Annotated in this window: 54 protein-coding genes (1 of these 54 running past the window's edge); 48 read left to right on the forward strand and 6 right to left on the reverse strand. The window is 30.9% G+C overall.

What is annotated here, in order from left to right; genetic code table 11:
- From AST99_RS18680 to xylE, 28 genes are all read left to right on the forward strand, one after another.
- Positions 1-689 (forward strand): hypothetical protein (locus AST99_RS18680; protein ID WP_198151382.1); only part of this gene is annotated, 689 nt, incomplete at its 5' end.
- Positions 679-1,698 (forward strand): dTDP-glucose 4,6-dehydratase, encoded by a 1,020-nt coding sequence (rfbB, locus tag AST99_RS02805; protein WP_057778925.1) that lies wholly within the window; start codon positions 679-681, stop codon positions 1,696-1,698. The genes AST99_RS18680 and rfbB, both read left to right, overlap by 11 nt.
- A 1-nt stretch (position 1,699) precedes the next feature.
- Positions 1,700-2,563: a glucose-1-phosphate thymidylyltransferase RfbA gene (gene rfbA, locus AST99_RS02810; protein WP_057778927.1), complete on the forward strand. Its 864-nt coding sequence runs from the start codon at positions 1,700-1,702 to the stop codon at positions 2,561-2,563.
- A gap of 3 nt (positions 2,564-2,566) precedes the next feature.
- A complete protein-coding gene (gene rfbC, locus AST99_RS02815; protein ID WP_057778929.1) occupies positions 2,567-3,112 on the forward strand; it encodes a dTDP-4-dehydrorhamnose 3,5-epimerase in 546 nt (181 codons plus the stop codon).
- A complete protein-coding gene (rfbD, locus tag AST99_RS02820) occupies positions 3,112-3,960 on the forward strand; it encodes a dTDP-4-dehydrorhamnose reductase (RefSeq protein WP_057778931.1) in 849 nt (282 codons plus the stop codon). Before rfbC ends, rfbD begins: the two co-directional genes overlap by 1 nt.
- Complete coding sequence (cysQ, locus tag AST99_RS02825) at positions 3,961-4,755, forward strand: 3'(2'),5'-bisphosphate nucleotidase CysQ (RefSeq protein WP_057778933.1); 795 nt, start codon at positions 3,961-3,963, stop codon at positions 4,753-4,755.
- A gap of 70 nt (positions 4,756-4,825) precedes the next feature.
- Positions 4,826-5,245: a DUF2061 domain-containing protein gene (locus AST99_RS02830; RefSeq protein ID WP_057778934.1), complete on the forward strand. Its 420-nt coding sequence runs from the start codon at positions 4,826-4,828 to the stop codon at positions 5,243-5,245.
- Positions 5,245-5,850, forward strand: a complete 606-nt coding sequence (gene cysC, locus AST99_RS02835; RefSeq protein WP_057778936.1) for an adenylyl-sulfate kinase — start codon at positions 5,245-5,247, stop codon at positions 5,848-5,850. Before AST99_RS02830 ends, cysC begins: the two co-directional genes overlap by 1 nt.
- Positions 5,843-6,754: a sulfate adenylyltransferase subunit CysD gene (gene cysD / locus AST99_RS02840; protein WP_057778938.1), complete on the forward strand. Its 912-nt coding sequence runs from the start codon at positions 5,843-5,845 to the stop codon at positions 6,752-6,754. The genes cysC and cysD overlap by 8 nt, the downstream gene beginning before the upstream one ends.
- Positions 6,755-6,787: 33 nt before the next feature.
- Complete coding sequence (locus AST99_RS02845; RefSeq protein WP_057778940.1) at positions 6,788-8,041, forward strand: sulfate adenylyltransferase subunit 1; 1,254 nt, start codon at positions 6,788-6,790, stop codon at positions 8,039-8,041.
- A 251-nt stretch (positions 8,042-8,292) separates the two neighbouring features.
- The gene (locus tag AST99_RS02850) at positions 8,293-8,847 is read left to right on the forward strand and encodes a hypothetical protein (protein ID WP_057778942.1); all 555 of its coding nucleotides are present in this window, start codon (positions 8,293-8,295) and stop codon (positions 8,845-8,847) included.
- A gap of 33 nt (positions 8,848-8,880) precedes the next feature.
- Positions 8,881-10,110 carry a lipopolysaccharide biosynthesis protein gene (locus AST99_RS02855; protein ID WP_198151384.1) on the forward strand — a complete coding sequence of 410 codons (1,230 nt, stop codon included), beginning with the start codon at positions 8,881-8,883 and terminating at the stop codon, positions 10,108-10,110.
- 75 nt (positions 10,111-10,185) lie between these two features.
- Positions 10,186-11,091 carry an IS1595-like element ISFoal1 family transposase gene (locus tag AST99_RS02860; protein ID WP_057779044.1) on the forward strand — a complete coding sequence of 302 codons (906 nt, stop codon included), beginning with the start codon at positions 10,186-10,188 and terminating at the stop codon, positions 11,089-11,091.
- Between the two features lie 53 nt (positions 11,092-11,144).
- A complete protein-coding gene (locus AST99_RS02865) occupies positions 11,145-12,308 on the forward strand; it encodes a polysaccharide pyruvyl transferase family protein (protein ID WP_057778946.1) in 1,164 nt (387 codons plus the stop codon).
- Positions 12,305-13,528, forward strand: coding sequence for a Coenzyme F420 hydrogenase/dehydrogenase, beta subunit C-terminal domain (locus AST99_RS02870; protein WP_057778948.1), 1,224 nt, complete (start codon positions 12,305-12,307; stop codon positions 13,526-13,528). Before AST99_RS02865 ends, AST99_RS02870 begins: the two co-directional genes overlap by 4 nt.
- Positions 13,521-14,459 (forward strand): sulfotransferase family protein, encoded by a 939-nt coding sequence (locus AST99_RS02875; RefSeq protein ID WP_057778950.1) that lies wholly within the window; start codon positions 13,521-13,523, stop codon positions 14,457-14,459. The genes AST99_RS02870 and AST99_RS02875 overlap by 8 nt, the downstream gene beginning before the upstream one ends.
- Positions 14,449-15,453: a glycosyltransferase family 2 protein gene (locus tag AST99_RS02880; RefSeq protein ID WP_057778952.1), complete on the forward strand. Its 1,005-nt coding sequence runs from the start codon at positions 14,449-14,451 to the stop codon at positions 15,451-15,453. The genes AST99_RS02875 and AST99_RS02880 overlap by 11 nt, the downstream gene beginning before the upstream one ends.
- On the forward strand, positions 15,450-16,763 hold the full coding sequence (locus AST99_RS02885) for a hypothetical protein (protein ID WP_057778954.1): 1,314 nt from the start codon (positions 15,450-15,452) through the stop codon (positions 16,761-16,763). The genes AST99_RS02880 and AST99_RS02885 overlap by 4 nt, the downstream gene beginning before the upstream one ends.
- Positions 16,753-17,910: a glycosyltransferase gene (locus AST99_RS02890; RefSeq protein ID WP_057778958.1), complete on the forward strand. Its 1,158-nt coding sequence runs from the start codon at positions 16,753-16,755 to the stop codon at positions 17,908-17,910. Before AST99_RS02885 ends, AST99_RS02890 begins: the two co-directional genes overlap by 11 nt.
- Entirely contained in the window at positions 17,897-19,141 is a 1,245-nt protein-coding gene (locus tag AST99_RS02895) for an O-antigen ligase family protein (RefSeq protein ID WP_057778960.1), read from the forward strand. The genes AST99_RS02890 and AST99_RS02895 overlap by 14 nt, the downstream gene beginning before the upstream one ends.
- 93 nt (positions 19,142-19,234) lie before the next feature.
- Positions 19,235-20,347 carry a glycosyltransferase gene (locus AST99_RS02900; protein WP_057778962.1) on the forward strand — a complete coding sequence of 371 codons (1,113 nt, stop codon included), beginning with the start codon at positions 19,235-19,237 and terminating at the stop codon, positions 20,345-20,347.
- Positions 20,348-20,446: 99 nt separating this feature from the next.
- Positions 20,447-22,111, forward strand: a complete 1,665-nt coding sequence (locus AST99_RS02905) for a tetratricopeptide repeat-containing sensor histidine kinase (RefSeq protein ID WP_157486288.1) — start codon at positions 20,447-20,449, stop codon at positions 22,109-22,111.
- Between the two features lie 2 nt (positions 22,112-22,113).
- Positions 22,114-22,779: a response regulator gene (locus tag AST99_RS02910; protein WP_057778966.1), complete on the forward strand. Its 666-nt coding sequence runs from the start codon at positions 22,114-22,116 to the stop codon at positions 22,777-22,779.
- Between the two features lie 260 nt (positions 22,780-23,039).
- Positions 23,040-24,107: a zinc-binding metallopeptidase family protein gene (locus tag AST99_RS02915; protein ID WP_057778968.1), complete on the forward strand. Its 1,068-nt coding sequence runs from the start codon at positions 23,040-23,042 to the stop codon at positions 24,105-24,107.
- Positions 24,108-24,372: 265 nt separating this feature from the next.
- Positions 24,373-25,065, forward strand: coding sequence for a hypothetical protein (locus AST99_RS02920; RefSeq protein WP_057778970.1), 693 nt, complete (start codon positions 24,373-24,375; stop codon positions 25,063-25,065).
- 431 nt (positions 25,066-25,496) lie between these two features.
- Positions 25,497-26,981: a xylulokinase gene (locus AST99_RS02925; protein WP_057778972.1), complete on the forward strand. Its 1,485-nt coding sequence runs from the start codon at positions 25,497-25,499 to the stop codon at positions 26,979-26,981.
- A 3-nt stretch (positions 26,982-26,984) separates the two neighbouring features.
- Positions 26,985-28,310 (forward strand): xylose isomerase, encoded by a 1,326-nt coding sequence (xylA, locus tag AST99_RS02930; protein ID WP_057778974.1) that lies wholly within the window; start codon positions 26,985-26,987, stop codon positions 28,308-28,310.
- Between the two features lie 103 nt (positions 28,311-28,413).
- On the forward strand, positions 28,414-29,832 hold the full coding sequence (gene xylE / locus AST99_RS02935; protein ID WP_057778976.1) for a D-xylose transporter XylE: 1,419 nt from the start codon (positions 28,414-28,416) through the stop codon (positions 29,830-29,832).
- Positions 29,833-29,865: 33 nt separating this feature from the next.
- Here xylE and AST99_RS02940 read toward each other — a convergent pair whose 3' ends face one another.
- Positions 29,866-30,903 carry a LacI family DNA-binding transcriptional regulator gene (locus AST99_RS02940; RefSeq protein WP_057778978.1) on the reverse strand — a complete coding sequence of 346 codons (1,038 nt, stop codon included), beginning with the start codon at positions 30,901-30,903 and terminating at the stop codon, positions 29,866-29,868.
- 489 nt (positions 30,904-31,392) lie between these two features.
- Here AST99_RS02940 and AST99_RS02945 point away from each other — a divergent pair, with 489 nt between their 5' ends.
- Entirely contained in the window at positions 31,393-31,587 is a 195-nt protein-coding gene (locus AST99_RS02945) for a PID-CTERM protein-sorting domain-containing protein (protein WP_057778980.1), read from the forward strand.
- 2 nt (positions 31,588-31,589) lie between these two features.
- On the opposite strand, the gene AST99_RS02950 is transcribed toward AST99_RS02945, so the two are convergent.
- Complete coding sequence (locus tag AST99_RS02950) at positions 31,590-32,183, reverse strand: riboflavin synthase (RefSeq protein WP_057778982.1); 594 nt, start codon at positions 32,181-32,183, stop codon at positions 31,590-31,592.
- 65 nt (positions 32,184-32,248) lie between these two features.
- Between AST99_RS02950 and pdxA the strand changes: the two genes are divergently transcribed.
- The 6 genes from pdxA (at position 32,249) to accC (ending at position 37,252) form a co-directional block, all read left to right on the forward strand.
- Positions 32,249-33,271 carry a 4-hydroxythreonine-4-phosphate dehydrogenase PdxA gene (gene pdxA / locus AST99_RS02955; protein WP_057778984.1) on the forward strand — a complete coding sequence of 341 codons (1,023 nt, stop codon included), beginning with the start codon at positions 32,249-32,251 and terminating at the stop codon, positions 33,269-33,271.
- A 97-nt stretch (positions 33,272-33,368) separates the two neighbouring features.
- Positions 33,369-33,911: a YceD family protein gene (locus tag AST99_RS02960; protein ID WP_057778986.1), complete on the forward strand. Its 543-nt coding sequence runs from the start codon at positions 33,369-33,371 to the stop codon at positions 33,909-33,911.
- A gap of 7 nt (positions 33,912-33,918) precedes the next feature.
- Positions 33,919-34,122, forward strand: a complete 204-nt coding sequence (rpmF, locus tag AST99_RS02965; protein WP_007647175.1) for a 50S ribosomal protein L32 — start codon at positions 33,919-33,921, stop codon at positions 34,120-34,122.
- 179 nt (positions 34,123-34,301) lie between these two features.
- On the forward strand, positions 34,302-35,297 hold the full coding sequence (locus AST99_RS02970) for a beta-ketoacyl-ACP synthase III (protein WP_057778989.1): 996 nt from the start codon (positions 34,302-34,304) through the stop codon (positions 35,295-35,297).
- Between the two features lie 37 nt (positions 35,298-35,334).
- Positions 35,335-35,817: an acetyl-CoA carboxylase biotin carboxyl carrier protein gene (gene accB / locus AST99_RS02975; protein WP_057778990.1), complete on the forward strand. Its 483-nt coding sequence runs from the start codon at positions 35,335-35,337 to the stop codon at positions 35,815-35,817.
- 79 nt (positions 35,818-35,896) lie between these two features.
- Positions 35,897-37,252, forward strand: a complete 1,356-nt coding sequence (accC, locus tag AST99_RS02980; protein ID WP_057778992.1) for an acetyl-CoA carboxylase biotin carboxylase subunit — start codon at positions 35,897-35,899, stop codon at positions 37,250-37,252.
- A 435-nt stretch (positions 37,253-37,687) separates the two neighbouring features.
- On the opposite strand, the gene AST99_RS02985 is transcribed toward accC, so the two are convergent.
- A complete protein-coding gene (locus tag AST99_RS02985; protein WP_057778994.1) occupies positions 37,688-38,296 on the reverse strand; it encodes a superoxide dismutase in 609 nt (202 codons plus the stop codon).
- A 130-nt stretch (positions 38,297-38,426) separates the two neighbouring features.
- Here AST99_RS02985 and AST99_RS02990 point away from each other — a divergent pair, with 130 nt between their 5' ends.
- The 13 genes from AST99_RS02990 to AST99_RS03050 all read left to right on the forward strand — a co-directional run bounded on the left by AST99_RS02990 (position 38,427) and on the right by AST99_RS03050 (position 53,792).
- Positions 38,427-41,600 carry a UvrD-helicase domain-containing protein gene (locus tag AST99_RS02990; RefSeq protein WP_057778996.1) on the forward strand — a complete coding sequence of 1,058 codons (3,174 nt, stop codon included), beginning with the start codon at positions 38,427-38,429 and terminating at the stop codon, positions 41,598-41,600.
- 299 nt (positions 41,601-41,899) lie between these two features.
- Complete coding sequence (locus AST99_RS02995; RefSeq protein WP_057778998.1) at positions 41,900-43,252, forward strand: OmpA family protein; 1,353 nt, start codon at positions 41,900-41,902, stop codon at positions 43,250-43,252.
- 69 nt (positions 43,253-43,321) lie between these two features.
- Entirely contained in the window at positions 43,322-46,087 is a 2,766-nt protein-coding gene (locus tag AST99_RS03000) for a PD-(D/E)XK nuclease family protein (protein ID WP_057779000.1), read from the forward strand.
- 25 nt (positions 46,088-46,112) lie between these two features.
- On the forward strand, positions 46,113-46,805 hold the full coding sequence (gene mtgA, locus AST99_RS03005; protein ID WP_083495576.1) for a monofunctional biosynthetic peptidoglycan transglycosylase: 693 nt from the start codon (positions 46,113-46,115) through the stop codon (positions 46,803-46,805).
- Entirely contained in the window at positions 46,795-47,256 is a 462-nt protein-coding gene (locus tag AST99_RS03010) for a hypothetical protein (RefSeq protein ID WP_057779004.1), read from the forward strand. The genes mtgA and AST99_RS03010 overlap by 11 nt, the downstream gene beginning before the upstream one ends.
- 32 nt (positions 47,257-47,288) lie before the next feature.
- Positions 47,289-48,428 (forward strand): NAD(P)/FAD-dependent oxidoreductase, encoded by a 1,140-nt coding sequence (locus AST99_RS03015; protein ID WP_232301568.1) that lies wholly within the window; start codon positions 47,289-47,291, stop codon positions 48,426-48,428.
- Positions 48,425-49,144, forward strand: a complete 720-nt coding sequence (locus AST99_RS03020) for a methyltransferase domain-containing protein (protein ID WP_057779008.1) — start codon at positions 48,425-48,427, stop codon at positions 49,142-49,144. Before AST99_RS03015 ends, AST99_RS03020 begins: the two co-directional genes overlap by 4 nt.
- A 132-nt stretch (positions 49,145-49,276) precedes the next feature.
- Entirely contained in the window at positions 49,277-50,329 is a 1,053-nt protein-coding gene (locus tag AST99_RS03025) for a type III polyketide synthase (protein ID WP_057779010.1), read from the forward strand.
- Positions 50,323-51,120 (forward strand): enoyl-ACP reductase FabI, encoded by a 798-nt coding sequence (locus tag AST99_RS03030; protein ID WP_057779013.1) that lies wholly within the window; start codon positions 50,323-50,325, stop codon positions 51,118-51,120. Before AST99_RS03025 ends, AST99_RS03030 begins: the two co-directional genes overlap by 7 nt.
- A gap of 34 nt (positions 51,121-51,154) precedes the next feature.
- Positions 51,155-51,592, forward strand: coding sequence for a 3-hydroxyacyl-ACP dehydratase FabZ family protein (locus tag AST99_RS03035; RefSeq protein ID WP_057779015.1), 438 nt, complete (start codon positions 51,155-51,157; stop codon positions 51,590-51,592).
- A complete protein-coding gene (locus AST99_RS03040; RefSeq protein WP_057779017.1) occupies positions 51,589-52,857 on the forward strand; it encodes a beta-ketoacyl-[acyl-carrier-protein] synthase family protein in 1,269 nt (422 codons plus the stop codon). Before AST99_RS03035 ends, AST99_RS03040 begins: the two co-directional genes overlap by 4 nt.
- Before the next feature lie 111 nt (positions 52,858-52,968).
- On the forward strand, positions 52,969-53,223 hold the full coding sequence (locus AST99_RS03045) for an acyl carrier protein (protein WP_057779046.1): 255 nt from the start codon (positions 52,969-52,971) through the stop codon (positions 53,221-53,223).
- Positions 53,220-53,792 carry a 4'-phosphopantetheinyl transferase family protein gene (locus AST99_RS03050; RefSeq protein ID WP_057779019.1) on the forward strand — a complete coding sequence of 191 codons (573 nt, stop codon included), beginning with the start codon at positions 53,220-53,222 and terminating at the stop codon, positions 53,790-53,792. The genes AST99_RS03045 and AST99_RS03050 overlap by 4 nt, the downstream gene beginning before the upstream one ends.
- A gap of 30 nt (positions 53,793-53,822) precedes the next feature.
- On the opposite strand, the gene AST99_RS03055 is transcribed toward AST99_RS03050, so the two are convergent.
- The 3 genes from AST99_RS03055 to AST99_RS03065 form a co-directional block, all read right to left on the reverse strand.
- On the reverse strand, positions 53,823-54,794 hold the full coding sequence (locus AST99_RS03055) for an ABC transporter ATP-binding protein (protein WP_057779021.1): 972 nt from the start codon (positions 54,792-54,794) through the stop codon (positions 53,823-53,825).
- 31 nt (positions 54,795-54,825) lie between these two features.
- Positions 54,826-56,901: an HAD family hydrolase gene (locus AST99_RS03060; RefSeq protein ID WP_057779023.1), complete on the reverse strand. Its 2,076-nt coding sequence runs from the start codon at positions 56,899-56,901 to the stop codon at positions 54,826-54,828.
- Between the two features lie 267 nt (positions 56,902-57,168).
- Positions 57,169-57,671, reverse strand: the final stretch of a protein-coding gene (locus AST99_RS03065) for a prolyl oligopeptidase family serine peptidase (RefSeq protein ID WP_057779025.1). It continues 1,663 nt past the right edge of the window; 503 of the gene's 2,166 nt are visible here — the last part of the coding sequence; the start codon falls outside the window, past its right edge — the gene reads right to left on this strand; the stop codon is at positions 57,169-57,171.

The following is a 57,671-nucleotide window of genomic DNA, read 5'->3' on the forward strand; positions in this document are numbered from 1 at the left end:
CTCTAACGGCACAAAGTATAGTTAGTTTAGAAGTAAATCCTGGACCAGAAACAGAAACAGATTTAATTTTAGAATACGAAGAGTTTTTACAGTCGACAGATTCTGCTACCGCTAGTAATTTTACCTATGAGAAGTATTTAAAAGGCAGAGATATTTATTCTTCTAAGATCTTTGAAATAAAAGTAGAAGCCTTAAAAAATAATATTTTCCAACAATTAGAAGGAGGTTTAAATCAGACTTTTGAGAATAAATTTTCTCAAAACTTAATGGATAAACGCAATAAATTACTTGAATTTCAGACAAATAATATAAATTCATCTTTAGTTAAAATTGATTCTTTACAAAAAGTGTATATTTCCGTTTTAAAAGAAGAATCTAAATCCCAATCAAGAAAAGGAATGACTATTGGAGACGGTTTGTCTTTCGAAAAAGATAAGTCAGTAACCAAGGAATATGAGTTGTTTAACAAGGAAGTCGAGTTACGAGCGCAATTAGTTAATCTTGAGAAAGAGCGTTTAGAAGAAGACACTCTTTTTGATGTAGTTTCAGGTTTTCAAAATGTTGGAAATAAAGTAACTGGATTACAGCAGAAATACATATTTAAATTACCATTGCTTATTTTTGTATTATTATATTTAGTCTTTGCAACAATAAAAATTATTAAATTTATAAAGAATTATGAAGGATAAAACTTCAATTTTAGTTACCGGAGGAGCAGGGTTTATTGGCTCTAATTTTGTACCATATTTTTTAGAAGAAAACCAAGATATTCATCTTGTTAACCTCGATAAGTTAACCTATGCTGGAGATGTAGCTAATGTGTCTGAAGTAGAGGGTAATCCTAATTACACTTTTGTTGAAGGGGACATCTGCGATCGTAACTTAATTGAAGAATTATTTGAAAAATATAAATTTTCTGGAGTGATTCACTTTGCAGCAGAATCTCATGTAGATAATTCAATTAAAAATCCAGATGCTTTTATGCAGACGAATATTTTTGGAACTTTTAATTTAATTGATGTTGCTAAAAAACATTGGATGAATGGACCTTTTGAATTTAAAGAAGGTTGCGAGAATAATAAATTCCACCATATTTCTACAGATGAGGTTTATGGAACTTTAGGAGAAACAGGTTTGTTTTTGGAATCGACTCCATACGCACCAAATAGTCCATACAGTGCATCTAAAGCCTCTTCAGACTTTGTTGTTAGAAGTTATTTTCACACTTATGGTATGAATGTTTTAACAACAAACTGTTCTAATAACTATGGACCAAAGCAACACGACGAAAAATTAATCCCAACCATTATTAGAAAAGCATTATCTGGAGAAGATATTCCTATTTATGGCGATGGAAAAAATATTAGAGATTGGTTATATGTTTTAGATCATTGTAAAGGAATTGCTTTGGTATACAAAACAGGTAAGTTTGGTGAAACTTATAATATTGGAGGTAGAAATGAACGTGATAATATGTACATCGTAAATACAATATGTGGTATTTTAGATGGAATATATCCAAAAGATAAACCTTATGCTGATCAAATTACGTTTGTAAAAGACCGTGCAGGACATGATTTCCGTTATGCAATTGACGCAACAAAATTAGAAAATGAATTGGGATGGAAAGCCGATGAAAATTTTGAAACTGGAATCAAGAAAACTATAGAGTGGTATATCAATAAATATAAAAATTAAGATGAAAGGAATTATTTTAGCAGGAGGATCAGGAACCAGACTACATCCTCTAACTTTATCAGTTAGTAAGCAGTTAATGCCAATTTATGATAAACCGATGATTTACTATCCGTTATCTACATTGATGTATGCTGGGATTAATGAGATTTTAATTATTTCTACTCCAAAAGATTTACCATTATTTAGAGATTTATTAGGTGATGGTGAAAAATTTGGCTGTAAGTTCGAATTCGCTGTTCAAGATGCGCCAAACGGATTAGCAGAAGCTTTTATTATTGGAGCAGATTTTATTGGAGATGATAAAGTAGCTTTAATTTTAGGAGATAACATCTTTTATGGTACAGGTTTAGCTAAATTGTTACAAGCTAATAATGATCCTGAAGGCGGTATTATTTATGCTTATCGTGTTCACGATCCAGAACGTTATGGTGTAGTAGATTTTGATGAAAATGGTCATGCTATTTCAATTGAAGAAAAACCAGAGCAACCTAAATCAAATTATGCTGTCCCTGGAATTTATTTTTATGATAATTCTGTAGTTGAAATTGCTAAAAATATCGAGCCTAGTCATAGAGGAGAATTAGAAATTACAGATGTAAATAAAGTATATTTAAAACAAGGTAATCTAAATGTAAGTATTCTGGATAGAGGAACAGCTTGGTTAGATACAGGTACATTTCAATCTTTATTACAAGCCTCTCAATTTGTTGAAGTGCTAGAAGAGCGTCAAGGATTGAAAATTGGATCTATTGAAGCTGCTGCTTTTGAAATGGGTTACATTTCTGCAGAGCAATTTGAAGCTTTAGCACAACCTCTAATGAAGAGTGGTTATGGAAGAAATTTACTTGGATTACTAAATAAATAATCAATGACTGTTACAGAAACTAAATTAAAAGATTGTTTTGTTTTAGAACCACAAGTCTTTGGTGATAAAAGAGGTTACTTCTTAGAATCTTATAATGCAGAAACATTCAATAAGCTTACAGGTCTAAATGTTACTTTCGTTCAAGATAACGAGTCGTTTTCATCTAGAGGTGTTTTAAGAGGACTTCATTATCAATTAGGGGAACATGCACAAGCAAAATTAGTTCGTGTGGTTAAAGGAGAGGTTTTGGATGTAGCCGTAGATATTAGAATAGGTTCTCCAACTTTTGGCCAACATGTTGCTGTAAAATTAACCGAAGAGAATAAAAAACAACTATTTGTGCCTCGTGGATTTGCACATGGCTTTGTTGTTTTAAGTGAAACAGCTATTTTTTCTTATAAGTGTGATAATTTCTACAATAAAGCATCTGAAGGTGGAATTATTTACAATGATAAGACTATAGATATAGACTGGAAGATTAACGAAAGTGAGATGTTAATTTCAGAAAAAGATATTATTTTACCATCACTTGAAAACGCTTCTTTATAATGAAAATTTTAGTAACCGGAGGAAACGGGCAATTGGCTGCATGTATAAAAGATGTGAGTAAAGGTCTGAACGATTTAGAATTTATATATACAGATTCAGAAGATTTAGATATTACAAATCAGCAACATGTTGCTGAATTTTTTCAAAACAATAATATCGATTGGTGTATTAATTGTGCAGCTTATACAGCTGTAGATAAAGCTGAAACAGATGTTGACTTAGCTCGTAAAGTAAATAAAGATGGCGCTAAAAATTTAGCACTAGCTTGTAAGTCTAAAAATGTCAAGTTAATTCATGTGTCTACAGATTTTGTGTTTGATGGTACATCTTCAACGTTATATTCAGAAACAGATAGTTCTGAACCTATAGGAGTATATGGTCTTACTAAATTAGAAGGCGAACACGCTATTCAAGATAATTTAGAGTCTTATTTCATATTGCGAACGTCTTGGTTATATTCTGAACATGCAAATAATTTCATGAAAACAATGCTACGCTTAGCGGAAACACGTCCTGAATTAAGTGTTGTTGCAGATCAGATAGGTACACCAACATATGCAACAGATTTAGCAAGTGTAATGTTGAATATTATAAATAATAATTCAACTAATTACGGTCTATATCATTACAGTAATGAAGGTGTAGCTAGTTGGTACGATTTTGCTGCTGCGATTTTCGAAATTGCAGATACAAAAACAAAAGTTTTTCCTATTAAAACAGAAGCTTATCCTACACCTGCTGCAAGACCTCAGTTTAGTGTCATGGATAAATCAAAAATAAAGGAAACTTTTAAAATTGAAATTCCACATTGGAGAGACAGTTTAAAAGTGGCTTTAAAAAATTTATAAATGAATCAAAATTTAAAAATCGCAATTGAAGCGTCATTAAAAGCTGGAGAAATTATCATGGAAGTGTATAATACGCCTTTTAATGTAGAGTTAAAAGATGATAAATCGCCCTTAACAGAAGCTGATAAAAAGGCTAATGATATTATCAATTCGTTTTTAGTCCCTACTGAAATTCCAATAATCAGTGAAGAGAACAAACAAACAGATTATTCAATAAGAAAAAATTGGGAAACGTGCTGGGTTGTAGATCCTGTAGATGGTACCAAAGAGTTTATTAAACGTAATGGTGAGTTTACAGTAAATATTGCTCTTGTAACTGATGGAAAACCAGTTTTAGGCGTTATTTACGTGCCAGCTGTTAAAACGTTATATTATGCAGATGTATCAAACCAGGAAGGTTATAAGGTTGAACTGGATGAGCATAATACACCTATTGACTATGTTTTAGAACATGCTGTTAAATTAGAACCAAAAGGAGCGGGTTCAAACCCAATTCAAGTAGTAGGAAGTCGTTCTCATATGAGTCAGGACACATTAGACTACGTAGATACTTTAAAAACAGACGGGAAAGAAGTGGAAATCGTATCTAAGGGTAGTTCTTTAAAGTTTTGTTTAGTTGCAGAAGGGAATGCCGATGTGTATCCTAGATTTGCACCTACAATGGAATGGGATACTGCTGCAGGCCAGTCAATTTGTAATGCTGTTGGTATCGATGTAATATCTAAAGAAACGAATAGTACATTATTGTATAACAAAGAAAATTTATTAAATCCTTTTTTCCTAGTAACTCTATAGGATAATTGTTTTTGATGAAAAAATGTTTACTTTTGTTCTAATCATAATGGAGACATAAGTCTGTATAATAATGAAAGATACATCACATAAAAGACATATTTTTAAAGCCATAACTTGGCGTATTGTCGGTACAATAGACACTATTTTATTGTCTTGGTTAATTTCAGGAGACCCATTAACAGGACTAAAAATAGGATTTGCAGAAATTACAACTAAAATGGTGCTTTATTACTTACATGAGCGTGTATGGTTTAAAGTAGACATGGAGGAAAGTAATAAACGTCATATCTTTAAGACCATAACTTGGCGTGTTGTAGGAACATTAGATACTATGACTTTAGCTTGGTTAATTTCAGGAGATCCAATGATTGGCTTAAAAGTAGGAGGAACAGAAGTATTGACTAAAATGATTTTATATTATTTACATGAAAAATTATGGTATAAGATTAATTTTGGATTAGATAAAAATAAACGTCATAATCACGAATAATGAAAGAGCATATCATACCTCACGATTATCAAATATCAAGAGAAGATAGACATAAAAAAAACTCACATAACTCATTTTTAATGTGGTTTACAGGATTGTCTGGTTCAGGTAAATCGACTATAGCTAATGTTGTTGAGCAAAAATTGTTTCAAAAAGGAATTAAAACCTATACATTAGATGGCGATAATATCAGAAAAGGAATCAATAATGATTTAACATTTGCACCTGAAGATCGTACCGAAAATATTAGACGTATTGCAGAAATTTCTAATTTAATGATAGATGCTGGAGTAGTAACTTTAGCAGCATTTGTTTCTCCTTATAAAAAAGATAGAGAAAACATTAAGAATATCGTTAATGATGATAACTTTGTAGAAATCTATATCAATACAAGTGTAGAGGAATGCGAACGCAGAGACGTTAAAGGACTTTATAAAAAGGCTAGAGCAGGAGAAATCAAGAATATGACAGGGATTTCTGCACCTTACGAAGTTCCTGAAAACCCTGCTATTGAAATAAAAACAGAAGAAGTAACTGTGGAAGACGCAGCGAATACAATAATAGAATATATATTACCTAAATTAAAAATAGAGAGCAATGAGTAGTAATAAGTATTATTTAAATTACTTAGATGAATTAGAAAGTGAAGCCATCTACGTATTAAGAGAAGTTTGGGCTCAGTTTCAAAATCCAGTAATTCTATTTTCAGGAGGAAAAGACTCGATTGTAATTACACATTTGGCTAAAAAGGCATTTTACCCAGCTAAAATTCCTTTTCCTTTAATGCACGTAGATACAGGACACAATTTTCCTGAAACGATTAAATTTAGAGATGATATTATTAAAGAATTAGGTGTAAGCTTAATTGTTGGTTCTGTTCAAGAATCAATAGACGATGGTAGAGTTGCTGAAGAAAAAGGTAAAAATGCTACACGTAACGCATTACAAATTACAACACTTCTAGATGCTATTGAATCTAATAAAGTGGACTGTGCTATAGGTGGAGGACGACGTGATGAAGAGAAAGCAAGAGCAAAAGAACGTTTCTTTTCGCATAGAGATGATTTTGGACAATGGGATCCAAAAAATCAACGTCCTGAACTTTGGAACATATTTAATGGAAAATATTTTGAAGGTGAACACTTTAGAGCATTTCCTATTAGTAACTGGACAGAAATGGATGTGTGGAATTATATTAAACGTGAAAATATTGCTATCCCGTCTTTATACTTTGCGCATGAACGTGAAGTGGTTTGGAGACAAGATGCATGGATTCCAAATTCAGAATTTTTAGTGTTAGAAGATCACGAAGAGGTTGTAACAAAGAAAATACGATTTAGAACATTAGGAGATATTACGATTACTGGTGGTATTGAATCTGAAGCTGATACATTAGCTAAGATTGCAGACGAGGTTGCTGGGATGCGCCAAACAGAACGAGGAAACAGAAGCGATGATAAACGATCGGAATCTGCAATGGAAGACAGAAAACGTCAAGGATACTTTTAATCAACAATCAATAATTTTTAGAATACGTAGCATATGTTAGATAATAACCAATTATTAAGATTTACAACAGCTGGAAGTGTAGATGATGGAAAAAGTACCTTAATTGGTCGCCTACTATACGATTCAAAATCTATTTTTGAAGACCAGTTACAGTCAATAGAAAATACAAGTAAGAAAAAAGGACATGCAGGTGTCGATTTAGCACTATTTACAGACGGTTTAAGAGACGAACGTGAGCAAGGAATAACAATAGACGTTGCTTACAGATACTTTACAACACCAAAGCGTAAATTTATTATAGCAGATACACCTGGCCATATTCAATATACAAGAAATATGGTAACAGGAGCTTCTACAGCAAATGTTGCTACCATTTTGGTAGATGCTAGACATGGTGTGATTGAACAAACCAAACGTCATGCATTTATCGCATCTTTATTAAATATTCCGCATGTAATTGTTTGTGTGAATAAAATGGATTTAGTCGATTATTCAGAAGAAGTATTTAACAATATCGTGTCTCAATTCGAAGAAATATCGTCTAAGATGTTAATCAAAGATGTTCGATTTATTCCTATGAGTGCTTTAGAAGGAGATAATGTTGTTAACCGTTCAAAAAACATGGACTGGTACCAAGGATCTCCTATGTTAAACATGTTAGAAACCATGCACATTAGTAGTGATGTGAATAAGGTAGATGCACGTTTTCCTGTACAAACTGTATTGAGACCTCAAAACGATACACATAGAGATTATCGCGGTTATGCCGGTAGAGTTGCTAGTGGTGTACTTCGTGTAGGAGATGAAATTACCGTTATGCCATCTGGATTTACTTCGGTTATTAAAGGTATAAATTTAAACGACCAGCAATTAAGTGAAGCTTTTGCACCGCAATCTGTATCTATTGAATTAGAAGATGATATTGATATTGGAAGAGGAGATATGATTGTGCGTTCAAATAACAAACCTGAGGCGTCTCAAGACGTAGAAGTGATGTTATGTTGGTTAAATAATACTGCAGCTAAGCCACGTGCTAAATATACTGTTAAACACACGTCTAACGATCAGAAAGCAATGATTAAAGATGTAGTGTATAAAATAGATATTGAAAGCTTAAATCGCGTAGAAGGAGATGATACTTTGGCTATGAATGATATTGCTAAAGTTAAAATTAGAACAACAAAACCTTTAATGATAGATTCTTATCGCGAAAACCGTATGACAGGGAGTATTATTTTAGTTGATGATACTACAAATGAAACTGTTGCCGCAGGTATGATTGTATAAAATAAATTGATGATATCTCATATAAAAAAAGCTGCTTATTTATAAGCAGCTTTTTTTATATGAGATATTCTGTGTTTACAAGAAAAAATATAATCTAATTGAAATTAGAATGTTAAGAGTTGTTAATTATATTTTTTGAATTTAGACATTATTTTATGTGAGTAGTTTACAAAAATAAAGTATAGATATAAATTACTACAGGGGTTAAATAAGAATACTATTGTATCTTTGGATTCCAAATTTTTTAATAAATGAACTTGAGAAATACATTGATAATTTTATTGTTTTTAGCTTTTTCTTGTAAAAATGATAGCGGTAACGGAGATAACAAAATAAATAAGAATTCATCTAATAAGATTCAAAATGTATACTATGGGTACACTTTAATTTTAAACGCAGTCGTTAAGGAGGATGATTATTTCTTAATTAATTATATTACAGAGTATGAAGATAAAAAATTCATTAAGAATAATGTCATTGAAGTTAAAGTGAATGGTTCAAATACTATACAGAAGATCGAATTTAAAATTCCTGATGATGTTACGGAATTACATAGATTACGATTTAATTTTGGAAGAAATAGAGAACAAAAGTCAGTGTCTTTTAAAAATATCACTATTAAGAAAAATTCTAAGGAATTGATTCTTGATATAAAACAAATTAAAAGATTTTTCATTTCTAATGCTTATTTAGATATAGATTATGAAAATGGTACTTTTACTTTAAAAGAAAATCAAGGTGAATATAATCCTTTTATTTTAAGTAAGTGGAGCCTATGGTCTTTAATAAATAAAAGTTTAGGATAGTATTATTATACTAATATTATAAAATAGTACATCTTGAGAAAAAGAATAAAGGAAAAGGTTTTAAGTAAAAAAGATGTTTTTCTATTTACAATAGCTAATTTATTTAGAAGAGCAACTAATTTTATTTTTGTTATTCTATTAGCAAGAATATTGAATTTGGAGACGCTTGGTGAGTATAGTTCTTATACTTATTTTATTTCATTATTTATAGTAGTCACAAATTTTGGGTTTAATGAGTTTATAATAGCAAATTCAGAAGATGAAAAGATATTAAAGATTAATTTTACAGGTTTTTTTCTTTTTTCTTTATTAATTTTATCAGTGTTTTTTTTAATAGCTACTTGTTTTAACATACCCAACTATAGTTTATTTCTTTTAGTCGGAATAAAAATTTTCTTGGACACCTCTCTTATAAAAGTTCTTTTATCTTATTTTCAAGTGCTTAAAAAAGTAAATAAACTTACAGTTAGTTATCTTTTATCGAGTATACTTATTTTAATTTTCTTACTAGTAGCTTACTATTTTGAAAGTAGTATATATATCTTTTTAATTGTTTATTGTATAGGACTTGTAATTTTGTATTTCATTGCATTATTAGAAATTAAGCCCTTTGTTAAAATAAATTTTAGAAAGTTTTATGAAACAAATATTTTAAAAATAAAATATTATGGTTTGTCTTATATTACTGTTTCTATTTATATGTTAATACCCAATGTTTTTGCGGCATTATTTATTGGTAAAGAAGAATTAGGAATCTATCAAGTCGCTTATTCAATAGCAAATGTAATATTACTTGTATCTATTTCATTTATACAATATTCTTATAGTGGGTTTTTAAAAATTAAATGTAAAAAAGCCTTTACAAATCGATTAAAAAACATTATCAAACAAGTTTTTTTAATAAATACTATTGTTATCTTTTTCTTCTTCTTTTTTGGTAAATTTATATTAATAAATATTTATGGATCAGAAGTCTTTGAAGACTCTTGGTCATTATTAATGATATTATTATTAGCTAATATAATTCAATCTATATCTAGTGTTTTGGCTATAACCTTAATAATTGCAAAATTACAAAAGGTAAAATTTAAATTGAATTTAGAATTAATAATTTTATCTCTAATATGTTCTAGTTTATTTATCTATCTATTTCAAATTTATGGTGTTGTTTTAAGTTTTATTATTGTATATGCATATAGTTTTTTTAGGTTTGCGGTTATAAATAAGAATGTACTTAATAAGTTTGAGAAATTTATTAAGTAATTATAAAATATTAAAATGTATATCCGTAATTAATCAAGTAGTATTAAAATGTATATTTATTTAAAATCTACTTTTATGAATATCTTTAGTTTTACAGCCCATTTTGATAGTGAAGCATCTTGTATTTCTCATTTTAAATCAGAGAGAGATAAGATAGGAATTATATGTAAATGTGGTCATACCGAGCATTATTGGATAAAAAGTAAATTAAGTTATCAATGTAAAAAATGTAACAAGCGAAAGACTTTAAAGAGTGGTACCATTTTACAAGATTCTAACCTTCCTTTTATGGTTTGGTATAAAACTATTTTTTTAATGACAGCTACTAAAAAAGGCTTTTCTTCCAAGGAAATTCAAAAGCAATTAGGTTGGAAAAGATATGAACCTATTTGGGCTATGGTTCATAAATTACGTAAGGCTATGGGTAATAGAGATGCTAAGTACACTCTTGAAGGAATGATTGAAATGGATGAAGGTTATTTTACTGTGGAATCCTCAGAATTAGAGCAATCTAAGGGAGTTAGGGGACGTGGAGCTGTTGGAAAGAAGAATGTAGCTGTTATGGCTGAATCTACAGTATTAGAAGATACTCAAACAGGAGAAAAACAAAGACAAGCTAGATATTTTAAAGCTAAAGTTTTAGAATCTCATCGAGCAGAGCACATCAACGAAGTGATTGAAGATTCTTTAGATGAAAAGAGTATTGTTTTTACAGATAAAAGTACATCTTATATAGATATTTCTGATTTTGTAGAGCTACATATTACTGAAAAATCTAACAAAGAAACCACTGAAAAAACCCTAAAATGGGTACATATTACAATTAGTAATGCAAAAAGAAATTTTCTTGGAAACTATCATAAGATTAAAGGAAAGTATCTTCAATTATACCTCAATGAATTTATATATAAACTCAATCGTAGATATTTTGGAGAAAAGCTATTCGATAGGCTTGTAATTGCTAGTATTACTGGATTGTGATGAAAAACGGATATTCATAAAATATAATATAAAAGTTAAGTAAATAGAGATTAATGAGTAAAAATATTGTTTTGCTAGGAGCTTCGTTAGAAAGTGATAATAGAGGTGTAAATGCATTAGGAATTGGAGCTTTAACCTTATTAAAATATAATTATAAAAGTATTAATCCTAATATAATTACTTTAGGTCCACAAGAAAAAACTGTTGAAAAGTATATTTGGGTAGATAATAATAAGTTATTAGTTAAAATACATTATTTTAATTCTAAAACATTATATTTTGCTTCTTTAACCTCTTATAGATCCCCTTCAACTAATAAACTTATTAATATAATAAATGAGTCTGATTTGTTTTATGATATAAATGAAGGGGATAGTTTTAGTGATATTTATGGTTTTAAAAGAATTTTAAGACATTTTGCCGATGCAAATTTAGTGCTAAAGCTAAATAAAGAGCTAGTTTTCTTGCCACAAACAATAGGACCATTTAATACACTCATTGGTAAAATATTGTCTAAACAAATTTTAAGTCGTCTAAATAAAATTTATGTTAGAGATGAAAAATTTGTTCATAATTTAAATCAATTAGGACTAAAGTTTACCAAAACTATTGACATGGCTGTCTATATGAGTCCAAGTAAAGTTGATTTTAAGGTTCCTGCTAACACAATCGGATTAAATGTTAATGGCCTAATGTTTTATAATAGTTATAAATCTATGGAAGGTAAATATAATTATTATAAAATGTTTATAAAGGAACTAATTGATTCTTTTATATGTGAAGGTTTTAGTATTATTTTAATTCCACATACATATAATCAAATAAGGCCTAACAGAGAAGATGATTTAGAAGCAATTAAAGATTTAAAAAACACTGTTTATAGTCAAAATAATAACGTGCTTTATTTCGATAAAGATTACGATGCTCAACAAATTAAATATATTATATCTCAAACAATATTTTTTGCTGGATCACGAATGCATTCTTGTATAGCAGCCCTTTCTAGGTCTGTACCTACCGTCGGATTGGCCTATTCTTATAAATTTAGTGGTACATTTAATATGTTTAGTTGCGGTGATCATGTATTAAATTTAGTTAATCTTAAAAAAGAAGAAATACCAGATTTCATAAAAAAGATACATGCTATTTTTAATAATAGAGCTGATACTAAAAGTAAGCTTTTAGAAACAAATAATAGGGAATTGTTAAAATTATGAATCTATTAGAAGAAGTTATAGATCAGGATGTATGTGCAGGCTGTGGCTTGTGTGCTTCGATTAGTGATAAAATAGAAATGAAGCTTTCAAAAGAAGGATTCTTAAGACCTGATTTTTTACCAAATTCTATTTCAGACGATACTTTAGAGGATATTAGTAAATTTTGTCCTGGAATAATTGTTAAGCATGATTTAAACTATGATGTTTCAAATGTTTCTGATAATGTTTGGGGACCTTATTTTAACATAAGTAGTGGGTTTGCAACAAAAAAGGATGTAAGATACAATGGGTCTTCGGGAGGCGTTTTAACTGCTCTGTCAGTGTTTCTTTTAGAAACAAAAGAGGTGGATTGTATAGTTCATGTGGGAGCGGGAACTAAATTACCATATTTGAATGAAACTAAAGTGAGTTTTACTACGGAAGATGTCTTGAGTAATTCTGGTTCTCGATATGCGCCTTCATCACCTTTAGAGGTGATTAAAAGCTTATTAGAGGATAATCTTATTTTTGCTGTTGTAGCAAAACCTTGCGATATTTCGGCTATTAGAAGGTATCTTAATGTGAAATCAGAGTTTAAAAAAAACATTAAGTATTTGTTTTCTTTTATGTGTGCTGGTGTACCTAGCATTGAAGGAACAAAAGAGACTATAAAAAAATTGAATGTTGATATAAATAATGTTAAAACTCTAAAGTATAGGGGAGAAGGCTGGCCTGGTTTTTTTAAAGTTGTTGATAAAAATAGCAAAGAATATAAAATGAGCTATAATGAATCTTGGGGGGGGATTTTAAATAAGCATTTACAGTTTAGATGTAAAATTTGTATAGATGGTACTGGTGAGTTTGCAGATATTACCTGTGCAGATGCCTGGGATGAGGCTAAGGGTGGTTATCCTAGTTTTCAAGAAAAAGAAGGTCAAAGTCTCATTATAGAAAGGACCTCAAAAGGAGTAGAACTTATTAATAAAGCAATTAAAGGAGGGTATATTATAAAAAATAAACCCTTTAATTTGAGAGATATTGATAAAATACAACCATATCAATTGACTAGAAAACAAAATATTATTTCCAGAAAAATGGCACTTAAAATGTTAGGTTATAATTTGCCTAATTATAATTTAAGGTCATTACTCTCTTTAACCGTTAATCAAAGTCCTCAAAAAATAGCAAAAAATTTTGTTGGTATGTTTTTGAGAAAACTAAAACAGAAAAAACATGACTAAAACTTTTAAGAGATTTTTTGTGATCGGTACGGCAAAGTCAGGTACAACATCAATATATCAATATTTAAGTCAACATCCAGAAATTTTTTTACCTAATGTAAAAGAGATTCATTATTATTCAGATGCTACGTCTAAAGTTGATTTTGATTTTATTAAACCTAAAAAAAATAAAACATATCATACTAAAGTAATAAAAGATAAAAAAACTTATAATTCGCTTTTTGAAAATGCCACAACAGAAACATATTTAGGGGATTGTAGCCCTTCATATTTTTATGACAAAAAAGCGGCAAGAAAAATATTTAATGACTATCCAAAAGCAAAAATAATAGTGGTTTTGCGAGATCCGATAGATAGAGCATACTCTCAGTATTTAATGGAAAGACGATTAGGTATAGAGGCAAATGATAATTTTCTTGACGCTCTTAAATCAGATTTTCAAAATACAAAACAACGCATTTGGGGTATAGATCACTTATATGTTGATCATGGAATGTATTACCATCAATTACAAGAATATAGAAAGTTTTTTAGAGACGATCAAATTCTTTGTGTGTCTTTTCAAGATCTCACAAAAGATACAGAAAAATCTCTAAAGGAAATTTCTAGGTTTTTAGAAATCGATTCTAATTTTCCTTTTGAATTAGAAATTGTCCATAACAAATATAAAACTCATAGAAATTCTTTAACTAAAATTATATTAAATCATAAAAGCAAATTGTTTTCAGTAATGGATTATTTTCCCAAAAGCACAATTGATTTTATTAAAGGTATTTTTTTTAAAGAAACAGATAAACCGATTATGGATAAGAATGCGTTAAAATATTTGCAGAAAGTTTATGATCAGGACATCAAAAACTTAAAAAACGATTCTCTTATAAGTTCTGATTTTTATAATTATTTAACTAGACATTTTGAGAATGGAGAATAATTATTGTGCCATAATTTTATTAAATTTTAATGCATGGGAGGATACAATAGAATGTTTGGAATCTGTTTTTAAACTCGAGGATGTAAATTATAAAGTATTTGTTGTAGATAATTCTATTAATGATGAATCCGTAAATAAAATTAAATCTTGGGCTGAAGGTAATCAAGAAGTTAAAAATTCAAAAATTAATAGTTTGGTTTATCCTTTAGAGAAAAAACCGATTCCTTATCGCCTTTTTTATGAGGAAGACGATATCGAAGATAATGACACTTCTCTAATTTTAATTAGGGCAAATCAAAACAAGGGGTTTGCGGCAGGTAATAATATTGCTTTAAAACATATTGTTAATTCCAGTTTATATAAATTTGTATGGTTATTAAACAATGATACAGTTGTAAAAAAGGATGCTTTAAGTGAACTTGTGAAGGCTACGACTCCCGTAATGGGAATTGTTGGTAGTGTATTAGTTTATTATCATAAACCCGAATTAATTCAAGGTGTTGGAGGGAGGTTGAATAAATGGTTTGGGACTTCAAAACCTATATTGAACGGTAAGTTTCTAAGTTCTTTAAATGAAAATGAAAAAATAGACTACCCTATAGGGGCTTCCATGTTAGTGACCAAATTGTTTTTAGAACAAGTAGGATTGATGGAAGAATCTTATTTTCTATATTATGAAGAATTGGATTGGGTTATAAGAGGAAAAAAGAAGGGTTTTAATACAAAATATGCGAAGAATTCAATTGTTTATCATAAAGTAGGTGCAAGTATAGGTACAGGTAAAGCCTTAGTTAGAAGTGAGTTTTCAGACTACTATACGCTTAAAAATAGATTAAAGTTTACTAAGAAATATTATTTTAGATACCTTCCATTTACATATATTGGTTTTTTGATTGTAATTTTTAATAGATTGAAAAGAGGTCAAATTAAATATGCAAAAAATGCTATTATGATAATGTTTGATAGACCAATTTCTAAATTTAAAAAGATATGAAATTGAAGGTTTCAAAAAAGAAACTATATTCTATTTGGTTATTTATCTTAATGTTGACAATCATTTGGCAAGATTTTTATTTAAGTACCGTAATAGGCAGAATAGGGTCAACTCCTTTAGTTGTCCTTTGCCCTTTTTTATTAGCATTTGAAATTTATACAGCTTTTACTAATAAGAAATGGCTAACAATAGGAGGAGATATAGGACTATTGTTTGTATCCTTTTTAGCATTATTTCTAATAGTAAGTTGTGTTTATATTTCGTTTACAGTATTTTTTGGTGAGATTAGTTATTTAGGTGAGAATATCATTGTAAAAACTCTCAAACAATCAGTATATTATATTTTTATTATCCTTTTGATTAGGAATTTAGATAATACTTTAACTAAAATTGATTCAGAGAAAATAGTCTCAAACCTTTCCTTTTATATCATTTTAATATTATTTGTAGTACTGTTAGTCGAAATAATGGAAATTAATAAGAATTGGATATGGCCTCAAAAACCAAGTGCTTGGAATTTTCTTCATTCAAATAGACATGAATATTATTGGCGTATTAGATTATTAACAGCCGAATCTAGTTTTACAGGAACAATGGTGATGTTTTTTAGCTTGTTATCACTTTTATACACTAAAAGTAAACTAAGGTATTTTGTAGTAATTTTTTTCTTTCTAGTTTACCTATTTAATACGGATAGTAAGGGTTTCTTGTTGTCTTTTATTCTCGCCTTTATTTTATATATTATATTTAAAATTAAACCTAAATATTTACTATTTGGTATTCTAATAGCAGGTATTATTTTTACTTTTTTTATTGTTCCTTATTTATCTCCTGAAAAAATTCATTCTTATTCAGTTTCATTAATGACTAGGTATACTGGTCTTATTGCAGGCTTATATTCTGTTATTTTTCATCCAATTGGTACGGGGGGATTAAACTATGTGTATACGTTAAATTATTTGGATGAAGTGAGTAAAATTACCAAGGTTATTTTAGGCGATTTTGCGAATACGGCTGAAATTCAAATTTATTTAGAAAGAGGTAGTGATAAAAATATTGATATAAAATCTACAATTGGACATTGGGCAATTACTTTAGGTGTTTTTGGAGTAGGTTTATACATTTATATGTGTTATAAATTAATAATTTATAACAAGAGTAATTCTTATTTATTATTTGGAACTTTTTTCTTCATTTTTATGACCATATTTGTTTTACCAATTGAAATGGAGTATCCATGTATTATGTTTTTGGTCGTATCTCAATTTATTTATTTAAAAAATAAAAATCAATTAGTTCATGAGTCTTAAAAAATCTGTTCTTGTTGTGTCAGCTTTTTTTCCATACCCAACCTTATTTGGAGGCGCATATGATATATGGGAAAAAATAAAAGGTTTACATCGTTTAGGTTTGGAAGTTCACTTATTGTTTACCGCGAAAACAAAACCAAAAGAAGTAGATGTTTTTGAAGTCGAAAAATATGTTTCAAAGCTGTATTTTGTTCAAAGAAAAAATAGAATTATAGATCTGTTTTCTCAAAAACCTTTGCAAATTATGTCAAGAAAAGGGCTTGAGAGTATAATTATAAATCGTGATTTCGATTTTATTTTACTAGAGTCAGAATATGTGAGCTTAGTATTGAAAAATAAAACATTTAATGCAAAAAAGTATATATTAAGAGTTCATAACGATGAGTCAAAATATTTTAATGAATTATCTAAAAGCACTTCTAAAATTTTTAAAAAAGCATACTATTTTTCTGAAGAGATAAAATTTAAACGATTAAGAAGTAGTTTGTACAATAAAATAGACAGACTGTGGTTTATTTCTTTAGATGAATTGGAACGTTTAGGTCAGAGAAAAAATAACGCAATTCATTTACCACCTCCGATTAATCAAAAATTTGTTAACCGTGATTTAAAAGGAAGACAAGTTTTGTTTGTAGGCTCATTATATATGGATAACAATCTAGAAGCTATTCTGTGGTATTTGAAGAATGTTCATGATTTTGTAGCAAATGAATTTTTAGATTATAAATTAATTATTTGTGGAAGTACTGGTGATAAAGGAGAAGAGTATTTCAGAGCTTTATTTAGTAAATATGAAAGAATTGATTTGCAATTAAATATAAAGGATTTAGAGGTTATATATAACTTTTCAAGTGTTTTTATTAATCCTATGAGACATGGCACAGGCGTTAAATTAAAATCAATAAATGCAATTGTAAATGGGCTACCAGTAATTTCTACGACAATTGGAAGTGAAGGTGTTGGTCTAATAAATAAAGAAATGTTTTTTGAAGCTAATACTCCTGAAGAGTTTAAAATAAACACGATAAATTTATTGAAAACTAAAGATAAAAGTATAACAGTGATAAAAGCTCAAGAGCACCTGAGAAGTACAAATTATTTAACTATCCTAGAAAAAGAAATTAAGAGTTTAGATGTTCGTAAATAAAGTTAATAATATAGCTCTAATTTTAATAGCTAGTTTCCCTTTAATAGGAATGCGTTTAACTATTTGGGTAATTATTTTGTTTTGTGTAACAAGTTTAATAGAAGGAGTACAAAATAAACCTATTAAAAATATATTTAAAAACAGTAAATCAATATTGATTTTAAGCAGCTATTATTTAATAGCTATTTTATCTTTCATTATAACTCATAATGTTACAGAGGGAATGAAAGATTTAGAGACTAAAGCAGCTTTTTTAGTCTTTCCTGTTTTTGTTTTTTTGATTAGAGATAAAATAACTAGTAGTTTAATCAAAAAAATTATTTTATGTTTTAGTGTTTCAAATGTAATATTGGCCTTATATATCTGGGCCGTAATTTTTAAAAAAGGAGTAGTAAAGGTTTTAGAATCGGATAATTATTATAATCCGATTGTTAGGAAGATTTTCAGTGAAATTAGTGGATATCATTTGCCTTATTTAGGTTTGTTATTTGGATTTTCATGTATTATTTTTTTTAGTTTTCTATTAGAAAAGACGATTAAAAAAAAGTTTAAGGCTCTATTTTTTATTTCAATTATAATCCTTTTTATTTCCATGATATTTTTTACCGCAAGAATGGCTCTATTTTGCACTTTTATTGCGTTTACTTTTTATGGACTATCTTTTTTAAGAAAGAAAATTATAATTAAAATAGGAATTTTATTTATAATTATAGCATTAAGCCTTTCTTTTTTAAATCCGATTAAAAGGAGGTTTTATGAAATTTCCAATATTGAATTTAAACTGCCAAAAACACATGAAAATTCTAAAAATGTTAATTTTAGGTTAGGAATATATTATTGTGGAATGGAAACTCTTAAAACTAATTGGATTTTAGGTTTAGGTTTAGGGAATGTTCAAAAAGAACTAAATATTTGTTATGAAAGTTTAGATTATAGTTCATATGATGATTTTGTTATGCGCAGGTATAATACGCACAATCAGTATTTAAATGCATGGTTAACCTATGGTATATTTGGTCCTATATTTCTTTTAGGATACTTACTTTTAATGTTTAAAGGTTCTACAAAGCTTCACAAGTCTTTAGTAATAATTTTCTTTTTAGCATTATTAACCGAAAATTTGTTTGAAAGGGAGGCAGGGGTAATGCTATTTGCTTTTTTTAATACTTTATTTTATTATTTAAAATTAAATCAAAAAAAAAGCAATCCAAAAGTGGTACTAGTTAAATAATAATTTAAGAAACTTTCTGTTATTTTTTAAGCAAACATAATACCTTCATTATAATTATTATAAATATGTGTTTTTACATTTAAACCTGTGTATATGAAAAAAGCGTTAGTACATGATTGGTACTATGTAAATGGTGGTGCAGAAAAAGTGATTCAATCGTTTAATTCCATTTGGGATGATTTTGACCACTTTGCACTTATTGATTTTTTGAATGAAAAGGATAGATCAGATGTTTTAAATGGGGCGTCTGTAAATACAAGTTTTATACAAAAATTGCCTACTGCTAGTAAAAATCATAGAAAGTTTCTTCAATTGTTTCCATACGCTATAGAGCAATTTAATTTAAGTAATTATGATTTAATATTAAGTTCTTCTGCAGCAGTAGCAAAAGGTGTTTTGACAAATCAAAACCAATTACATATTTGCTATTGCCATTCACCTATGCGCTATGCTTGGGATTTGTATCATCAATACCTAGAAGAGGCTAATTTAACCTCCGGTCTTAAATCAATTTATGCAAAATATGTTTTACATAAATTGAGAAACTGGGACATAATATCAAGTAATAGAGTAGATTTTTTTATTGCGAATTCTAATTATATAGCTAAGCGTATCAAAAAAATATACAATAGGGAATCCACTGTAATTTACCCACCAGTAGATGTAAATAATATGCCTTTCTGTGAAGAAAAAGAAAATTTTTATTTTACTGCATCTCGAATGGTGCCTTATAAAAAGATAGAATTAATTGTGAAAACTTTTAATAATCTACCAAATAAAAAACTTTTTGTCTCAGGAGATGGTCCAGAATTTAAAAACATTCAGAAAATAGCAAAGGATAATATAGTGTTATTAGGATTTTTACCTAAAGAGGAACTTCATGATTACATGAAACGTGCTAAAGCTTTTATTTTTGCAGCAGAGGAAGATTTTGGAATTATTCCGGTAGAAGCACAAGCCTGTGGTACACCTGTTATAGCACTAAATAAGGGTGGTTTAAAAGAAACAGTATTAGATAATGTTACAGGTGTGTTTTTTGATGAACAAACTGAGTCTGCAATAGAAAATGCAATTCAAAACTTTGAAAAGAAAACCTTCAATCCATCTGTAATCAGATCACATACAATGCAATTCTCACAGGAGCGTTTTGAACGTGAAATGAAAGATTATGTAAATCAGAAATATCAAGAATTCAAATTGTCATAAAAAGAATAACTAAATACACTCATTACTCACAATCGCTAATCCCAAACATCTTACATTCTTACCTGTAATAAATTCAAAATATCTTCATATTTTTAATGTATGAATGTTTTAATAAACAGAAACTTATTTCTAGGAGTTTTCATCCTAATATTTGTCTTTCCAATGCATACCGTTTTTGGTTTTCAAAACACAGAAATTGATAGTTTATCGTATTATAATAAGTTGATCTCGAATCTTAATAACGAGACCAATTTAGCCAAAGCTTATGTGTTTTTCGATAAAATGAAAACTGAAAGTATTGCAGAGAAAGATACATCTTATGTGGTGTATTATACTCAGAAAATTTCAATGATACAATATTCTTTAGGAGATTATTATGGTAGTGAAAATTCTGCAGTTGTTGCGCTTTCTTGGTTAAGTCATTCCGATTCCGAATTCGCAAAAACAAATAAAATCGGACTTTATAATAGGCTTGGTAAAATTTATAACGAGCTACTAGATTACGATTTGGCTATTAAATACTACAATAAAAGCCTAAAACTTGCCACAGCTCAAGAACACATTAATATTATTGAAAATAACAGAGCCCTAATTTATATTAAACAAAATAAGTTAGAATTGGCAGAACAAGAATTTGTAAAAATATATAACAACAGTAAGCAGTTAACAGACACTATACAAATCTATAGAGTTTTAGATAATTTAGGGTTTGTACAATCCAAACTAAATAAACCAGAAGGTTTAGAAAATATGCTTAAAGCTTTACGCTTAAAATTGGCAATAAATCATTCAAGTAGTTTATATGCGAGTTATGCACATTTGTTCGAATATTATAAAGATAGGAGCGATTTTAAAACCGCACGGGTCTATGGTAAAAAGGCATATGTATTAGCCAAGCAAATTAATAGTCCGTCGTTTATAGAAAATGCTTTAATTAATCTATTATCTATAGAATCTAACCCTTATATAAATCACTATTTAACCCTTACAGATAGTTTAAAAACAGCTAAACTTTTACAAGAAAATAAATACTCAAAGGCTAAATACGATTATACTGAAACAGAAAATCAAGCTAATGAGAACTTATTAAAAAGGGAACGAGAAAAGCGCTGGAAATTAACGTATTTATCTATTGGAATTTTTATTGCTCTAATGTCTGTCTTTGTGTTTGTATTTCAACGTTACAAATACAAAAAAGAAAAACAGTTCGAGATTTATAATACAAAAACACGTATTTCTAAAAAGATACATGATGAGGTTGCTAATGACATTCATAGCGTTTTAAATAAATTACAAGAACAACCCCACGTTACCGAAGATATATTAGATGATTTAGATGGTATTTATGCTAGAACTCGAGATATTTCAAAAGAAAATAATACGCTCGATGTTGATTCAAATTTCGAAGAACTATTAAATGATTTATTACTTGCTTATAAAAGTAATCGGGTTAACGTAATAAAACAATCTGCTCCAGAGATAGATTGGAACAACATGAAAACGTATAAAAAAGTCGCTATTTATCGCGTAATTCAGGAGCTATTAGTTAATATGAAAAAGCATAGTGAGGCTTCTATTGTTGTTTTAAAGTTTAGTAAAATCAATAAAAAAATTGAAATATTTTATAGTGATAATGGACTTGGTTGTAAATTAAAAAAAGGATTTGGAATCCATAATACGGAAAACCGTATAAATACTATTAAAGGAACTATTACATTTGAAACTGAACCAGGTAAAGGTTTTAAAGCTAAAATAGTTATATAGCCATGTTTAAAAAAGTTTTAATAGTAGATGATTACGATGTTGTAAACGAAGGAGTATTAACAGTACTCAATACTAAAGGTGTTATTAATGTTGAAAAAGCTCAATATTGTGACGATGCCTTTCTTAAACTTAAAAAAGCCGATTTAGATAAGGAGCCATTTGATCTATTAATTACAGATTTATCTTTTAAAGAAGATTTTCATGAAGGGGAAATTCTTTCAGGAGACGAACTTGTTATCGCAGTAAGAGGATATGGGCTTACGTTGCCAATTATAGTGTATTCTATGGAAGATCGTTTACAACGTGTAAGAACATTAATTAATAAATATAATGTAAACGCATATGTCTGTAAAGGCCGCAGAAGTTCTTTGGAATTAGGGCAAGCAATACTCGATATACAAGACAAAAAAATATTTCTATCACCACAAGTACAAAATGCATTAAGTCCTCATGCTAGTTTAGAAATCCAAGACTACGATATTAACCTTATTAATTATCTGTCTCAAGGTTTATCACAAAGCGATATTAGCACATTGTTAGAACAGCAAAACATTACTCCGCGTAGTTTAAGCTCTATAGAAAAGCGTCTCAATAAATTAAAAGTAGATTTTAAAGCTAAAAACGTAACTCATTTGGTTGCTATTGTGAAAGATTTAGGATTGATTTAAAAAATACCTTTTACTATTTTGGTTTGATTTGTACTTTGTATAAATTTACAGCATTATCAGTTTTATAAAGGTTAAAAGAGCTTCTATTACACATGTCTTAGGTGTATTACTAGCTCTTTTTTAATTTGTATTTAAAAGGATTCAATTCAAAAAAATACAAATCATTAGCTCTTCCATTTTTCGATTAAAAATTAGATTATATTTGGTGCTAAATTATTAAGTATAACCAGTAATAATTTACCTCTAAAACGTCTTTTCTTATGAAAATATTTCAGTGTAGTCATTGTAGTTTTCCAGTGTTTTTCGAAAATACAACTTGCGAAAGTTGTGGATCGGCCTTGGGATATTTAGACATTAATAATGAAATACTATCTAACAGCACTAGCAATTTGCAATGGGTTGTTAACGGCGATAAATACATTTACTGCAAGAATAAAAGTTTACATGCGTGTAATTGGTTAGTGCCTATTGATGATGACAATGGATTTTGTACCTCTTGCGATTTAAACAGAACCATTCCAGATTTAACCGTTCCCGAATATTACGAACGTTGGCAAATTATGGAAATTGCAAAACACAGACTTATCTATACGTTAAAGCGATTAGAACTTCCTACTATAAGTAAATTTGATGATCCTGAAGGTGGATTGTTTTTCGATTTTCTTTCTGAAGAAGTTGCTAATGCAGGAGAAAAGAAAATAATGACAGGTCATGCAAATGGTGTTATTACAATTCTTTTAGCAGAAGCAGATACTGTAACTCGTGAAGAGATGCGTATTTCTTTAAATGAAAAATACAGAACCTTAATTGGACACTTTAGGCATGAAGTTGGTCATTACTATTGGGATCTGATTTTCAGAAATAATGATACTTTTTTAAAAGAATACAGAGATCTATTTGGAGATGAAACTTTAGATTATGGAGAGGCTTTACAGGAACACTATAAGAATGGGGCGCCTAAAAACTGGAAAGATAACTTTATAAGTACGTATGCATCATCTCATCCGTGGGAAGATTGGGCCGAAACTTGGGCACATTATCTTCACATTCTAGATACTATGGAAACGGCTTATTATTTTGGTTTAGAAGGAAAGCCTAATCTAAAAAATTCGGAACATATGCGTGTGTCTACTTTATATCCTTATAAAGAGAACTTGTCTTTTAAAACCATTCTGGATGAAGTATCCCCGTTGTTTTATGCTGTGAATAGTATTAATAGGTCTATGGGGATTACAGATGTGTATCCTTTTGTAATTTCTAACAAAGTGAAAGAAAAGCTAGAATTTATACATCAAATTGTATGTAGATACAAAAATCAAAGTATTTAAAAGCTCAGCAGTTGTTCATAGATCATACAGTTATAAGTGTATTACCCATTCAGTTTCAAAAAGTGTGTATCGTCTTCATGTATAATTAGTATACGTTAGATACTTAAGTGTATAAAAATTACACACTAATATTATTGTTGTTTTTGTGTTAAAACACTGTTTTACAGTGTTTTATATGTGTTGGCACGTGTATTGCTAATTTATTTCCGATTCCAAGTATGTAATTGGATCTTAAATAAATTAGCAATTTAGAATTACACAACACATGAAAACGGCAATATTAAATACAAACCAATTTAACATTTCAGAAGCTATCTTTAGCGACTTTGAAAGTTTAGATCAGTCTGTATTTAAAAACGAAGCACTTTCACCTGTAAAAATGAATCTTAATAGTAAACTAATATTGGTTAGTGCTTTTTTATTACTTATTGTTACCGTATTTAGTTTATTCGCATTTCAACAATTATTAAAAGGCGTGTATTTAAACCCAATATACCACCCATTAAATTATGGCATTTATATTGTAGCTTCTGGCTGGCTTGTTTTTAATGCAGGAATTTCAATTTACAAATTGTATTTATATTTAAAATTTAAACCTATAGCATCTGTCGCTAATATTATATCTCCAATATCTACAACACTTACTTCAACTTTACAAAGTTTTACATTTAAAAGTAATGATTTTGTAACTTCTATAGAAAATCATTTATCACCTGTATTTGTTAAAGCTAATACGCATATTTCAACTTCCAAAATAGCTATACTAGAAAACTTTTCTATATATAGACAACAAAGTCACATTATGAATTATTTTTTCAATATTCATAACACGTCCTTAAAACACATTAAAACTAATATAAGAATAAACGAGATTCTCGATCACGCATTAAAACGTTTAGACATGAACCTTGTATTATTAACCAAAAAATATAATCGTAATTTAGATTATTCTACATAACAAATTACTAAGAATTAGCATCAATAATTAATAGCAAACAATTGGATTTAAGCCTTCAGAACATATAGTTTTGGAGGTTTTTTTCTTTTTTACTGATATTAATACTCTCATTCACTTAAAAATTTACTTAAACCTTTAAGTAAACAATTTATAGAGTTGTGCTTATAATAGACTTAGCTTGTAAAAGGCTTGTTTTGTTGATGTTTCAGCGGTTTTAAATTGTTTAATTTCTTTTTTTCTCAATTTTGAATATGATTAATTAGTGTGCTTGTTTTAAATATAATTTAATATTTAGCTTTAAAATTCATAATTTCACATATAAATGAATGTGTTGTTTAACTATCGTTAAAATTGGCGTTTAGCTTAGGCGTGAAACCTTCATTATATACAATGTGTATTAACGTTACTCAAAATTATATTTTTCATTAGAAATGTATCACTTAGGAATAGATTTAGGAAGTTCATCAGTTAAGGTTGCCTTGGTTGATGCTAAAAGCGGAAAAAAAATAGTATCACTTCACGAACCGCCAAACGAGATGGAGATTATTGCTGTTAATCCAGATTGGGCCGAACAAGATCCAAACATTTGGTGGACGCATGTTTGTAAAGCCATAAAACGCGTTACAAGTGAAGCTCAAGTAAATCTTTCTGAGATTAAAAATATCGGTATTTCTTATCAAATGCACGGTTTAGTTATTGTAGATAAAAAAGGCCAACCGTTAAGAAATTCTATTATTTGGTGCGATAGTCGTGCTGTAGAAATAGGTCGCACAGCTTTACAAGATTTAGGAAAAGATCTTTGTGGAACACATATGTTAAATGCACCTGGAAATTTTACAGCATCGAAATTAAAATGGGTGATAGATAATGAACCTGAAATTTATAAAAACACCTATAAATTTATGTTGCCTGGAGATTTTATAGCGTATAAATTAACGGGTAAGATGGTAACCACAAAAAATGGTTTGTCTGAAGGTGTTTTATGGAATTATAGTGAGGATGATGTGGCGACAGACTTATTAAAATACTATGGAATAGATAAAGATTTAGTGCCAGAGATTGTAGAAAATTTTACAAATCAAGGTGAGGTTAACACACAAGCTGCTAGTGAAACAGGGCTTTCAGAAGGCGTTCAAGTAACATATCGTTCCGGCGATCAGCCAAATAACGCCTTGTCTCTTAATATCTTTAATCCGGGCGAAGTGGCAGCAACAGGAGGAACATCGGGCGTAGTGTATGCCGTATCAAATAATTTAAAGCCACAAGAAATTTCAAAAGTTAATCATTTTGCACACGTAAATTATACTGCAACTAAACCCGTTATAGGAACACTTTTAAATATTAATGGTGCAGGAATTCAGTACCGTTGGTTGCGTAATAATTGTGGAAATGATTCCTATGAAGTGATGAATGACAAAGCTTCAAAAGTAGATGTAGGTTCCAATGGTGTGGTAATTATTCCGTTTGGTAACGGTGCCGAACGTATGTTAGAAAATAAAAATATAGGAACACATATTTTAAACCTAAACTTAAATCAACATAACAATGCGCATTTGTATCGCGCAGCTTTAGAAGGTATCGCATTTTCATTTGTGTATGGTGTAGAAATTCTTAGAAAAGATATCGGAGAGATTAAAGTAATTCGAGCAGGTAATGATAATCTATTTAGATCTGAAATTTTTTCGAATACAGTGGCCACTTTAATAAATCACGATATAGAAATTTATAATACAACTGGCGCTGTTGGTGCGGCTAGAGCTGCTGGTTTAACAGATGGCGATTTTAAAACATTTGGAGAGAACATTACTAAAAACGATCATGTAATGACTTATAGGCCGTTGCAAGATAAAGCACCGTTTGAAGCAGCATACAAACAATGGAAAACTGAATTAGAAATGATATTAAAACATAAATAAATTATGGCAACAATAGGAAATAAAGAGTATTACAAAGGTATTGGAGATATTAAATTTGAAGGAAAAGAGTCTGACAATCCTTTAGCATTTAAATATTATAACCCTGAACAAGTCGTTGCGGGAAAAACAATGCGTGAACACTTTAGATTTGCAATTGCGTACTGGCATACGTTCTGTGGTACAGGAGGAGATCCTTTTGGTCCTGGAACATTAAATTTCCCTTGGGATAAACCAACAGATGCTATTGAAGCAGCTAAAGAAAAGGCGGATGCTGCTTTTGAGTTTATAACTAAAATGGGTTTTGATTACTATTGCTTCCACGATGTGGATTTAGTGAGAGAAGGAGGATCTTTTGGCGAGTTAGAAAGTAGACTAGCAACTATAACGGATTATTTAAAAGAAAAGCAAGCCGCTTCTGGCGTGAAATTACTTTGGGGAACAGCGAATTGTTTTTCTAATCCGCGTTATATGAATGGAGCATCTACCAATCCTGATTTTAATGTATTGGCTAGAGCTGGCGGACAAATAAAATTAGCGATGGATGCTACTATTGCTTTAAATGGAGAAAACTATGTGTTTTGGGGTGGCCGTGAAGGTTATATGAGCTTATTAAATACAGATATGGGACGCGAATTAGACCATATGGGACAGTTTTTAGGTATGGCCAGAGATTATGCAAGATCTCAAGGGTTTAAAGGAAATTTTTTAATAGAGCCTAAACCTATGGAACCTATGAAGCATCAATACGATTTTGATAGTGCAACTGCCATTGGGTTCTTAAAAGAATACGGATTAGAAAAGGATTTTAAAATTAATATAGAAGTTAACCATGCAACTTTAGCACAACATACTTTTCAACACGAAATCGAAGTTGCAGCAAAGGCTGGTATGCTAGGAAGTTTAGATGCAAATCGCGGAGATTATCAAAATGGTTGGGATACAGATCAATTCCCAAATAACATTCAGGAAACTACTGAAGCCATGTTGGTGTTCTTAAAAGCAGGTGGTTTACAAGGAGGAGGAATTAATTTTGATGCTAAAATCAGAAGAAATTCAACAGATATGGAAGATGTCTTCCATGCACATATTGGAGGTGCAGATACCTTTGCAAGAGCGTTACTCACTGCAGATAAAATTATTTCGTCTTCAGCTTACGAAAAATTAAGAACTGAGCGTTACAGTTCATTCGATTCCGGAAAAGGAAAAGATTTTGAAAACGGGGCATTAAATTTTACAGATTTATATAAAATCGCGCAAGAAAATGGCGAATTACAGTTACAAAGCGGAAAACAAGAATTATTCGAAAATATAATTAACCAATATATTTAGTATATTCATTTCGGTTTTAATATTACAAAACTGTATCGTGTATTTAACCAGAATGACGATACAGTTTTTTTGCACATTCATTTAACAAACAAACTATAATATCATGTCAACTTCACACAATTCCGCCTTTTTATGGCGCTTAACCTTGGTTGCTACCTTAGGTGGCCTTCTCTTTGGGTACGATACAGCAGTAATTTCTGGTACCGTAAGTTCTTTAGAAAAGTTTTTTGTATTGCCCTTTGGGTTGTCTGAGATGGCGTCTAATGCACGTTTAGGATTTTTAGTATCTAGTGCATTAATTGGTTGTATAATAGGCGGAATTTCTGGAGGTTTTATTAGTCGGAAATTGGGTAGAAAAAACGGATTGATTTTAGCAGCAGTGTTATTTTTAATTTCAGCTATTGGATCTTCTGCTCCCGAGTTATTTGTAAAACCAATTGGGGAAGGCGATCATACCTTTATGTATTTTTTTATAGTATATCGTATTATTGGAGGTGTAGGAGTAGGATTAGCGTCTATGCTTTCTCCCCTTTATATAGCTGAAATTGCACCAGCAAATAGTAGAGGCCGTTTAGTGTCTATGAATCAATTCGCAATCGTATTCGGGATGCTAATTGTGTATTTTGTGAATTATTATATTTCAAGCTTAGGAAATGATACGTGGTTAAATACTATTGGTTGGCGTTGGATGTTTGCTTCAGAAATTATTCCTGCTAGTCTTTTTCTTTTCTTTTTAATGTTTGTTCCGGATACTCCAAGATCTTTAGTTTTACAATCTAAACCAGAAAAAGCATTACAGGTTTTAACTCGTGTAAATGGTTTTGAAGAAGCTAAAGTGATTTTAGCAGATATTAAAAATACAGTGACTGCAAATTCAGGAAAACTATTTTCCTATGGTATTCCTGTAATTATATTTGGTATTTTACTGTCTGTATTTCAGCAATTTGTCGGAATTAATGTTGTATTGTATTATGCACCTGAAATCTTTAAGAGTATGGGGTCTGGTACAGATACAGCATTGTTACAAACCATTATTGTTGGTGCTATAAATTTATTGTTTACTGTTCTGGCAATGCAAACTGTTGATAAATTTGGAAGAAAACCATTAATGATTATTGGAGCTTTAGCCATGGCTATAGCGATGTTTGCTCTTGGAACTTCATTTTTCATGCATTCTTTAGGTATGTTTTCTCTAATTTGTATGTTGGTTTATGTAGCCGGATTTGCAATGAGTTGGGGGCCTGTAACGTGGGTGCTTTTGTCGGAGATATTCCCTAATAATATTCGAGGTAAAGCCTTGGCTGTTGCTGTAGGTTGCCAATGGGTTGCTAACTATTTAGTGTCTTGGACATTCCCAATGATGGATAAAAATAGTTATTTAATAGAGCAATTTAATCATGGATTTGCCTATTGGATTTACGGTTTAATGGGCGTTTTAGCAGCCTTCTTTGTTTGGAAATTTATACCAGAAACGAAAGGGAAAACTTTAGAAGATATGAACGATTTGTGGACTAAAAAATAATAAACTTTTTATTACATATAAGTAAGCACAAAATCAATAGGTATGCACTAGAGGTTTTGTGCTTTTGCGTTCTACTAAGGTTGTTTTTATGGTTTTAGTTTCAAAGACACTTTCTGTATTAGGTGGTTGTTCTATTTTAGAAATTAAAATCTCTGTAGCCGTTTTGCCCATAAACACACTGTGTTGATTAATACAAGTAATAGATGGCTTAGTATACTTAAAAAAATCGCTATTAGTAAAACTAATAATCGAAATATCATCTGGAATAGTATAACCTCGGTCTTGTGCAATAACCATAGATTCTACTGCAGAAAATTCTTCTAGACCTATAATAGCATCAACCTTTTGGTAATCAAGCATTGTTTTAATTTCAGTTTCAAAATCGTAACCTGGCTTTATTAGGTTTATTATTTTCTCATTTATCGGGATGTTATAATTTTCTAAGGCTTTTAAATACCCGTCTATTCTTAATTTGATAATACCAACATTATCTAGTGTAGATACTACAGATATGTGCTTACATCCAGTTTTTATAAGGTGTTCTGTTGCTTTATAAGCACAATTAAAATCGTCTACAATAACCTTATCTGTATTTACTGAATCCGAAATACGGTCGAACATAACAATGGGTCCAGCATTGTCTATAAATTCTTCTAAATGTCCAAAATGTTGTTTAGCTTCAGTTTCTTCACTTAAAGAAATAAGTAAACCATCTATTAAGCCATTTTCCAGCATATGTATAGACGTGATTTCTTTCTCTAGCTTTCCGTGAGATACTATGGTAATCACATTGTAGCCTTTATCGTTTGCAATGTGTTCAATACCACTAAAAATTTTAACAAAAAACGGATTTAAAATAGAAGGCATTATAACACCTATTGTTTTTGTTTTTCTATTCAGTAAACTTAGTGCGATGCTATTTGGTCTGTAGTTATTGTTTTTAGCGTATTCCTGGATTTTATTTTTGGTGGCAACACTAATTTCATGACTATCCTTTAAGGCTTTTGAAACTGTTGCAATAGACACGTTAAAGACTTTTGCAATTTGTTTTAATGTCGTGCGTTTTTTCATAAAGGATTACCTGTAATTAGAATCTGAGTAGATAATATGCGTATAAAAATATGAATTTAGCTTAACTTTTTAAAGATTAACTGTTTCTAAATTATTTTATAATATATAAATAGGAGGGTATAGATAAGACGTTTTTCTTGTTCTTAATAAAAACGATATTGTTTCGTGTTTTTATATAGATTATTGAAATATATAATCATTGTTTTTTTGTAATTATATATTTCATCCTAGTGATGTAATACAGTTTAGTAACATCTATTCATAGAATTTTATCTTTTTCGGAATGTGTTTTAATACGCTTATTAGGGTTTCTATAGCGAATATCTGTATTTAAACCTGTAAATGTTTGAGAAATCAAGAAAAACGCTAAAATAGCGGAAGGAATATTTGTTAAAGTAAAAAAAAATATGCTAAATTTATCCCCGATTATAATACTTAGGTTAATAACTCGTTTTAAACCTAAATTTTATATAGCCTACAACTAATGTAATGAATCAGAAATTCAAACTTATTTTATTCGTGTTTTTAATGGTTGGGACTACGTGTTTCTCACAGTCAGATGTACCTCCAACACCCGCAGTACAAGGTGCTCCTCCACCTCCAGGAACTCCAATAGATGGAGGTATAACTATTTTGTTAGCTGCTGGAGCATATTATGGAATTAAAAAATCTATCAAAAGATAAGATTATTTAATATCAAATTCTAATAAGCGTTTAACGTATTTTCCTAAAACATCAAATTCTAAATTTACAGCATCTCCTACTTTAAAATACTTAAAGTTCGTGTGTTCATATGTAAAAGGAATAATGGCTACACTAAATTGATTTCGTTTAGAATCAACAACGGTTAAGCTAGTTCCATTTACTGTAATAGATCCTTTCTCAATAGTTATATTATTTAACTCTTTATCGTAGTCGAACGTAAATAGCCAACTACCAGAAGTTTCTTTAACAGCTATACATGTCGCTGTTTGGTCTACGTGTCCTTGTACAATATGTCCGTCAAGTCTATCTCCAAGTAGCATAGCGCGTTCTAAATTCACTAAATCATTTACTTTAAGTGTTCCTAAATTGGTTTTATTTAAAGTTTCTTGAATGGCAGTAACAGTGTATGTATTATCTTTAATACCAACAACTGTTAAGCATACGCCATTATGGGCTACGCTTTGGTCTATTTTTAATTCTGAAGCTAAATGGCTCTCTATGGTTACATGAAGATTATCTTGATCTGATTTAAGATTGGCAACACGACCTAAATTTTCTATTATTCCTGTAAACATATTAATTCATTTATTTGGTTAAATTTGTAGTGGTAAAATTACGAACAAAATAGTTATCAAGTTTAATGAAGAAAGAAGAAAATATTATAGTTGGAATTTCAATTGGAGACTTGAATGGTATTGGTGGAGAAATCGTCTTAAAGACTTTTGAAGACCCAAGAATTCTTGAATTTTGTACCCCAGTGATTTTCGCATCAGTTAAAGTGATGTCTTTTTTTAAGAATCATTTTAAAATGGACATAAACTTTAATGGCATCAATCATATCAATCAAGTTATAGTAGGTAAGATTAATGTTTTAAATGTTTGGAAAGAGAATGTATCTATTAATTTTGGTCAAGAAGATTTTAAAATAGGCGAGTACGCTATTAAATCTTTAGAAGCAGCAACCGCAGCCTTAAAAGATGGAACTGTAGACGTGTTAGTTACTGCACCTATTAATAAACATAATATACAGTCAGAGAAATTTAAATTTCCAGGTCACACAGATTATTTAGCGCAGCAATTAGAAGGAGAGAGTTTAATGTTTATGATTACCGATTTCTTAAAGGTAGGTTTGTTAACAGATCATGTACCTGTAAGTGAAATTGCTAAACACATTACTCCAGAATTAATTGAAAAGAAAATAGCAACGGTATATACATCGCTTCAAAAAGATTTTCAGATTTCTAAACCAAAAATCGCAGTTTTAGGTATTAATCCACATACTGGAGATAATGGTGTTATAGGAAATGAAGACGATGAGGTGTTGCGCCCAACTTTACAGAACATTAAAGAAACTGGTAAGTTAGTGTATGGACCATATGCTGCCGATAGTTTCTTTGGATCTAATAATTATAAGAATTTTGATGCAATAATAGCTTCTTACCACGATCAAGGTTTAATTCCGTTTAAAACATTATCTTTTGGGGAAGGTGTTAATTACACGGCAGGATTAAGTAAAGTAAGAACATCTCCAGACCATGGTACTGCTTTCGAGATTGCTGGAAAAGGTATTGCAAACGAAACATCTTTTAAAGAAGCCTTATTTGCAGGGATTCAGATTTTTAAACACCGTTTAGAGTATGATGCTCTTGTTAAAAGAGTATAAAATAGCGTTAAAAAAAGATATAAACAAAAAAATGTTTATAAGTAAGCTTGTGTAAAATAAAAATTCATATATTTGCAGGCTCAAATTAGATATGAAAATGAAGCTGTTGAAAGAATTTACAATTCAATTTATTGGATTAAAATTAGGCAAACATGAATTCGATTATCAAATTGGACAAGAGTTCTTTACACATTTTGAGTATGAAGATTTTAATGATGCAAACGTACAAGTGCATGTTGTTTTTGAAAAAAAGACAACGTTACTAGAGTTGCATTTTGAAATTTCGGGAACTGTAAACGTTTATTGTGATGTTACAAATGAACCTTACGATCAACCTATTCAAAATGAATTTGATTTGGTAGTGAATTTTGGTGACGATTATAATGACGATGAAATTGATTTGTTAATTATTCCTCATGGGGAGTATGAATTAAATATACAACAGTATATTTACGAATTAATTGTATTGGCAGTACCGACAAAGCGTGTACATCCAGGAGTTGAAGATGGAACGTTACAGTCTGAATTACTTGATAAGTTAGAAGAATTGAGTCCTAAGATTAAGGAAGAAAAAAAAGACCAAGAGGAGTCAGACCCTCGCTGGAATACATTAAAGAAACTATTAACGGATAATAAATAAATAGAAAATGGCACATCCTAAAAGAAAAATCTCGAAAACAAGAAGAGATAAAAGAAGAACACATTATAAAGCAACTGCGCCACAAATTGCTACGTGTCCAACAACAGGAGAAGCTCACCTATATCACAGAGCACACTGGCACGAAGGTAAATTATACTACAGAGGTCAAGTTTTAATTGATAACTCAGAAGTAGAAGAAAATTTAGCATAATTATTATGCATGCATATAAAAAAACGCTCCTTGTGAGCGTTTTTTTTGTCATATAGTTTACTATAAGTCAAAAACAATTTAATTTGCATCTAATTAAACTAAAAAATTAAGTAATTTGGCCATGAAATTTATGATTAAGGTCTAATTGTTTAATTTATTGGTTCAATAATTTATACTGTATGAGTAAAATAACAGCGGCTATAACAGCTGTCGGAGGATATGTTCCAGATTATGTTTTAACAAACAAGATGTTAGAGTCTATGGTTGAAACTAATGATGAATGGATCACTTTAAGAACAGGAATTAAAGAGCGTCGTATTCTAAAGGAAGAAGGTAAAGGAACCTCTTTTCTTGCTATTAAAGCTGCCGAAGATCTTATTAATAAATCTGGTGTAGACCCTAAGGACATAGATTTAGTTATCGTAGCCACAGCTACTCCTGATATGAAAGCAGCAGCTACAGCGTCGTTTACAGCTACAGCAATTGGAGCAGTAAATGCCTTTGCATACGATTTAGAGGCGGCATGCTCAAGCTTTTTATTTGGGATGTCTACAGCATCAAGTTATATTGAATGCGGACGTTATAAAAAAATATTATTAATCGGAGCAGACAAAAACTCTTCAATGATTAATTATAAAGACCGTGCAACATGTATTATATTTGGTGATGGTGCCGGTGCAGTCTTATTCGAACCTAATGAAGAAGGTTTAGGATTTCAAGACGAATATTTAAGAAGTGATGGTAACGGTAGAGATTTTCTACAAGCCACTTATGGCGGATCATCATTTCCTCTTACACCTGAAGCTTTAGCCGAAGGAAAGCATTACGTGTTTCAAGACGGAAAAACAGTATTTAAAAACGCTGTGTCTAATATGGCAGACGTTGCTGTTAGAATTTTAGAAAGAAATAATTTATCTAAAGACGAAATTTCTTGGTTAGTAGCCCACCAAGCAAATAAGCGTATTATAGATGCTACAGCTAATAGAATTGAACTAGATTCTGATAAAGTAATGATTAATATAGAGAAGTATGGAAACACAACTTCAGCTACATTACCATTATTACTTTTCGATTATGAAAAACAACTTAAAAAAGGCGATAAATTAGTTTTTGCAGCTTTTGGAGGTGGTTTTACATGGGGATCTATTTATTTAACATGGGCATACAATTCCTAATTCACTAATAATAACTTATTTTAAAATCTAATTTATTATGGATTTAAAAGACATTCAAAATTTAATCAAATTCGTTGCTAAATCAGGTGCAAGCGAGGTTAAATTAGAAACAGATGATGTAAAGATTACCATCAAAACAGGTGGTGACGATAAAGGAGAAACTACAACTTATGTACAACAAATACCCGTAGGTGCTCCTGTAGCACAAGCGCCAGTTGTACAACAACAGCCTGTAGCCGCAACTCCAGAAACGGCAGCTCCAGTTGCAGAAGATTCAAAATATATAACTATTAAGTCTCCAATTATTGGAACCTTATATAGAAAACCTTCTCCAGATAAACCCTTATTTGTAGAAGTAGGGCAAACTATAAGTGAAGGCGATGTACTTTGTATTATTGAAGCTATGAAACTTTTTAACGAAATAGAATCAGAAGTTTCTGGTAAAATTGTTAAAATACTTGTAGATGACGCGTCTCCAGTAGAATTCGATCAACCGTTATTTTTGGTAGATCCATCATAACAAATTTTGAAATTCCAAATCAAATCCCAAGACACTTGGAATTTGGAATTTGAGATTTTTAAATTATATATGTTATGTTATGTTTAAGAAGATACTAATAGCAAATAGAGGGGAAATAGCACTACGTGTTATTAGAACCTGTAAAGAGATGGGAATTAAAACGGTTGCAGTATATTCTACAGCCGATGCAGAAAGCTTGCACGTAAAATTTGCAGACGAAGCCGTTTGTATTGGACCTGCACCAAGTAGCGAATCCTATTTAAAAATGTCTAATATCATTGCTGCTGCAGAAATTACTAATGCAGATGCTATTCATCCAGGATATGGTTTCCTTTCAGAAAACGCTAAGTTTTCTAAAATTTGTGAGGAACACGATATTAAGTTTATTGGTGCATCTGCAGAGATGATCTCTAAAATGGGAGATAAAGCAACTGCTAAAGAAACCATGAAAGCTGCAGGAGTACCTTGTGTACCCGGTAGTGATGGTATTATACCAGATTTCGAAACTTGCAAAATAATAGCTTTAGAAACAGGTTATCCTGTTATGCTAAAAGCTACAGCTGGAGGTGGTGGAAAAGGTATGCGTGCAATCTGGAAAGAAGCAGACTTAAAAGACGCGTGGGATTCTGCACGTCAAGAAGCTAAGGCTGCCTTTGGAAACGATGGTATGTATATGGAGAAACTTATTGAAGAACCTAGACATATTGAAATTCAAATTGTTGGTGATTCTACAGGAAGAGCCTGCCATTTGTCTGAACGTGATTGTTCTGTACAACGTCGTCACCAAAAGTTAACTGAAGAAGTGCCTTCGCCATTTATGACGAAGAAATTACGCGATGCCATGGGTAAAGCTGCTGTTCGTGCAGCAGAATATATAAAGTATGAAGGTGTTGGTACTATCGAATTTTTGGTAGATAAACATCGCGATTTTTACTTTATGGAAATGAATACGCGTATTCAAGTTGAGCATCCTATTACAGAACAAGTTATTGACTTCGATTTAGTTCGTGAGCAAATTCTTGTTGCAGCAGGACAGCCAATTACTGGGAAAAATTACACACCAAACTTACATGCTATCGAGTGCCGTATTAATGCAGAAGATCCTTATAACGGATTTCGCCCTTCACCGGGACGTATTACTACCTTACATGCACCAGGCGGACATGGAGTACGTTTAGATACACATGTGTATGCGGGTTATAGTATTCCGCCAAATTACGACTCTATGATTGCAAAGTTAATTACAACAGCGCAAACACGTGAAGAAGCCATTAGTAAGATGAAACGTGCTTTAGACGAGTTCGTCATAGAGGGTATAAAAACGACTATACCTTTTCATAGACAATTAATGGAACATCCAGATTATGTTGCTGGAAATTATACTACAAAATTTATGGAAGATTTTGTTATGGAAAAACCTTCTGAAGAAGAATAAATAAAAAAAACTCCGAATTATATAATTCGGAGTTTTTTTTGATTTTTATTTAAGCTGTTTAATTAAAAGAACGAGATGCATAAGAGCTTAATATATCGCTGTTTTTCTATAAAACTTTCCATTTGTTAAAAGCACAATAGTTGGTAAACAAATGCCATTTTTACTACATTTTTGGGTAATTAAAAAGTCAATATCATAATAATATGGTAGTTTAACCTCGTTTTATTCCGTTTAACTAATATTTTTTTTTGAATATGCTAATTGCGTATATATTTGCTTCACCATAACATAAGTAGGTTAAGTTCATGGTAGATTTGGGGCAAAAAGGTGAACTTAACAGGTTCGCCTTTTTCATTTCTAATAGTTCCCCCAAAAAAAAAATCGGACTATAACTGTATAGCCCGATTTCAATTTTAATATAAAAAGTTTTTCTTCTTATTTTGCTTCAGCATAACGACGCTCTACTTCATTCCAGTTAATAACATTAAAGAATGCATTAATGTACTCTGGTCTTTTGTTTTGGTAGTTTAAATAATAAGCGTGTTCCCAAACGTCTATTCCTAAAATAGGAGTTCCTTCACAAGCAACACCAGGCATTAATGGATTGTCTTGGTTTGGTGTAGAACATACAGAAACTTTACCTCCTTTATGTACACATAACCAAGCCCAACCAGAACCAAATTGTGTTGCAGCAGCATTACTAAATGCTTCTTTAAATGCATCTACAGATTCGAAAGCATCTTCGATAGCTGTTTTTAATTCACCAGATAAACGTCCTTTACCTTCAGGATTCATTATTTCCCAAAATAAAGAGTGGTTGTAAAATCCACCACCGTTATTTCTAACTGCTCCATTGCTCATATCTAGACCTGTAAGAATTTCTTCAATAGTTTTTCCTTCTAAGTCAGTACCTTCAATAGCGCCGTTTAATTTAGTAGTATATCCTTGGTGATGTTTTGTATGGTGTATTTCCATTGTACGAGCATCAATATTTGGTTCTAATGCATCGTAAGCATATTGTAATTTCGGTAATTCGAAAGCCATATTATTATAGTTTTTTATGATTAATAAAAATTCTTTCCTCAAATTTAAGTATAATACATGGCAATTAAAAATAATTAATAGTTATCAAATCATTGATAGTTTTTATCTTGTCTTAAATTTTTTATGAAATATGGAGCCTAGTACGACTTTTTCTATTTATGATGCCTCTGCAGGAAGTGGAAAAACATTTACGCTTGTAAAAGCTTACTTAACAATCTTATTTAAATCTAAGAGTCATTTTCAGTTCAAAAATATTTTAGCCATAACCTTTACTAATAAGGCGGTGTTTGAAATGAAAGAGCGTATTATAAAAATGCTTAAAACGTTTTCTGATGAGGCTGTTTTAGAAGACGGCAATGATATGTTTGATGCGTTGTGCCAAGAACTTAAACTAGAACCTGAAGCGTTACATAATAAATCCAAACTCTTACTGCATACCATTATTCATAATTATGCAGCTTTTGAAATTTCCACTATCGATGGTTTTACACATAGAATAATACGAACCTTTGCACACGATTTAAAATTACCTTTAAACTTTGAAGTCGATTTAGATTCTGAGAGTTTATTAAACAAAGCTGTAGATCGTTTAATTGCAAAAGCAGGAACCAATAAAGAAATTACAGATGTTTTGGTGCAATTTGCTTTAGAAAAAGCAGACGATGATAAAAGTTGGAATATTGCTTTAGATCTATATAAGATTGCTAAACTGCTAATTAATGAAAATGATATTCCGTACTTAAATGCATTAAAGGAGAAAAACGTATCCGATTTTAATACGCTTAAAAAGCAAATAAAGAAAGATGTACAAGCTTCGGAAACTGTAATTAAAGAGTTAGCATCAGAGGTTTTAGAATTACTTAAAACTAATGGAATTGAATTTGCTGATTTTTCAGGGAAATATGCTCCAAAATATTTTGAGAAATTAAGTGAAGGCGATTTTAATGTAAGTTTTAATACGGCTTGGCAAACTAAAATAGAGTCTCATCCATTATATCCGGCACGCGTTAAAAAGAATGCAGGTTTAGCAGGAACTATAGATAGCCTTCAGCCTAAAATAGCTACTTATTTTTATAAAACTAAAGCATTAATTTTTTCATTAAAATTTAGAAAAACCATAAGTAAAAACATTACGCAACTTTCGGTTTTAAATGCCATCAATCAGGAATTAATTGCGCTTAAAGCGGAAGAGAATAAAATGTTAATTTCAGAATTTAATACCTTAATAAGTAATGAAATTGCCTTGCAACCTACACCTTTTATATACGAGCGATTGGGAGAGAAATTCAACCATTATTTTATAGATGAATTTCAAGATACATCAACCATGCAATGGCAAAATTTAATTCCTTTAATTTCTGAAGCTATAGATGCTCACGATATAGAAAAAGATCCAGGTTCTTTAATGCTTGTAGGCGATGCCAAACAGGCTATTTACAGATGGCGTGGCGGTAAAGCAGAGCAATTTATAGAACTGTCTGATCCTGATATTTCTTACAACCCATTTAATACGCCTAAAACTTTAGAAACTTTAGATTCTAACTATAGGAGTTTTCAAGAAGTTATCCGTTTTAATAATTCGTTTTTCGATTACTTGTCAGGTATGGCTTTTAGTCATGAAACTTATGGCAAATTATATAAGCGAGCAAGTCAGAATTTAAAGAACCCTAACGAAGGTTATGTCAATCTTACTTTTCTAGATTTAAAAGACGAAGATGGAGACCAGTTGTATGCCGAACAAATTCATAACTCTATTGAAACATGTATAACCAATGGTTTTCGGTTAAAGGATATTTGTATTTTGGTGCGTAAAACCAAAAACGCGGTCTCTACAGCTAATTATTTAAGTCAAAAGGAAATCCCTATAATTTCATCTGAATTATTACTCATAAAACAGGCACCTGAAGTTTTATTTATTACACATGTGGCAACCTTATTATTTCAGCCTAAAAATGCAGAAATTAAGGCAGAGATTTTATATTTCTTAGCAGACAAATATCAGATAGAAGATAAGCATGCTTTTTTAGCAAATCATATTGGATTAGAGAACGACGCCTTGTTTGATAGTTTTAAACAATTTGAGATATACGCCAATGCTAAAGCATTAATACAATTACCATTGTTTGATATGTTTGAAACCTTGGTAAGAGTATTTAATTTAGTAAACTATTCAGACGCTTATATTCAGTATTTTTTAGATGTTGTTTTAGAGTTTACTCAGAAAAAGAATTCAGACATTTTTGGATTCTTGGAGTATTTTGAAGCTAAAATAGATAAACTTAGTATTGTATCTCCAGAAGGTCAGGATGCAGTTCAGATTATGACTATACATAAATCTAAAGGATTAGAGTTTCCTGTGGTTATTTTTCCGTTTGCAGATTTAGATATTTACAAAGAAATAGAGCCTAAAGAATGGTTTCCTATAAATGAAGAAGAATTTAATGGTTTTCCGTTTACTTTATTAGATTACAATAAATCAAATTTTGAAGAATTTGGCGAGGCCGGAGCAACCATAAGTAAACGACACCAATCCGAATTAGAATTAGATAATCTTAATTTATTATATGTAGCATTAACCAGACCAGTGCAGCAACTATATATTATAAGCAGTTTGGCTTTTGATGCCAAGCAACATGTAAATACTAAAAAGTATAGTGGGTTGTTTATAGATTATTTAATGCAACATCAGCTTTGGCAATCTAACACCTACACCTATCAATTCGGAGATCCTAAAAAGGTGTTAGAGATAGAGAATACTCAGAAAAAAAGCGATAAGCCTGAGCAATTAAATTTGGAATTTATATCGACAGCAAAAAAAGATCACGATATAAAGATTATAGCAAATAGTGGTTATTTATGGGATACAAAACAACAAGATGCCATAGAAAAAGGTAACCTTGTCCATAATTTAATGGCAAAAATTAAAACGAATGCCGACGTAGACGAAGTTTTAAAAGAAGCAGAGCATTATGGATTAATATCTAACAATCAATTAGAAGAACTTCAAAATACAATTCTACATATTATAGAGCATCCAGAACTTCAATTGTATTTTACTTCAGAAAACACCATTTATACAGAGCGTGATATAATTAAAAAGGACGGTAAAATTTTAAGACCAGACCGTTTGGTTATTACTCCAGAACACGAAGTGATTATAATAGACTATAAAACGGGAACCGAATTAGAAATTCATAAACAACAACTTCAGCGCTATCAGGACTATGTGGAAGCTATGGATTTAAAAGTGGTTAAAAAGATACTTATTTATATAAACGAAAATATCCAGATTACATATGCTTAGTAATATGTGTATTTTCAGGGTTTAATTCTTTATCTATTCTTATAATTTTATAGGTATTAGAAATAATAGTTTACGCAAGAATTCGCGTACAAGTCTTTTAGGAACTTATTCAATTACATTTAAATAGGATAAAAGATAGTTTGTTAGGTGCTTAATAATGGGGTGGTACTATGTAAATCCTTTCTAAACACCCTAACTTTCCCAAAAGTTGTTAATATTTTTTTATATTTGTCTTTGTTAATAATATTTAACAACTTACTTTTGTTTACAATTAACACTTAAAAATTAAACTTTTGAATATGAAAAATCTTAGCAGATTATTGTTCGCAATGTTGCTGGTATTTGGTTTTAGCAACACTTATGCGCAAGATGAAAACAACCCATGGGCGATTGGCTTTGGAGTTAACGCCGTAGACTTTTATCCTAACGGAGATGGAGCTCCTTTTGGAGAAGGTTTTGGTGACGAATACTTCAACGTAGGTGATCACTGGAACATTTTACCTTCTTTATCAACTATTTCTGTAGCTCGTCACATCACAGGTGGTTTGTCTTTTGGAGTAACAGGATCTATTAATAAAATTGAAAATTTAGGAGACGAGTCAGTTTCTGATTTATCTTACTACGGACTTGATGGTACTTTCAAGTACGGTTTCTTAAACACTAGTGTATTCAACCCATTCGTAGGAGTAGGTGGAGGTTACACTTGGGTAGACGAAATTGGTGCTGGTACTGTTAACGGATCTTTAGGTTTCAACGTATGGTTTACTGATAACATCGGTCTTACTTTACAATCTTCTTACAAGCATGCTTTCGAAGATTACTTAGATTCTCACTTCCAACATACTGCTGGAATTACAATCAAATTTGGTGGAAAAGACACTGATAAAGATGGTGTATACGACAAAAACGATGCTTGTCCAGATGTATTTGGTTTAGCAATGTTTAACGGTTGTCCTGATACTGACGGTGATGGTATCGAAGATAGTAAGGATTCTTGTCCAAATGAAGCAGGTACTGCTGAATTTAACGGATGTCCTGATACTGACGGTGACGGTGTAGCTGATCCTGATGATGCTTGTCCTACTGTAGCTGGATTAAAAGAATTAAACGGATGTCCTGATGCTGATGGCGATGGTGTTGCTGATGGAGATGATAAATGTCCAAACGAAGCTGGTCCTGCTGAAAACAACGGTTGTCCTTGGTCTGATAAAGATGGTGACACTGTAATTGACAAAGATGACAAATGTCCTGAGATTCCTGGTACTGTTGCAAACAACGGATGTCCAGAATTATCTGAAGCAGTTCAAAAATCTTTAAATGAATACGCTAAAACTATCTTATTCGATACAGGTAAATCTTCAATCAAAACTCATTCTGAAGAAGTATTAACTAACATTATTGCTATCTTAAAAGAGTATCCTAATGCTAAATTTACAGTAGAAGGTCATACTGATAGTTCAGGATCTGATTCTTTAAACATGAAGTTATCTGAATCTAGAGCATTATCTGTAAAAGATTACTTAGTTGGACATGGTATCGACGAATTTAGATTATCTTCTAAAGGATACGGTGAAACTAAGCCAATCGACTCTAACAAAACTAGAGCTGGTAGAGCTAACAACAGACGTGTTGAAATTAACTTAGTAAAATAAGACTAAATTAATTAAAATATAATTTTCTAAAACGCCCCGTTTATTCGGGGCGTTTTTTATTTTTATACAATGACAACTTTTATAGAAGAGGTTATTGTAAACCTTCAAGAGAAAGGCTTAAACCTTTCCGAATTAAAATTTATTCTTCCAAGTAAACGTGCAGGTACTTTCTTAAAGCATCAGCTTTCAAGTTTGACAGCACAAACCATGTTTGCACCAGAAATATTAAGTATTGAAGATTTTGTTGAATCTATATCAGGGTTAAAAACAGTCTCTAATACAGAATTATTATTTCAATTTTATACCACTTACATTACACTTAATACTGAAGAGCATCCAGATTCTTTTGAAGTGTTCTCTAAATGGGCTCAAATCCTACTTCAGGATTTTAACGAAATAGATCGTTATCTTATTCCGCAGGAAAAAATATTCGATTATTTAAGTGCCATCCAAGAACTAAAACACTGGTCTGTGCAAGCAGAACAAACAGAGTTTGTTAAAAATTATTTAGCATTTTGGAATAAACTTCATGCGTATTATACTCATTTTACAACGCATTTATTAGAACATAAACTTGGTTACCAAGGTTTGGTGTATAGACAAGCAGATGCTCGTGTAAGCGAGTATATTCAAGAGCATAATATACAACACGTATTCTTAGGGTTTAACGCCTTAAATACAGCAGAAGAAGCTATCATTCAACACATTTTAGAACATACCAATGCCTTAATCTATTGGGATATTGATAAAACATTTTACGAAAATCCTGTACACGATGCTGGATTGTTTACTAGACAGCATGCTAAAAATTGGAAGTATTTTAAAACACATCCCTTTAACTGGATTACTGAAAATTACAAAACAGAGAAAAAAATTAATGTTATTGGTGTGCCAAAAAATATAGGTCAAGCCAAATACATAGGTAATATTTTAAGAGATTTACAAAACTCCGAGAATAAGCTAGAAAGCACAGCGATTGTTTTAGGTAATGAAGATCTTTTACTTCCTGTTTTAAATTCTATGCCAGACTTTATAGAACGGCTAAATGTTACAATGGGATTCCCTTTAAAATCTATTCCTTTAGCATCCTTGTTTGAGAGTCTTTTCAATCTTCATAAAAATAATCCGAAAGCGTTTTATTATAAAGATGTCATCTCAATTTTGTCACATCAATTTATTCGTCCTTTATTTTTTGAAAACGAAAAGGATGAGGCGACTAAACTTATAGAGACCATTCAAACAAATAATATTGTCTTTCTTAGTTGTGCAGATTTAGTAGCATTAAGTGAGTCGTTTAAGCCCGTTTTAACGTTGTTATTTGGAGCTTGGGATTATAATGCGTCCAAAGCGTTAAGTTGTTCTAAAACGTTGATTTTAGCCTTAAAAAATCATCTTAACGAAAAGAAAGATGAACATGTATTAAGTTTAGAATACACTTATAGGTTTCATGAACTTTTTAACGAATTAGAGCGCTTAAATACTACATACAAGTATTTTCAATCTATTAGCGCTTTGCATCAAGTTTATAAGGAACTATTAAGTAGTGAAACTCTAGATTTTCAAGGTGAACCGCTTCAAGGTTTGCAAATTATGGGAATGTTAGAATCTCGTGTTTTAGATTTCAAGACGGTTATTATTTCTTCGGTAAATGAAGGTGTGTTACCTGCAGGAAAAAGCAACAATTCGTTTATTCCTTTAGATGTGAAATTAGAAAATAATTTACCCACATTCAAAGAAAAAGACGCGGTATACACCTATCACTTTTATCGTTTATTACAGCGCGCAGAACAGGTATATATTATTTACAATACAGAACCGGATGCCTTGGCTGGCGGAGAAAAAAGCCGATTTATTACACAATTAGAATTAGAAAATATACATACTTTAAAACATGCTATAGCAACTCCAACAGTGAGTTTAGTCGAGCAAAAATTAAAAACAGTAGCCAAATCTCCCTTGGTTATCGAACGATTAAAAGAAATTGCCAAGCGTGGTTTTTCGCCATCGTCACTTACCAATTATATGAGAAATCCGATGGATTTCTATTTTCAAAAAGTTTTAAAAATTCAGGAATATGATGAGGTTGAAGAGACTGTAGCTGCTAATACATTAGGGACTGTTGTACATAATACCTTAGAAGATTTTTACAAACCTTTAGTAGGAAAACAATTAACAGAAGCGCATCTTACTGAGATGAAATCTAAAATTTCCAATACAGTATTACACCACTTCGAAATAACGTATAACAAAGGCGATATTACAACGGGTAAAAATTTAATAAGTTTTGAAATAGCTAAACGTTATGTTTTAAACTTTATTAACTCCGAACTTAAAGAGATTAAAGCCGGAAGAATTATTAAAATTATTGCTATTGAAGCTGATTTTAAACGGGTAAAAATTAATATTCCTGAATTTGATTTTCCTGTAACTATTAGCGGAAAAGTAGACCGTGTAGATGAGTATGATGGCACCACACGTATTATAGATTATAAAACGGGTAAAGTGAATCAGTCACAGGTAGAAATTATAGATTGGGACGCATTAACAACAGATTACGATAAGTATAGTAAACCGTTTCAAATTCTGTGTTATGCTTTTATGATGCAGTCTTCAGGGACATTAAAATTTCCTTTAGAAGCTGGAATTATTTCCTTTAAAAATTTAAATGGTGGTTTTCTAAAGTTTACTAAAAAAGATAAGTCGGGTAATGGCGCAACTAAAATAACTGCTATTGATCAAGAAACCATCCAATTATTTGAAGCACAACTTAAGGTTTTAATTTTAGACATTTTTAATACAGAAATAGACTTTCTAGAAAAGGAAATTAGTCATTAATGGGGTGTTAAGCATATAGTAAATCATGAAAAAATTAATCCGATTTATATTTAAAATCTTGTTCTGGTTTGTTGTCAGCTCTTTTTTAGTGGTGCTTATTTATAAATATATTCCTGTTTATATAACGCCTTTAATGGTTATTCGAAGTTTCGAAAACTCAGAGCATAATATGCCGAAAGCTTGGGAGCACGATTGGGCATCTATGGATCAGATTTCATCTTCTATGCAAAAAGCTGTAATTTGTAGTGAAGATCAGAATTTCTTAAAGCATAATGGTGTCGATTTTAAAGCTGTAGAAAAAGCATATACAGCAAATCAAAAAGGGAAGCGCATTCGTGGCGGCAGCACCATTAGCCAGCAAACAGCAAAAAATGTATTTCTGTGGCCTGCTAGAAGTTGGTTGCGTAAAGGATTAGAGACGTATTTTACGGTTATTATTGAATTATGTTGGAGTAAAGAGCGTATTCTTGAAGTCTATTTAAACAGCATAGAAATGGGTAACGGAATTTACGGATGCGAAGCTGCAGCTCAATTTTGGTTTAAAAAAACAGCCTATAAATTAACAGCTTATGAAGCCGCTGCTATTGCTGCAATTTTACCTAATCCGCGTGTTTATAAAGCCAGTCCGGCTTCTGCTTATATACAGAAGCGCAAAGTGTGGATTGTTAAACAAATGAATTATTTTGGCCCTTTACGATTTGAAAATAATGAAAAATAATACCGAAATTAAACAGCAGCTTCTAGAGAGTTGTGAAACTTTTATAGAAAAACGCTTATTAAATGTACAGCATAATATCGCAGAAGTTCAGGATGCGTTAACGTCTGAAACTAAAAGCACGGCCGGAGATAAACATGAAACAGGGCGAGCTATGTTGCAATTGGAACGTGAAAAATTTGGTGTACAACTCTCTGAAGTAAATCTCGTAAAACAAGCCTTATCTAAAATAAATGTATTAAAACATTCTAACACTGTTTGCTTAGGAAGTGCTGTAATTACAGATGTATCAAACTATTTTATAGCTATTAGTGCTGGCGAAATAATTATAGATAACATTAAATATTTTGCCATTGCTCCAAACACGCCTATAGGTCAGCTTTTATTATCTAAAAAAGCAGGTGAAAAGATTAAATTCAGGAATCAAGATTTTGAAATTATTAAAGTAATTTAAATCAATTTCGACTTATCTTTAATAAAAAGATATTGAACAGCACGATTTTATTTTTTGATGTTATTATAGTTGGAGGTGGATTAGCGGGTTTATCTAGCGCAATTCACCTATCAAAAGGGAACCTGAACGTTTTAGTTATAGAAAAAAACAGCTATCCTAAACACAAAGTTTGCGGAGAATATATTTCTAATGAAGTTTTACCATACCTAAATTTTTTAGACATTGATGTGTTTAAATTAGGAGCTAAAAAAATTGATAAATTTCAATTATCTACAACAAGAGGCCAACTTATTTCTGCAAATTTACCATTAGGTGGGTTTGGAATTAGCAGATTTTGTTTAGATGCAGCTTTGGCAAATAAGGCATTAGATAATGGTGTTAAAATTCTTCAGGACTTAGTTGACAATATTCAATTTTCTAATGAACAATTTTCTGTGAAAACAAAAGGAGGTAAAGCATATAAAGCTAAAATAGTTATTGGTGCTTATGGTAAACGTGCTAATCTTGATGTAAAACTTAATCGAAAATTTATTAAAATTAAATCGCCGTATTTAGCAGTGAAAACGCATGTAAAAGGTGTTTTTCCAGACGATTTGGTTGCACTTCATAATTTTGAAGGTGGTTATTGTGGAATTTCTAAAGTTGAGGATAATAACATTAACTTATGTTATATCACCAATTTTAATTCATTTAAAAAATTTAAAAATATTGAGGATTTTCAGGAGAAAGTGGTGTTTAATAATCGTTTTTTAAAAACCATTTTCAATGAATCTATTCCTGTTTTTGAAGAACCATTAACTATTAGTCAAATTTCATTCGAGATAAAAAAACCCATTGAAAATCACATCATCATGTGTGGGGATACAGCGGCATTGATTCATCCGTTATCTGGTAATGGGATGAGTATGGCGATTAGAAGTGCACAATTGGCCTCATTACTAATTATTAAATTTTTTAATTCTGAAATATCTAATAGAGATGATTTAGAAAAGCAATACCTTAGAGAATGGAATGCAACCTTTAAATCTCGTTTAAAAATTGGTCGTATTGTAGCTAATTTGTTTAACAAACCTAAAATCTCCGAAGTTTTGATGCAAGTAATTAAGCGGTTCCCAAGTATTTTATCACATATAATAAAGCGAACTCACGGAAAAGTAATGAAAGTAAAATGAGTTTTTTAGTTGACACAAAATATAGAAGCGAAGAGGAAGAAATCATGGACGATTTGGATTATAATGGTCCAATACTTCATGATGCCTTAGATAAATTAGCGAAAATTAATCAATGGTTAGGAGGAAATGCTGTCACCATTAGCGGACTCAAAAAAGCACTGATTAATCTCGATAAAGGTAAGACTATAACAATAATAGATTTAGGTTGCGGTGGTGGAGATATTTTGAGAGATGTATCCCGTTTTGGAAAACTAAACGGTTATAATTTTCAATTAATAGGCATTGATGCTAATCCAAACACAGTAAAATATGCACATTCTTTATCAGAACAGTTCGATAATATTCAATTTAAAACAATTGACATCTTTTCTGAAGATTTTAGGCTATTACAATACGATTTAGTTTTAACCACTTTATTTCTTCATCATTTTAAGCAAGAAGAACTTATTAGATTTTTAAAACCTGTTTTAGAAAAAGCCAAATTAGGAATCGTGGTTAATGATTTACATAGACATAAACTAGCTTACTATTTATTCAAGTTATTGAGTACAACAATTAAGAATAAAACAATTGTTGAAGATGGTTTAACTTCTGTATTAAGAGGGTTTAAAAGAGAAGAATTAAAATATATATCACAGCAATTAAATGCAAATTATGACCTAAAATGGAAATGGGCTTTTCGTTTTCAATGGATACTTAAAAGTTCCGCTTTTTAAGTCCAGAGGTAGCTTTGGAGTTTTAATAAATTATAAAAGAAATAGCCTAGATTAATTTCATTTTGGTAATAAGTATTTAGTAATAAAATAATTTTTAACTAAAGAGATACCTGTTTTTGGTAGGAAGTAAGTATGAGCGTAAAAATAACAGCAGTAGCAAAACAGTTGCCTAAATTTACTAGAGAAACAAAAGACATTATTCCGTTTTTAAATATTTGGTTAGAAGGACAAGAAGAGCGTTTTAAACGTAAAGTTATCAAGCTTTTTGAAAATGCGGGAGTTGATAGACGGTATTCAATTATGGATGCAGAAGACGTTTTTTTTAAAACCTCTTTTGAAGAAAAAAATGAAATTTATTCTCGTGAAGTTATCAAGTTAGCGGAACAATCTCTAATTAAAGCTCTTGAGAAAGCAAAATTACAACCAACAGATATCGATTATATTATAACGGTAAGTTGTACGGGAATCATGATTCCGTCTGTAGATGCCTATTTAATTAATAACTTAAAGATGAAACAGGATATTGTTAGACTTCCTGTTACAGAAATGGGTTGTGCTGCTGGAGTTTCAGGAATTATTTATGCAAAGAATTTTTTAAAAGCTAATCCAAATAAACGTGCTGCGGTAATTGCAGTAGAATCGCCAACAGCAACATTTCAGTTGGACGATTTTTCTATGGTAAATATTGTTAGTGCGGCTATTTTTGGAGATGGTGCTTCAAGTGTGATTCTGTCTTCATATGAAAATGAAGCAGGCCCAAAAATTATAGACGAAGCCATGTATCATTTCTATGATGCTGAAACCATGATGGGCTTTAAGTTGGTAAATACTGGATTGCAAATGATTTTAGATAAAGCTGTTCCAGAAACTATTTCAGAGCATTTTCCAAGTATAGTACATCCGTTTTTAGAACGAAATAATTTATCAATTGGAGATATAGATCATTTAATCTTTCATCCTGGAGGGAAGAAAATCGTACAAACAGTTGAAGACTTATTTGGTTCTCTCGGAAAGAATATAGACGATACTAAAGAAGTGCTTAAACTTTACGGAAACATGAGTAGCGCAACTGTTCTTTACGTTTTAGAACGCTTTATGTACAAACAATTGCCTAAAGGAGATAGAGGTTTAATGTTAAGCTTTGGACCCGGTTTTTCGGCACAACGTATTTTGTTAGAATGGTAAAAGAATTTCAAAATAAAAATTATTGGGCACTCATTTTAGGTGGCTCTAGCGGATTAGGTTTAGCAACAGCAAAAAAGCTAGTAAAGCATGGTATGAATATTTGCATTATTCATAGAAACTCAAGAGCACAAGAAGAAGAAATTACTAACGAATTTCAAAATATAAAGGCTGAAGCAGTTCAGTTTAAAGCATATAATGTTGATGCGTTTAATGCTGAAAAACGAGAACAAACTATTTCAGAATTAAAAGAAGTTTTAGGTTTACAAGGTAAAATAAGGACACTCGTTCATAGCGTCGCTAAAGGCAACTTAAAACCAATGATTTCTAATGAAAATCCAACACTTAAAAACGACGACTTTAATTTAACAATTAATGCTATGGCTGTTAGTTTGTTCGATTGGACTAAAGCGCTTTTTGAAGCGCAATTATTTGCCAACGATGCTCGAATTATAAGTTTTACAAGTGAAGGGAATACTAAAGCATGGCGAAATTACGCAGCAGTTTCTGCAGCAAAAGTTACTTTAGAAGCAATAACCAGAAATATTGCTTTAGAATTTGCACCTTTTGGTATTAGAGCTAATTGTATTCAGGCTGGTGTTACAGATACCGCATCATTACGTATGATTCCTGGTAGTAATGAAATAAAAGAGTATAGTTTAAGGCGGAATCCATTTCATCGTCTAACACAACCCGAAGATGTTGCAAATGCGGTTTATCTTCTATCAAAAGATGAAGCAAGTTGGATAAATGGTTGTGTGATTCCTGTAGATGGAGGCGAACATATAAGTTAGTTATACACATTTTATAAGTTTTCAAAATCAAGCAATGACATCAAAGCAAATCATATCATTATTACCCTATCAAGAACCTTTTCTGTTTGTTGATGAATTGACCTTGATGTCCTCTGAAGGAATTACTGGACACTATACATTTAAAAAAGAAGCCTATTTCTATAAAGGGCATTTTAAAGATAATCCAATTACGCCAGGTGTAATTCTTACCGAGTGTATGGCACAAATTGGACTTGTTTGTCTAGGTGTTTATTTGCTTAAAGATCAACTTAAAGAACATAATTTACCTCAGATAGCATTAACCTCAAGTCAAGTTGATTTTTTTCTACCTGTTTTACCTGGGGAGAAAGTAACAATAGTTTCAGAAAAAGAAGTATTTCGTTTTAATAAATTAAAATGTAAGGTGAAATTGTTAAATTCAAAAGGGGAGTTAGTTTGTCGTGGTAAAATATCAGGTATGGTTAAGGTATGAAAAATAGAGTCGTCATTACAGGGTTAGGGGTCGTTGCGCCAAATGGTGTAGGACTTGATGCGTTTTCGAAAGCCATTAAAAAAGGTGAATCCGGAATTACATTCCATCAAGAATTAGCAGATTTAAATTTCTCATGCTGTATTGGAGGTATTCCGCAAATTTCTGAAGAAAAGAAATTAGAGTATCTCACGCCTTTACAGTTAAGAGGTTTTAATAGTTCAGGGATTTTGTATGGCTGTATGGCTGGAATGGATGCATGGAGAGACGCAGGATTTAAAATAAAAGAAAGCAGTAAATTAGATTTTGATACCGGAACCATTTTTGGAACAGGAACTTCTGGTGTAGAGAAATTTAGAGAAGCTATTTACAAGTTAGATGAAGGTGAAGTAAAACGTTTAGGGAGTACAGTCGTGGTTCAAACTATGGCTAGCGGAATTAGTGCTTTCTTAGGAGGTATTTTGGGACTTGGTAATCAGGTAACAACAAATTCGTCAGCGTGTACAACTGGAACCGAAGGTATTTTAATGGGTTATGAACGTATAAAAAACGGTCAAGCCAAACGCATGCTCGTAGGAAGTTGTAGTGATTCCGGACCATACATTTGGGGAGGATTCGACGCTATGCGAGTGATGACTTATAAACATAATAATACGCCAAAACAAGGATCAAGACCAATGAGTGAAAGTGCTTCTGGTTTTGTGCCTGGAGCAGGAGCAGGAGCTTTAGTTTTAGAATCTTTAGATAGTGCTTTAGAAAGAAATGCAACAATTTATGCAGAGATTTTAGGAGGTAATATCAATTCCGGAGGGCAACGTGATGGTGGTACAATGACAGCTCCAAATCCTGAAGCTGTGAAACGTTGTATTAAAGATGCAGTTATAAATGCTAATATTTCTGTAGAAGATATTGATACAATTAATGGACACCTAACAGCAACCTCAAAAGATGGTTTAGAGATTGAAAATTGGACCAAAGCCTTGGATAGGAATGGAGATGATTTTCCATATATCAACTCATTAAAATCTATGGTTGGTCATTGTTTAGCTGCTGCAGGTAGTATTGAATCTGTGGCAACCGTTTTGCAATTAAAAGACCAATTTGTATTCCCAAATATTAATTGTGAGGATGTGCATCCTGAAATTCTGAAACTAATCTCGGAAAAAAAGATTGTAAAAAAAGTATTAAAAACCGAATTAAACATTGCTGCAAAGGCTAGTTTTGGTTTTGGAGATGTGAACGGTTGTGTTATCTTTAAGAAGTATTAATCAGAAAATCACCTTGGTTTTTAAACCATGTAAGGTCTTAAGCAAGTAATAATACTATTTTAAAGACTAAGGATTAATTTAAAAAAGGCGCCCACTTGTATGGGTAATACTATGACAAAAGAAGAATTAATTGCCAAACTAAAAATCATTGTTCAACCTTATATACAAGACGAAGATGCGTTTAATAACTTATCTGAGCATACAGATTTTATAAATGATTTGAAGATAAATTCAGCGAATTTAGTAGATGTTGTTTTAGATGTTGAAGATGAGTTTGATATTAGAATAGAGAACGACGACATGGAAAAAATGATATCTGTAAAAGCAGCTATGGATATTGTTATAGAAAAACTTGCTGCCAAATGATAGGTAATGATATAGTTGATTTAAAACATGCTACCACAGGTGGTAATTGGGAATGTCCGCGTTTTTTGGAGAAAGTCTTCACGAAAAAGGAGGAAGCACTTATTTTTGCTTCGGAAAACCAACATCAAACAGTTTGGTTGCTGTGGAGTATGAAAGAAGCAGCTTACAAATTACATGTTCAGAAATTTAAAAAGCGTTTTTTTAATCCTACACGGTTAGAGTGTGAGCTTATTTCTGAAGATAAAGGAATAGTGAAAATAGATGATAATGAATATTTTACAGCGTCTACACTAACAGAAGATTATGTCTATACAATTGCTAAACAAAATAATACTCAAGAGGTTTATACTTCTGTTTTTGAAACTAAAAAAGAGGATTACAAAATTCAGAGTGATTTATTGAAAGAGCGATTTTTAAAGGCAATTTCTAAAACTAAAGGCTTAACGTTTCATGCGTTAAAAATTGAAAAGACAGCAATAGGGATACCACAGGTTTTTTATGCTTCTAAACAATTATCAATTTCTTTCTCTTTAACACATTGCGGACGATTTTCTGGGTTTGCTTATTAATTAATTTAAGTTCGTTTTCAATCCTAAAAATTATTGCAATTCTATACGTTTTTTAGCCGTTTCAGTGAGTTTCAAGTTCACGACTTGATTTATATTTAAGGGTGAATTATTATAGAAAAAAATAGATTCTGAATTAAAATCAGCTTCAATTAAATACAAATGTCCTCTAAAATAATTGTGCTTAATTTCTACTTCTAAAGCCGCTTCTTTAGTGAACTGTAATTCGTGAGCATACACAAAAACAGACGCATTCGTAGTTTCTAAATTTAAATCGGAAGCTTTAATGGTATTAAATTCATCAAAAAAGGATGCAATTAAGGGCTTCTCAGGTTGTTTGTATAAATTTTCAGGAGTATCGTAGGCAATTATTTTTCCGTCGTTTAAAACAATCATCTGGTCTGCATAAGGCAAAACATCTTCGCGGTCGTGAGTAGCGACCACACAGGTAATGTTTTTTTCCTTTAAATATTTAAACAGGTTACGGCGTAATGTTTGTTTCTGAAAGTTGTCGATATGGCTAAAAGGCTCGTCCAGTAAAATAATTTCGGGCTGTCGGGCAATTGCTCTTGCTAGAGCAACACGTTGTTTTTGTCCGCCACTTAAGAGCTTCACTTTTACGTCTGTAAATTCAACCAAATCTACCAACTCAATCAATTCTGTAGTGCGTCTTTCTTTCTCTTCTGGAAAGAAATTAGATAAGAATTTCCCTATATTTTCTTTTACTGAAATAAAGGGCATTAAATCAAATTCTTGCGCAACGTATTTCATGAAATCATAACCGATTACCAAATTATATTTTGGACCTAATATAGGTTGGTCTTTCCATAAAATGTCACCTTCAGGTAAATCGTAAGTACCGTAAAGTAGTTTTAAAAGGGTGCTTTTTCCAGAGCCACTTTCGCCAATAATAGATAATTGTTCGCCTTGTGCAACTGAAAAAGAAATGTGGTCTAAAATGGTTTTCTTAGTGTAACCAAAAGATATATTTTGAACTTGAAGCATGTTGTGAAATCGCTATAATTTACTTTAAATTTTAATGGTTTTTAAAGTAAGTAGATTTAAGTAAAAATAGGGGTTTTAAAACACTAAATCGCATGAATTTATTGAATATATAATACCAATAGATAAGATAGCTTGGTGTAAGAAAAGCTAAAATTTTATTTTTTTGATACAATACGGGTTTCAATTTGGTTATATACCTAAAGACCACTTCTGGTGTTTTTATAAATGTAATTAAGTGACTTACGGGGTTACCTAACTCTTGCTTTTCGTATTTTAAGCCTACTGTGTTTGTTCCTATATTTTGATAGAAACCAGAGTTTAAATTTTCTATAAATTTTAATGTTTTACGATTGTAAAATAATCCCGTTTTAAGTGCAATTTTAGCAATAATTTCTTGAACCATGTTTTGATCGTAACAAATGGTGTCTAACTCTTTAAGTAAGGTCTTATGAAAGCCTAACATTTGTGTTTGATGCGTTTTAATAAACGTATCGTATAGCCATTTTTCTTCAGGATTATGTTTCTCAATCACAAAACCCTCTTCGTTTGTATATTCCACAGCACTCCCGTGATTAGCAGCAGAAAATTGCTCGTAATACTGGTTATTTGCCATTAGCAAAAAGTCGTTATAAGCTGTAAAAGGTAAAATAGAAAAGATTAAACCATCGCGAGGGGTTTTTTCTTGAATGTTATAAATATATCTGAGACCTAAATAATAACCAGTTATCGGAATTTGTTTTTCAAAAAAACCGAATAAAGATTCTTGCATTGTGCCGCCCCAACCAATATCGACAAGGCAAATACCTTCGTTTTCAATATCTACACCAAAAGAATTAATATAGGTTTTAAAACTGTTTTTATTAGTTTCTCTATGTGTATTATAGAAAGTAATAAAGGTTTGATTTTGTTTTAAAGTTTCAAAAACATTGGATTTAAAAAAATCTTTTATTGGCGCATTCGGACTTAAATTTAAGTCGTTAATAATAGTTTCTTGCGTGTGTTTTGGACAGTTAAAAAAGATTAAAAAATCTTCTATAGATAATTCAGGATATTTGCTTTTAAGATATAAAAAAGGTTCTGTTTCAAGAGGTTCTAAATTAATTTGAATGGAAGCTTGTCTGGATGTTTTTAAATAATGAGTGTTTATTTTTAAACGGTCTTCTATCAAGTGAAATTCCTGATACGAATCGAATATTATTTTTAAAAATTGTCCTTCTCTTGCCAAGAAAAATAAATTCTTAATGCCTTCTTTTTTACTTCTTAAATACAGCTTTTCAATAAAAAAATGATAGTAAATAATATACTGTGTAAAAGGCATAGCTTCCTTTTTTTTAGAAGCTTTATAAATATCGAATACTACGCGTTTTGTTTTTTTGAAATCATTTCCAATAGCATTTAATTTATTTTTTTTTAGATAACTATCGTGTTCTAATTTAAAGGCGTTTAATCCGTTTTTAATTGCATTATCATAATCGCTTCTTTGGTTGTCACCAATCATAACCACTTCGCTAGGATTAGTTATAGATAAAGCGTTTAAAACCACTTTGTAAATAGAGCCAGCATGTTTACTACTTTGTAGTACAGCCGAACTAAAAACATCATCAAACAAATCTAAAATACCATGATATTCTAATAGCTTTTCAAATAAGGATTTAGAACCGTAAAAATCTGAAACTAAATAGACTCGTCCTCCATTAGTTTTAAACGTTTTTATTTCATTTAAAACATCCTGATTTAAGTATTGTACGCTGCTTTCTGTTTTAAAATCGATGGATTCAAAAAGATGAAAAAAATGTGTTTTGCGACTGTATGTTATAAGCTTAGAATTAACCAATCGCATGAAAATGTCACCGATTAAAATATCATACGGAATCTCGACATTATTCTTATTGTATTTTTCACAGAGATATGCCAAGGACTCTTGTCTAATAAAATATAGCGCATCAATAGAAAGGTTTAACCCTAACTCTGCAATCATGTATTTAGCCCATAACTTTAAAGTGTAATTTGGGTGAACATTTCTATGAATTATAGTATCGTAATAATCACTAAAAAGAACTTTAGTGTTTTGGTTACTCAGTTTGACCTTTAAATCATTCAAAGACATTAGAGGTTTTATTTGATTAATATTTGGTTTAGCGATAACGAAGATAAGTCTTCGGTGGTTAAACTAACAAAATTCTGTATTGAATTACGTAGTCGAGTAGATTTATCTTCTTAAAAATTAAGGAAATATAGACAATTTAAAGCGGTAATACAATGAGGTGTTGGTTTTTAAATCGTTGTCTTAGTGTTATTTATTTGGTATCATTTTCAATTTAAAAAGCCATTTTAATAAGGTTAAAATGGCTTTGCTATACTATGTTTTAAAGGCTTATCCTTTTACTTCTTCTGTGGGTGTGTTTGGTAGCGTATCGAATCCCATATTATATAATGTAAATCCAAAAATATCTGCATATTGTTCTATGGTTTTACTAACAGGAGTTCCTGCACCATGACCAGCATCTGTTTCAATTCTAATTAAAACAGGATTACCAATTTTTTGTTTGCTCTGTAATTGCGCTGCAAATTTAAAACTGTGAGCAGGAACCACACGGTCGTCATGATCGCCAGTGGTTATTAATGTTGCTGGATAATGCTTCCCCGTTTTTACATTATGTACAGGCGAGTATGCTTTTAAATATTCGAACATTTCTTTATTGTCTTCTGCTGTACCATAATCGTAAGCCCAACCCGCTCCAGCTGTAAAGGTGTGGTAACGCAACATGTCTAGTACGCCAACAGCCGGAAGTGCGACTTTCATTAAATCTGGTCGCTGTGTCATGGTAGCACCTACCAATAATCCGCCATTAGAACCTCCTTTAATTGCTAAATATT

Source organism: Formosa algae, from assembly GCF_001439665.1.
GTDB classification, from domain to species: Bacteria; Bacteroidota; Bacteroidia; order Flavobacteriales; family Flavobacteriaceae; genus Formosa; species Formosa algae.

What these genes read in the sequence shown, in the direction of transcription:
- AST99_RS02960 (WP_057778986.1), top strand. Translation starts at nt 33,369, where the DNA reads ATGAAGCTGTTGAAAGAATTTACAATTCAATTTATTGGATTAAAATTA.
- AST99_RS03060 (WP_057779023.1), bottom strand. Translation starts at nt 56,901, where the DNA reads ATGTCTTTGAATGATTTAAAGGTCAAACTGAGTAACCAAAACACTAAA.
- AST99_RS03025 (WP_057779010.1), top strand. Translation starts at nt 49,277, where the DNA reads ATGAGCGTAAAAATAACAGCAGTAGCAAAACAGTTGCCTAAATTTACT.
- AST99_RS02850 (WP_057778942.1), top strand. Translation starts at nt 8,293, where the DNA reads ATGAACTTGAGAAATACATTGATAATTTTATTGTTTTTAGCTTTTTCT.
- AST99_RS02860 (WP_057779044.1), top strand. Translation starts at nt 10,186, where the DNA reads ATGAATATCTTTAGTTTTACAGCCCATTTTGATAGTGAAGCATCTTGT.
- rpmF (WP_007647175.1), top strand. Translation starts at nt 33,919, where the DNA reads ATGGCACATCCTAAAAGAAAAATCTCGAAAACAAGAAGAGATAAAAGA.
- AST99_RS02830 (WP_057778934.1), top strand. Translation starts at nt 4,826, where the DNA reads ATGAAAGATACATCACATAAAAGACATATTTTTAAAGCCATAACTTGG.
- cysC (WP_057778936.1), top strand. Translation starts at nt 5,245, where the DNA reads ATGAAAGAGCATATCATACCTCACGATTATCAAATATCAAGAGAAGAT.
- AST99_RS02915 (WP_057778968.1), top strand. Translation starts at nt 23,040, where the DNA reads ATGAAAATATTTCAGTGTAGTCATTGTAGTTTTCCAGTGTTTTTCGAA.
- AST99_RS02970 (WP_057778989.1), top strand. Translation starts at nt 34,302, where the DNA reads ATGAGTAAAATAACAGCGGCTATAACAGCTGTCGGAGGATATGTTCCA.
- AST99_RS02895 (WP_057778960.1), top strand. Translation starts at nt 17,897, where the DNA reads ATGTTCGTAAATAAAGTTAATAATATAGCTCTAATTTTAATAGCTAGT.
- rfbC (WP_057778929.1), top strand. Translation starts at nt 2,567, where the DNA reads ATGACTGTTACAGAAACTAAATTAAAAGATTGTTTTGTTTTAGAACCA.
- AST99_RS02950 (WP_057778982.1), bottom strand. Translation starts at nt 32,183, where the DNA reads ATGTTTACAGGAATAATAGAAAATTTAGGTCGTGTTGCCAATCTTAAA.
- rfbA (WP_057778927.1), top strand. Translation starts at nt 1,700, where the DNA reads ATGAAAGGAATTATTTTAGCAGGAGGATCAGGAACCAGACTACATCCT.
- mtgA (WP_083495576.1), top strand. Translation starts at nt 46,113, where the DNA reads ATGAAAAAATTAATCCGATTTATATTTAAAATCTTGTTCTGGTTTGTT.
- AST99_RS03045 (WP_057779046.1), top strand. Translation starts at nt 52,969, where the DNA reads ATGACAAAAGAAGAATTAATTGCCAAACTAAAAATCATTGTTCAACCT.
- AST99_RS02995 (WP_057778998.1), top strand. Translation starts at nt 41,900, where the DNA reads ATGAAAAATCTTAGCAGATTATTGTTCGCAATGTTGCTGGTATTTGGT.
- AST99_RS02845 (WP_057778940.1), top strand. Translation starts at nt 6,788, where the DNA reads ATGTTAGATAATAACCAATTATTAAGATTTACAACAGCTGGAAGTGTA.
- AST99_RS02910 (WP_057778966.1), top strand. Translation starts at nt 22,114, where the DNA reads ATGTTTAAAAAAGTTTTAATAGTAGATGATTACGATGTTGTAAACGAA.
- cysQ (WP_057778933.1), top strand. Translation starts at nt 3,961, where the DNA reads ATGAATCAAAATTTAAAAATCGCAATTGAAGCGTCATTAAAAGCTGGA.
- xylA (WP_057778974.1), top strand. Translation starts at nt 26,985, where the DNA reads ATGGCAACAATAGGAAATAAAGAGTATTACAAAGGTATTGGAGATATT.
- AST99_RS03030 (WP_057779013.1), top strand. Translation starts at nt 50,323, where the DNA reads ATGGTAAAAGAATTTCAAAATAAAAATTATTGGGCACTCATTTTAGGT.
- AST99_RS02885 (WP_057778954.1), top strand. Translation starts at nt 15,450, where the DNA reads ATGAAATTGAAGGTTTCAAAAAAGAAACTATATTCTATTTGGTTATTT.
- AST99_RS02940 (WP_057778978.1), bottom strand. Translation starts at nt 30,903, where the DNA reads ATGAAAAAACGCACGACATTAAAACAAATTGCAAAAGTCTTTAACGTG.
- AST99_RS02945 (WP_057778980.1), top strand. Translation starts at nt 31,393, where the DNA reads ATGAATCAGAAATTCAAACTTATTTTATTCGTGTTTTTAATGGTTGGG.
- AST99_RS02985 (WP_057778994.1), bottom strand. Translation starts at nt 38,296, where the DNA reads ATGGCTTTCGAATTACCGAAATTACAATATGCTTACGATGCATTAGAA.
- AST99_RS02990 (WP_057778996.1), top strand. Translation starts at nt 38,427, where the DNA reads ATGGAGCCTAGTACGACTTTTTCTATTTATGATGCCTCTGCAGGAAGT.
- AST99_RS02900 (WP_057778962.1), top strand. Translation starts at nt 19,235, where the DNA reads ATGAAAAAAGCGTTAGTACATGATTGGTACTATGTAAATGGTGGTGCA.
- xylE (WP_057778976.1), top strand. Translation starts at nt 28,414, where the DNA reads ATGTCAACTTCACACAATTCCGCCTTTTTATGGCGCTTAACCTTGGTT.
- accC (WP_057778992.1), top strand. Translation starts at nt 35,897, where the DNA reads ATGTTTAAGAAGATACTAATAGCAAATAGAGGGGAAATAGCACTACGT.
- rfbB (WP_057778925.1), top strand. Translation starts at nt 679, where the DNA reads ATGAAGGATAAAACTTCAATTTTAGTTACCGGAGGAGCAGGGTTTATT.
- AST99_RS03055 (WP_057779021.1), bottom strand. Translation starts at nt 54,794, where the DNA reads ATGCTTCAAGTTCAAAATATATCTTTTGGTTACACTAAGAAAACCATT.
- AST99_RS03010 (WP_057779004.1), top strand. Translation starts at nt 46,795, where the DNA reads ATGAAAAATAATACCGAAATTAAACAGCAGCTTCTAGAGAGTTGTGAA.
- AST99_RS03050 (WP_057779019.1), top strand. Translation starts at nt 53,220, where the DNA reads ATGATAGGTAATGATATAGTTGATTTAAAACATGCTACCACAGGTGGT.
- rfbD (WP_057778931.1), top strand. Translation starts at nt 3,112, where the DNA reads ATGAAAATTTTAGTAACCGGAGGAAACGGGCAATTGGCTGCATGTATA.
- cysD (WP_057778938.1), top strand. Translation starts at nt 5,843, where the DNA reads ATGAGTAGTAATAAGTATTATTTAAATTACTTAGATGAATTAGAAAGT.
- AST99_RS02870 (WP_057778948.1), top strand. Translation starts at nt 12,305, where the DNA reads ATGAATCTATTAGAAGAAGTTATAGATCAGGATGTATGTGCAGGCTGT.
- AST99_RS02865 (WP_057778946.1), top strand. Translation starts at nt 11,145, where the DNA reads ATGAGTAAAAATATTGTTTTGCTAGGAGCTTCGTTAGAAAGTGATAAT.
- pdxA (WP_057778984.1), top strand. Translation starts at nt 32,249, where the DNA reads ATGAAGAAAGAAGAAAATATTATAGTTGGAATTTCAATTGGAGACTTG.
- AST99_RS02920 (WP_057778970.1), top strand. Translation starts at nt 24,373, where the DNA reads ATGAAAACGGCAATATTAAATACAAACCAATTTAACATTTCAGAAGCT.
- AST99_RS02925 (WP_057778972.1), top strand. Translation starts at nt 25,497, where the DNA reads ATGTATCACTTAGGAATAGATTTAGGAAGTTCATCAGTTAAGGTTGCC.
- AST99_RS02890 (WP_057778958.1), top strand. Translation starts at nt 16,753, where the DNA reads ATGAGTCTTAAAAAATCTGTTCTTGTTGTGTCAGCTTTTTTTCCATAC.
- AST99_RS03000 (WP_057779000.1), top strand. Translation starts at nt 43,322, where the DNA reads ATGACAACTTTTATAGAAGAGGTTATTGTAAACCTTCAAGAGAAAGGC.
- AST99_RS02875 (WP_057778950.1), top strand. Translation starts at nt 13,521, where the DNA reads ATGACTAAAACTTTTAAGAGATTTTTTGTGATCGGTACGGCAAAGTCA.
- AST99_RS02880 (WP_057778952.1), top strand. Translation starts at nt 14,449, where the DNA reads ATGGAGAATAATTATTGTGCCATAATTTTATTAAATTTTAATGCATGG.
- AST99_RS03035 (WP_057779015.1), top strand. Translation starts at nt 51,155, where the DNA reads ATGACATCAAAGCAAATCATATCATTATTACCCTATCAAGAACCTTTT.
- AST99_RS03040 (WP_057779017.1), top strand. Translation starts at nt 51,589, where the DNA reads ATGAAAAATAGAGTCGTCATTACAGGGTTAGGGGTCGTTGCGCCAAAT.
- AST99_RS02905 (WP_157486288.1), top strand. Translation starts at nt 20,447, where the DNA reads ATGAATGTTTTAATAAACAGAAACTTATTTCTAGGAGTTTTCATCCTA.
- accB (WP_057778990.1), top strand. Translation starts at nt 35,335, where the DNA reads ATGGATTTAAAAGACATTCAAAATTTAATCAAATTCGTTGCTAAATCA.
- AST99_RS03020 (WP_057779008.1), top strand. Translation starts at nt 48,425, where the DNA reads ATGAGTTTTTTAGTTGACACAAAATATAGAAGCGAAGAGGAAGAAATC.